The 43694-nt window shown below is 62.6% G+C and carries 38 protein-coding genes and 1 tRNA gene (1 of these 39 running past the window's edge); 6 read left to right on the forward strand and 33 right to left on the reverse strand.

Annotation, left to right across the window (positions count from 1 at the left end; genetic code table 11):
* From cysW to dibA, 5 genes are all read right to left on the reverse strand, one after another.
* Positions 1-323, reverse strand: the 5' portion of a protein-coding gene (gene cysW, locus L6D81_RS18655; RefSeq protein ID WP_236181394.1) for a sulfate ABC transporter permease subunit CysW. 550 nt of this gene lie to the left of the window's left edge; 323 of the gene's 873 nt are visible here — the first part of the coding sequence; the start codon lies at positions 321-323; its stop codon lies off the left edge, out of view.
* A gap of 13 nt (positions 324-336) precedes the next feature.
* On the reverse strand, positions 337-1155 hold the full coding sequence (gene cysT / locus L6D81_RS18660) for a sulfate ABC transporter permease subunit CysT (protein ID WP_007952818.1): 819 nt from the start codon (positions 1153-1155) through the stop codon (positions 337-339).
* Positions 1156-1225: 70 nt separating this feature from the next.
* On the reverse strand, positions 1226-2239 hold the full coding sequence (locus L6D81_RS18665; protein WP_236181395.1) for a sulfate ABC transporter substrate-binding protein: 1014 nt from the start codon (positions 2237-2239) through the stop codon (positions 1226-1228).
* A gap of 131 nt (positions 2240-2370) precedes the next feature.
* On the reverse strand, positions 2371-2553 hold the full coding sequence (gene oscA / locus L6D81_RS18670) for a sulfur starvation response protein OscA (protein WP_236181396.1): 183 nt from the start codon (positions 2551-2553) through the stop codon (positions 2371-2373).
* Between the two features lie 190 nt (positions 2554-2743).
* Entirely contained in the window at positions 2744-4663 is a 1920-nt protein-coding gene (dibA, locus tag L6D81_RS18675; RefSeq protein WP_236181397.1) for a phosphodiesterase DibA, read from the reverse strand.
* 146 nt (positions 4664-4809) lie between these two features.
* Between dibA and desA the strand changes: the two genes are divergently transcribed.
* Together desA and L6D81_RS18685 are read left to right on the forward strand one after the other, a co-directional pair.
* Positions 4810-5994 (forward strand): delta-9 fatty acid desaturase DesA, encoded by a 1185-nt coding sequence (gene desA / locus L6D81_RS18680; RefSeq protein ID WP_197870232.1) that lies wholly within the window; start codon positions 4810-4812, stop codon positions 5992-5994.
* A 146-nt stretch (positions 5995-6140) separates the two neighbouring features.
* Complete coding sequence (locus L6D81_RS18685) at positions 6141-7130, forward strand: GGDEF domain-containing protein (RefSeq protein WP_236181398.1); 990 nt, start codon at positions 6141-6143, stop codon at positions 7128-7130.
* 27 nt (positions 7131-7157) lie between these two features.
* Here L6D81_RS18685 and L6D81_RS18690 read toward each other — a convergent pair whose 3' ends face one another.
* From L6D81_RS18690 to gabD, 3 genes are all read right to left on the reverse strand, one after another.
* On the reverse strand, positions 7158-8369 hold the full coding sequence (locus tag L6D81_RS18690) for a response regulator (RefSeq protein ID WP_236181399.1): 1212 nt from the start codon (positions 8367-8369) through the stop codon (positions 7158-7160).
* 141 nt (positions 8370-8510) lie between these two features.
* Complete coding sequence (gabT, locus tag L6D81_RS18695) at positions 8511-9788, reverse strand: 4-aminobutyrate--2-oxoglutarate transaminase (RefSeq protein ID WP_236181400.1); 1278 nt, start codon at positions 9786-9788, stop codon at positions 8511-8513.
* 186 nt (positions 9789-9974) lie between these two features.
* A complete protein-coding gene (gabD, locus tag L6D81_RS18700) occupies positions 9975-11417 on the reverse strand; it encodes an NADP-dependent succinate-semialdehyde dehydrogenase (RefSeq protein ID WP_236181401.1) in 1443 nt (480 codons plus the stop codon).
* Between the two features lie 443 nt (positions 11418-11860).
* Here gabD and L6D81_RS18705 point away from each other — a divergent pair.
* Positions 11861-11937: transfer RNA gene (locus L6D81_RS18705), tRNA-Arg, on the forward strand.
* A 67-nt stretch (positions 11938-12004) separates the two neighbouring features.
* Here L6D81_RS18705 and L6D81_RS18710 read toward each other — a convergent pair.
* The 5 genes from L6D81_RS18710 to L6D81_RS18730 form a co-directional block, all read right to left on the reverse strand.
* The gene (locus L6D81_RS18710) at positions 12005-12274 is read right to left on the reverse strand and encodes a hypothetical protein (RefSeq protein WP_236181402.1); all 270 of its coding nucleotides are present in this window, start codon (positions 12272-12274) and stop codon (positions 12005-12007) included.
* Between the two features lie 20 nt (positions 12275-12294).
* On the reverse strand, positions 12295-12885 hold the full coding sequence (locus L6D81_RS18715; RefSeq protein ID WP_236181403.1) for a hypothetical protein: 591 nt from the start codon (positions 12883-12885) through the stop codon (positions 12295-12297).
* Entirely contained in the window at positions 12882-13463 is a 582-nt protein-coding gene (locus tag L6D81_RS18720; protein WP_236181429.1) for an RNA polymerase sigma factor, read from the reverse strand. The genes L6D81_RS18715 and L6D81_RS18720 overlap by 4 nt, the downstream gene beginning before the upstream one ends.
* A 29-nt stretch (positions 13464-13492) precedes the next feature.
* Positions 13493-15184, reverse strand: a complete 1692-nt coding sequence (locus L6D81_RS18725) for a vWA domain-containing protein (RefSeq protein WP_236181404.1) — start codon at positions 15182-15184, stop codon at positions 13493-13495.
* A gap of 87 nt (positions 15185-15271) precedes the next feature.
* Positions 15272-15832: a YbhB/YbcL family Raf kinase inhibitor-like protein gene (locus L6D81_RS18730; protein WP_236181405.1), complete on the reverse strand. Its 561-nt coding sequence runs from the start codon at positions 15830-15832 to the stop codon at positions 15272-15274.
* 139 nt (positions 15833-15971) lie between these two features.
* Between L6D81_RS18730 and L6D81_RS18735 the strand changes: the two genes are divergently transcribed.
* Complete coding sequence (locus L6D81_RS18735; protein WP_236181406.1) at positions 15972-17501, forward strand: FAD-dependent oxidoreductase; 1530 nt, start codon at positions 15972-15974, stop codon at positions 17499-17501.
* Here L6D81_RS18735 and pgaD read toward each other — a convergent pair.
* The 15 genes from pgaD to L6D81_RS18810 all read right to left on the reverse strand — a co-directional run bounded on the left by pgaD (position 17494) and on the right by L6D81_RS18810 (position 33146).
* Positions 17494-18027, reverse strand: coding sequence for a poly-beta-1,6-N-acetyl-D-glucosamine biosynthesis protein PgaD (pgaD, locus tag L6D81_RS18740; protein WP_236181407.1), 534 nt, complete (start codon positions 18025-18027; stop codon positions 17494-17496). The genes L6D81_RS18735 and pgaD overlap by 8 nt on opposite strands.
* Positions 18024-19379, reverse strand: coding sequence for a poly-beta-1,6-N-acetyl-D-glucosamine synthase (gene pgaC, locus L6D81_RS18745; RefSeq protein WP_236181408.1), 1356 nt, complete (start codon positions 19377-19379; stop codon positions 18024-18026). The genes pgaD and pgaC overlap by 4 nt, the downstream gene beginning before the upstream one ends.
* A gap of 1 nt (position 19380) precedes the next feature.
* A complete protein-coding gene (pgaB, locus tag L6D81_RS18750) occupies positions 19381-21378 on the reverse strand; it encodes a poly-beta-1,6-N-acetyl-D-glucosamine N-deacetylase PgaB (protein WP_236181409.1) in 1998 nt (665 codons plus the stop codon).
* A 12-nt stretch (positions 21379-21390) separates the two neighbouring features.
* Entirely contained in the window at positions 21391-23871 is a 2481-nt protein-coding gene (gene pgaA / locus L6D81_RS18755; protein WP_236181410.1) for a poly-beta-1,6 N-acetyl-D-glucosamine export porin PgaA, read from the reverse strand.
* 256 nt (positions 23872-24127) lie between these two features.
* Positions 24128-25633, reverse strand: coding sequence for a YdgA family protein (locus tag L6D81_RS18760; protein WP_236181411.1), 1506 nt, complete (start codon positions 25631-25633; stop codon positions 24128-24130).
* A gap of 199 nt (positions 25634-25832) precedes the next feature.
* The gene (locus tag L6D81_RS18765) at positions 25833-26468 is read right to left on the reverse strand and encodes an NADH:ubiquinone oxidoreductase subunit N (RefSeq protein ID WP_236181412.1); all 636 of its coding nucleotides are present in this window, start codon (positions 26466-26468) and stop codon (positions 25833-25835) included.
* 93 nt (positions 26469-26561) lie between these two features.
* Positions 26562-28004, reverse strand: a complete 1443-nt coding sequence (locus L6D81_RS18770) for an efflux transporter outer membrane subunit (RefSeq protein WP_236181413.1) — start codon at positions 28002-28004, stop codon at positions 26562-26564.
* Complete coding sequence (locus tag L6D81_RS18775; RefSeq protein ID WP_236181414.1) at positions 28001-28888, reverse strand: efflux RND transporter periplasmic adaptor subunit; 888 nt, start codon at positions 28886-28888, stop codon at positions 28001-28003. The genes L6D81_RS18770 and L6D81_RS18775 overlap by 4 nt, the downstream gene beginning before the upstream one ends.
* A complete protein-coding gene (locus L6D81_RS18780; RefSeq protein WP_236181415.1) occupies positions 28885-29094 on the reverse strand; it encodes a DUF1656 domain-containing protein in 210 nt (69 codons plus the stop codon). The genes L6D81_RS18775 and L6D81_RS18780 overlap by 4 nt, the downstream gene beginning before the upstream one ends.
* Entirely contained in the window at positions 29091-31154 is a 2064-nt protein-coding gene (locus L6D81_RS18785) for an FUSC family protein (RefSeq protein ID WP_236181416.1), read from the reverse strand. Before L6D81_RS18785 ends, L6D81_RS18780 begins: the two co-directional genes overlap by 4 nt.
* Positions 31151-31579 (reverse strand): MarR family winged helix-turn-helix transcriptional regulator, encoded by a 429-nt coding sequence (locus L6D81_RS18790; protein WP_011331882.1) that lies wholly within the window; start codon positions 31577-31579, stop codon positions 31151-31153. Before L6D81_RS18790 ends, L6D81_RS18785 begins: the two co-directional genes overlap by 4 nt.
* Positions 31580-31703: 124 nt before the next feature.
* Positions 31704-31985, reverse strand: a complete 282-nt coding sequence (locus L6D81_RS18795) for a type II toxin-antitoxin system RelE family toxin (protein ID WP_039773012.1) — start codon at positions 31983-31985, stop codon at positions 31704-31706.
* Entirely contained in the window at positions 31975-32220 is a 246-nt protein-coding gene (locus L6D81_RS18800) for a type II toxin-antitoxin system Phd/YefM family antitoxin (RefSeq protein ID WP_039773014.1), read from the reverse strand. The genes L6D81_RS18795 and L6D81_RS18800 overlap by 11 nt, the downstream gene beginning before the upstream one ends.
* 95 nt (positions 32221-32315) lie before the next feature.
* Positions 32316-32558 carry a DUF2789 domain-containing protein gene (locus L6D81_RS18805; protein WP_085608554.1) on the reverse strand — a complete coding sequence of 81 codons (243 nt, stop codon included), beginning with the start codon at positions 32556-32558 and terminating at the stop codon, positions 32316-32318.
* A 126-nt stretch (positions 32559-32684) separates the two neighbouring features.
* Positions 32685-33146, reverse strand: a complete 462-nt coding sequence (locus L6D81_RS18810; RefSeq protein ID WP_007957669.1) for an aminoacyl-tRNA deacylase — start codon at positions 33144-33146, stop codon at positions 32685-32687.
* A gap of 197 nt (positions 33147-33343) precedes the next feature.
* On the opposite strand from L6D81_RS18810, the gene L6D81_RS18815 reads away from it, so the two are divergent.
* A complete protein-coding gene (locus L6D81_RS18815) occupies positions 33344-33871 on the forward strand; it encodes an NfeD family protein (RefSeq protein ID WP_236181417.1) in 528 nt (175 codons plus the stop codon).
* Between the two features lie 2 nt (positions 33872-33873).
* Complete coding sequence (locus L6D81_RS18820; protein ID WP_236181418.1) at positions 33874-34632, forward strand: slipin family protein; 759 nt, start codon at positions 33874-33876, stop codon at positions 34630-34632.
* On the opposite strand, the gene L6D81_RS18825 is transcribed toward L6D81_RS18820, so the two are convergent.
* The 5 genes from L6D81_RS18825 to L6D81_RS18845 form a co-directional block, all read right to left on the reverse strand.
* Entirely contained in the window at positions 34598-35572 is a 975-nt protein-coding gene (locus L6D81_RS18825) for a sulfotransferase (RefSeq protein WP_236181419.1), read from the reverse strand. The two genes, L6D81_RS18820 and L6D81_RS18825, sit on opposite strands and share 35 nt — an antisense overlap.
* Positions 35560-36345: an aspartyl/asparaginyl beta-hydroxylase domain-containing protein gene (locus L6D81_RS18830; RefSeq protein WP_236181420.1), complete on the reverse strand. Its 786-nt coding sequence runs from the start codon at positions 36343-36345 to the stop codon at positions 35560-35562. The genes L6D81_RS18825 and L6D81_RS18830 overlap by 13 nt, the downstream gene beginning before the upstream one ends.
* Positions 36342-36947 (reverse strand): adenylyl-sulfate kinase, encoded by a 606-nt coding sequence (gene cysC, locus L6D81_RS18835; protein ID WP_236181421.1) that lies wholly within the window; start codon positions 36945-36947, stop codon positions 36342-36344. The genes L6D81_RS18830 and cysC overlap by 4 nt, the downstream gene beginning before the upstream one ends.
* Positions 36931-38445, reverse strand: a complete 1515-nt coding sequence (locus tag L6D81_RS18840) for a TolC family protein (protein ID WP_236181422.1) — start codon at positions 38443-38445, stop codon at positions 36931-36933. The genes cysC and L6D81_RS18840 overlap by 17 nt, the downstream gene beginning before the upstream one ends.
* Positions 38446-38491: 46 nt before the next feature.
* A partial coding sequence (locus tag L6D81_RS18845; protein WP_236181423.1) for a beta strand repeat-containing protein occupies positions 38492-43694 on the reverse strand: 5203 nt, incomplete at its 5' end.

The raw sequence follows: 43694 nt of genomic DNA on the forward strand, positions 1-43694 counted from the left end.
GTCACCAGCATGCTCTTGCCGCGGAACGAGTATTTGCTCACGCACCACGCGGCGCTGACGCCGAACACCAGGTTCAGCGGCACCGAAATCAGCACCGCAATCACGGTGAGTTTCAGGGCCGACAAGGCATCCGGTTCAAAGATCGCGGTGAAGAACGCACCGAGGCCGTTCTTCAAGCCCTGCGACACCACGATGAACAGCGGCAGCAGCAGAAACAGGAAGAAAATCAGCCAGCCGAGGCCGATCAGGAGTCTGCGCGAAGTGGCGCTGCCACGGCGGGCGGCGTTGGCCGAGGAAGCGGCCGCAATAGACGATTGGGACATGGTTCGCGCCTCCTTAAGGGGTTTCGATGCGCCGCTGCAACAAGTTGATCAGCAGCAACAGGACGAAGGAAACCACCAGCATCAGCACGCCGATGGAGGTAGCGCCGGTGTAGTCGTATTGGTCGAGCTTGACCATGATCAGCAGCGGCAGGATCTCGGTTTTCATCGGCATGTTGCCGGCGATGAAAATCACCGAACCGTACTCGCCGACGCCCCGGGCGAATGCCAGGGCAAAACCGGTCAGCCAGGCCGGCAACAGCGCCGGCAGCAGAATGTGACGGAACACCTGCAACGGCTTGGCACCGAGGCACGCAGCCGCTTCTTCGACTTCACGGGGGATGTCGGCCAGCACCGGCTGCACCGTGCGCACCACGAACGGCAGGGTCACGAAGGTCAGCGCCAACGTGATCCCGAGCGGGGTGTAGGCGATCTTGAAACCGAGGTCGGCGGCGAACTGCCCGACCAGCCCGGTCGGCGTGTACAGCGCCGTCAGCGCAATACCGGCCACGGCGGTCGGCAGGGCGAACGGCAGATCGATCATCGCGTCGATCACCTTGCGTCCCGGGAACGTGTAGCGCACCAGCACCCAGGCCAGCAACGTGCCGATGATGCCGTTGATGATCGCGGCGCACAGCGCGGTGCCGAAGCTCAGCTTCAGTGCGGCGAGCACGCGGGGCGCGGAGATGATCGTCCAGAACTGATCCCAGGTGAGTTGGGCGGCGTGGACGAACATCGCCGCCAGCGGGATTAGCACAATCAGGCTGAGGTACACCAAGGTGTAGCCCAGCGTCAGCCCGAAGCCGGGTATGACGGGGGAGATACGACGCGACATAAAAGTCCTTGGTTTGAGAACGCGCAAAGCCCCGAAAATAAATCCGGGGCTCGTTTTAGGCTATTGAAACTTACTGCGCCTGATAGATCTGGTCGAACACGCCACCGTCGTTGAAGAATTTCGGCTGCGCGGTTTTCCAGCCACCGAAGTCCTTGTCGATGGTCACCAGTTCCAGTTTAGGAAACTGCTGGGCGTATTTGGCCGCCACGTCCTTGTCACGCGGACGGTAGAAGTTCTTCGCCGCGATTTCCTGGCCGGCCGGGCTGTACAGGTGCTTGAGGTAGGCTTCGGCGATCTGCGCGTTACCCTTCTTCTCGGCGTTCTTGTCGACCACGGCCACGGGTGGTTCGGCGAGGATCGACAGCGAAGGCACGACGATGTCGAACTTGTCCTTGCCGCCGTCTTCCTTCAGCGCCAGAAACGCTTCGTTTTCCCAGGCCAGCAGCACGTCACCCTGACCGTTGTTGACGAAGGTGATGGTCGAGCCACGGGCGCCGGTATCCAGAACCGGTACGTGTTTGAACAGGGTTTGTACGTATTCCTTGGCTTTGGCTTCGTTGCCGCCGTTGGCTTTCAGGCCGTAGGCCCACGCCGCGAGGAAGTTCCAGCGTGCACCGCCGGAGGTTTTCGGGTTCGGAGTGATCACCGAGACGTCATTCTTGATCAGATCGCCCCAGTCCTTGATGCCTTTCGGGTTGCCCTTGCGTACCAGGAACACGATGGTCGAGGTGTACGGGGTGCTGGCGTCCGGCAGACGCTTCTGCCAGTCGGCCGGCAAGGTCTTGCCGAGCCTGGCGATTTCGTCGATGTCGCCGGCCAGGGCCAGGGTCACGACATCGGCGCGCAGACCGTCGATCACCGCACGGCCCTGCTTGCCCGAACCGCCATGGGATTGCTGGATTTTCACGGTGTCGCCAGCGTGCTCCGACTGCCAGTACTTCACGAACTCGGCGTTGTAATCCTGATACAGCTCACGCGTCGGGTCATACGACACATTGAGCAGTTCGTAATCCTTGGCAACCGCGGAACCGGCAAACACAGCGCTGGCCAGGGCGGCCAAAGCGTAACGGCGAATCGACGACATGGTGAAAGCTCCTGGAATTCTTGGTGGTGGCTTTTTCTTATGGATTGCTGGCATCGGGTTGCTCGTTCAACGACCGCAGCCTGTGGCAGCTTCTGCCGACAACCCCCGCAGGAACTGCCGCAGACTGCGAATCAGCTCGGTTTGTTGCCCGGTTGCTGCAGGCGGAATTTCTCTTTGCGTTCGATCTGGACCACTTGGGCGTTATGCACAGTGATTTCCACCGCGCCGAAACGCAGGTCGCGCAAGGCGCTCTGGATTTCGCGCAGAATGGTGCTTTCGTCCTGACCCTCGACGCTACGCAGGGATGCGCTCATGGTGCTGCTCCTTTGTATGAGATATGCCTGGCAGTGGGCGGCACTGCGTTCGGCGTGGGAGCAATATAAGAGAGGCACAGATATTCTTAAAAAGACTATTTAAGAATGTTTATATAACCGGAAAACATTATGTGACGCAGCAAGGGTTTGCGGCGGACTTGCCCGTCGGCAAACCCGCCGTACGCCGCCATCAACCGATCAAGGGCGCCCGGTTCCAGTCGATTTGTGCTTGCGGAACCGGCCGCCCAAACCAGTAGCCCTGGCCCAGATCACAGGCCTGCTCCAGCAGGAACGCGGCCTGTTCCACCTGCTCGATGCCCTCGGCATGCACCTGCATGCCCATGCTGCGGGCCAGGGCGATGATCACACGGACGATCGCCGCATCGTCCTCGTCCCACGGCAGCCCGGCGACGAAACCCTGATCGATCTTGAGCTTCTGTACCGGCAGGCGTTTGAGCCGCAGCAGCGACGAATACCCGGTGCCGAAGTCATCGATAGCCAGACGTATCCCCAGCTCGCGCAGACGATGCATCTGTTCCAGCGCGACTTCCGGATCGTCCATCACCGCGCTTTCGGTGACCTCCAGTTCCAGATAGGCCGGATCCAGGCCGGTGTCGTGCAGCACCTGCGCCACCTGTTGATACAACTCACGGCGGGCAAACAACCGTGACGACACGTTCACCGCGACAAACGACAGCACCACGCCAGCCTGCTGCCATTGGCACATCTGCCGGCAGGCCTGCTGCATGACCCAGGCGTCGATTTCCGAGATCAGCCCGGTGCGCTCGGCAATCGGGATGAACTCCGCCGGCGACACCAGGCCCCGCTGCGGGTGCTCCCAGCGTACCAGCGCCTCGACGCCGATCAGGCGACTGGTTTTCAGGTCATGCACCGGTTGGTAGTAGACCCGCAACTCCTGCTGCTCCAGCGCTCGGCGCAGTTCAAAAGCGATCTCGACCCGCTGCTGGGCATGAGCCGTGAGTTCTTCGGTGTACAGCGCGTAACCGTTGCGGCCACTGCTCTTGGCCTTGAACAGCGCCGCATCGGCGTTGCGCAACAGCTGTTCGGCGCTCAGTGCATCGCTGGGGAACAGGCTGATGCCGAGGCTGGCGTTGATGAACAGTTCATGGCCGTCGAGGCAGAACGGCTCTTTAAGTGCATCGATGATGCGCTGAGCCAATGCCGCCGCCTGCGCCGGTTGCGGACAACTTTCCAGCAGGACCGCGAACTCATCGCCGCCCAGCCGCGCCAGGGTGATGCCCGGCCCGAACAACGCGTGCAAACGCGCCGCGACGGCCTTGAGCAAACGGTCACCGATGGTGTGGCCGAGGCTGTCGTTGATCAGTTTGAAGTGGTCCAGATCGATCAGCAGCAGCGCGCAACCACGCTTGTGGGTCTGCGCCGATGCCAGCGCCTGCTCGGCGCGGTCGCTGAACAGCAGGCGGTTGGGCAGGTCGGTCAGCGGATCGTGGTGGGCCAGGTGCTTGAGTTCGTGCTCGGAATCCTTGATCGCGCTGATATCGGAAAACACCGCCACATAGTGGCTGAGCCGACTGTCATCGTCGCGAATCACCCGGATCGTCTGCCACTGTGGGTAGATTTCGCCGCTCTTGCGCCGGTTCCAGATCTCACCGCTCCATTCATCCTGCGCCTGCAACGTGGCGAACATCGCCTGATAAAAACCCGGCGGATGGTGCCCGGACTTGAACAGGCTGGGCTGCTGGCCAATCACTTCGTCGCGCTGATAGCCGGTGATTTCCATGAAGGCGCGATTGACGTGCACGATCAGCCCCTGTCGGTTCGTGACCAGCACGCCTTCGCGGGTGCAATCGAAAACCGCAGCGGCCTGACGCAGGCGTTCGCGATCCGCCTGGCGTTCACGCAATCGGGCACCGATGCCCAGGCATTCAAACAGGCGCGCCCGGGCCAGGAAGATCAACCCGGCACTGAGTGCCACAAAGGCATAGCCGTTGATCCGTTGCCAGCGCAGCAGTTCGTCAGAGTTATCGAAGAAACTGTTCAATAAATAACCAGTGCCTTGCAGCCAGACCACCGCAAGGACCAGGTAAAGCAGCGCTGCACGCAAGGCATCGCGGTAAGTGGCAGACATTCGGCCGTCCATGTCCCTACAAAAATGTCGGGATTATAGGTCAAGAAACATCCAGCCATCTCTTATCTGAAAGGGCGACTGGTTTTATCTGTGTGCTTGGTGATAATGCAACGGCTGTTTTTTCTTTATCGAGGGCCCTATAGCCTATGTGGTACGAAGGTTTTCTTGGCTTGTCGGCCTGGTCGCTGGTCGCCGTCACCCTGGTGATGACCCACGTGACGATTGTTGCCGTCACGGTCTACTTGCACCGCTACTCGGCCCATCGCTCCCTGGAGCTGAATGCCGGCCTGAAGCATTTCTTCCGTTTCTGGCTGTGGCTGACCACGGCGCAGAACACCCGCGAGTGGACCGCCATCCACCGCAAACACCACGCCAAATGCGAAACCGAAGACGACCCGCACAGTCCGGTCGTCAAGGGTCTGTCCACCGTCCTGCGCAAAGGCGCCGAGCTGTACCGCGAAGAAGCGCAGAACCCGGAAACCCTGCGCATCTACGGCAAGAACTGCCCCGAAGACTGGATCGAGCGCAACCTCTACAGCCGCTACCGGCTGCTGGGCGTGGCGATCATGGCCGTCGTCGACCTGCTGCTGTTCGGCACCATCGGCATCACCATCTGGGCGATCCAGATGATGTGGATCCCGGTCTGGGCGGCCGGCGTGGTCAACGGCCTCGGCCATGCCGTCGGCTACCGCAACTTCGAGTGCCGCGACGCGGCGACCAATCTGGTGCCGTGGGGCATCCTGATCGGCGGCGAAGAACTGCACAACAACCATCACACCTATCCCAATTCGGCCAAGCTGTCGGTCAAGAAATGGGAGTTCGACCTCGGTTGGGCCTGGATCCAGGTGTTCAGTTTCCTGCGTCTGGCCAAGGTCCAGCGGGTCGCGCCGATCGCCCACCGCGTCGAAGGCAAGGGCAGTCTGGACATGGACACCGCCATGGCGATCCTCAACAACCGCTTCCAGATCATGGCCCAGTACCGCAAGCTGGTGATCGGCCCGCTGGTCAAACAGGAACTGGCCAAGGTCGATCATTCGGTACGCCACCAGTTCCACCGGGCCAAACGCCTGCTCTCGCGGGAAACCAGCCTGCTGGAAGATCGCCACCACGCGCGCATCCAGAACATGCTCGAGCACAGCCAGGCGCTGAAGGTAATCTACGAGAAACGTCTGGCCCTGCAGCAGATCTGGGTCAAGACCAGCGCAAATGGCCACGACATGCTCGCCGCCATCAAGGAGTGGGTACACGAGGCCGAGGCCAGTGGCATCCAGTCTCTGCGTGAATTCGCTGACCAGTTGAAAACCTACTCGCTGCGCCCTGTCGCCGTCTGAGTGCCGTTGATCGGTGCGCCCGTTTCCCGGGCGCACCCTTCGGAACTTCACCCTCGATCCCCTATCTCAAAGACACTTCGCCACCCCCGGCGGGTTTTCCCGTGGCCGTTGTCGATTGATCGGCACGCCCTTTGAGATTCGTGTCGATGGTCAACAACAATCAAAAAGACTTATCCCCTCCCCAGTGGCCCGAGGCCGCGCAAACCCTGATGGCATTGATGCACGCCCAGGGCGAAGTCGCCCGCCTGAGCGAACGCGAGCAACTGTTCAGCTCGCTGCTGGTCAGCGTCAACGCCGTGCTTTGGGCCTTCAACTGGGAAACCCGTCAGGTGCTGTACGTCAGCCCTGCCTACGAACGGATCTTCGGCCGCTCCGCCGCCCTGTTGCTGGCCGATTACAACCAGTGGCGCGACAGCATCTACCCGGACGATCTGGAATACGCCGAACGCAGCCTCGCCGAAGTGCTGCACAAAGGCGCCGTGGAGGACCGCGAATACCGGATCATCGCCGCCGACAACCAGGTGCGCTGGATCAGCGACAAGTGCTTCATCAACCGGCAGGACGAACCGGGGCAACCGGTGATCATCGTCGGCATCGCCGAAGACATCACCGACAAGAAGCAAATGGAAACCGAGCTGCAACGCCTGGCCACCACCGACGTGCTGACCCAGAGCAGCAATCGCCGGCACTTCTTCGAATGCGCCCATAGGGAGTTTGCACAAGCCCGCCTGCAAGGCGCGCAAATGGCGTTCCTGCTGATGGACATCGATGATTTCAAAGTGATCAACGACACGTACGGCCATCCCGAAGGCGACAACGTGCTGCAACGGATCGCCGAATGCGGGCGAGCCTCCTTGCGCCGGGGAGACCTGTTCGGACGGATTGGCGGTGAGGAATTCGCTGCAGTTTTTCCGGGCTGCGCGCCGGACATGGCCATGCAGGTGGCCGAACGGCTGCAACGGGAAATACAACGGCTGAGCTTCAATCACGGTGAACAAACGTTCGGCATCACCGTCAGCCAGGGCCTGACCAGCCTCACCCCGGAAGACGAAAGCCTCGACACCCTGTTCGCCCGTGCGGACGCGGCAATGTACGAGGCCAAGCGGCAGGGCAAGAACCGGATCATTTCCGCCTGATTCCGGAGCGGATGCGCAATCAATCCGCTATTTGCGCATTCGCATCAGCTCCGGCAAGCCGATCTTGAGCAACCGCGCCGTACGGCTCTTGGCCAGTTCCTCGACGCCCTCATGCTCGGTCAGCCGCGCCATCTGCGCCGCCATGTTCATCACCAGCGCCTCGCGGGAATACACCCCGCCACCGAGCTGGTAGACCGAGGCAATCAACTCACGCAACTCCAGCGGCAGGCGCCAGCGAGTACGCAACGCCGAACCATAGGCCGCACCGAATTCGGCCAGCGCATCGCCGATTTCCTCCAGCTCATCCAGCTCGCCGCCGGCCTGCTTCCACTCCTGCAGACAACGCAGCAACGCCAGATCGCCGAGGCGATGAAGCATTCCGGCGCAGTAGCAACGTTCCTGATCCAGATCGAGCAGCCGTGCCAGCGTGCGGGCGTACTCGGCGGTGTGCAGCGACAGGTCCCAATAGCGCTCTGCGTAGTCGGCCAGGCCGGGATCACTGAGTCGAGCGCTGCGCTTGAGTGCCAGGCCAAGGATCAGGTTCATGCTTTGCCCGGTACCGAGGCGATGCAGCGCCTGCGCCAGGGTCTGCACGGGCGAACCGTGGTGCTGGGCGGCGCTGTTGGCGGCAGCGATCAACACGGCGGTGATCTGCGGATCGGTGCGGATTTCCTCTTCCAGCAGCTTCAGGTCCAGCCCGTTGGGATTGAGGCTGCGCTTGACCGCCACTTGCACGTCAGTCATCAGCGGCGCGCCGTCGGCCTGCTCGCGGCGGCGCTCGAGGAACACCGACAGCGTCATGCCCGGCGCCAGCGCCGGTACTTCGCAGAACACTTCTTCGCCGGCGTTCAGCAGCAATCCCTGCAAACGCTCGGTCAGGCTTTCCATGTTCAGGGGTTTGGCAAGATAAGCAGTCGGCGCCAGCGGCAAGGCTTCGCGCACACTGGCGCTGTCATTGCGGCTGCTCATCAGAATGAACGGCAGCGGCGGATTGCGTTTGCGCTGACGGACACTGCGCAACACGCTCAAGCCATCGACGCCGGGCAACTCCCAGTCGACGATCGCCAGGTCATAGGGCACTTCGCTGAGCAGCGTCATTGCCTCCTGGCCATCGGCGCACAGGTCCAGCCGCGCATCGCAGCGCACGTTCAGCAACACTTGTTTGAGCAGGTCACGAGACCACGGGTCGGCCTCGGCAATCAGGACTCTCGGTACAGCGGGTAAATCGACGGCCGTCATGCTCGCTCTCCCTTGCAATGCTAGAACCTTAGCCAATGCTGGCGTTTCGGTACAACCTGAAAACCGCGCAGGTGTTTTCCCCGGCATGAAAAAACCCGCCGAAGCGGGTTTTTTGTCGATCCGATCACGCGGAACTACGGATTACAGCTCCGAGAAACACTCTTCGATGATCGCCAGGCCTTTGTCCAGTTGCTCGTCCGGCGAGGTCAGCGGTACCAGGACGCGCAGAACGTTGCCGTAGGTGCCGCAGGACAGCAGGATCAGGCCCTTGTCACGCGCCTTGGCCACGACAGCCGCAACGGCGGTCGGGTTTGGCTTGTGGCTGTCGCCGTTTTCGAACAGTTCGACCGCGATCATCGCGCCCAGGGCACGGACTTCGCCGATCACCGGGTATTTGGCCTGGATGGCTTTCAGGCCGGTGACCAGACGCTCGCCGACAGCCTTGCAGCGGTCCAGCAGTTTTTCTTCTTCGAACACTTCCATCACGGCCAGGGCCGCGGCGCAAGCGATCGGGCTACCCGCGTAGGTGCCGCCCAGGCCACCTGGCGCGATGGCGTCCATGTATTCGGCCTTGCCGCAGACACCGGCCAGCGGGAAGCCACCAGCGATGGATTTGGCGAAAGTGGTCAGGTCGGCGGCAACGCCCATCTGTTCCATGGCGAAGAACGTGCCGGTACGGCCAGCGCCGGTCTGCACTTCGTCAGCGATCAGCAGAATGCCGTGCTGGTCGCACAGGGCACGCAGACGCTTCATGAATGCTTTCGGCGCGACGTAGAAACCACCTTCACCCTGCACAGGCTCGATGATGATCGCGGCGATGTCTTTCGGCTCGGCGTCGTTCTTGAAGATGCGCTCGATGGAAGCGATCGAGTCATCGATGCTCACACCGTGCAGTTCGTTCGGGTACAGCGCACGGAAGATGCCGCCTGGCATCAGGCCCATGCCGGCCGAGTAAGGCACGACTTTACCGGTCAGGCCCAGGGTCATCATGGTGCGACCGTGGTAAGCGCCGGTGAACGCGATCACGCCAGCGCGGCCAGTGGCGGCACGGGCGATCTTCACGGCGTTTTCAACGGCTTCGGAACCGGTGGTCACCAGCAGGGTTTTCTTGGCGAAGTCGCCCGGTACGCGCGCGTTGATTTTCTCGCACAGCTCGACGTACGGCTCGTAGGCCAGCACCTGGAAGCAGGTGTGGGTCAGCTTGTTCAACTGCTCGGTCACGGCGGCGATGATTTTCGGGTGCACGTGGCCGGTGTTCAGTACGGCGATACCGCCAGCGAAGTCGATGAACTCGCGACCTTCAACGTCGGTCACGGTCGCGTTCTTCGCGGACTCGGCGAAGATCGGGTGAATCTGGCCAACACCCCGTGGAACAGCAGCGGTACGGCGGGCCATCAAGTCAGCGTTAGTCTTGCTCATTACAGTCCTCATTCGCCGCTCATCGGGCGGCGTGGTTCAAGGATGAAGCGGGAGGAATCGGCGGTGGCAGCATGCGATGATCGACTGCCACGGCGTTCCCGGCCGCAGAGAAAATTCCGGTTTGAAACGACGCAAAGGGACAGCGCTCTCGTGCCCTTTGCGTTTACAGCGATCTTCTACCGAGGCTTAGATGCCCAGGCAGAGGTATTTGATTTCCAGATAATCTTCGATGCCGTACTTGGAGCCTTCACGGCCCAGGCCCGAAGCCTTGATGCCGCCGAACGGCGCGACTTCGTTGGAGATCAGCCCGGTGTTGACGCCGACCATGCCGTATTCCAGGGCTTCAGCCACACGGAACACACGGCCCAGGTCGCGAGCGTAGAAGTACGAGGCCAGACCGAACTCGGTGTCGTTAGACATCGCGATCACCTCGGCTTCGTCTTTGAAGCGGAACAGCGGCGCCAGCGGACCGAAGGTTTCTTCCTTGGCCACCGCCGCATCTTTCGGCACGTTGGTCAGGATGGTCGGCTCGAAGAAGTTGCCTTCCATCGGCTTGCCACCGGCCAGAACGGTTGCGCCTTTGCTCACGGCGTCAACGATGTGCTCTTGCACCTTGGCCACGGCTTTCTCGTCGATCAGCGGGCCAGTGGTGGTGCCTTCTTCCAGACCGTTGCCGATCTTCAGCTTGGCGACTGCCACTTTCAGCTTCTCGGCGAACGCGTCGTAGACCGAATCCTGGATGTACAGACGGTTGGCGCAGACGCAGGTCTGGCCGTTGTTGCGATACTTGGAAATGATCGCGCCTTCGACGGCCTTATCCAGGTCCGCGTCGTCGAACACGATGAACGGCGCATTGCCGCCCAGTTCCAGCGAGACTTTCTTGATGTCCTTGGCGCATTCCGACATCAGTTGACGACCGATTTCGGTCGAGCCGGTGAAAGACAGTTTGCGCACGATCGGGTTGCTGGTCAGCTCGCTGCCGATGTCGCCGGCGCTGCCGGACACCACGCTGAACACGCCTTTGGGGATGCCGGCGCGCTGGGCCAGTTCGGCCAAAGCGAATGCGGAGAACGGCGTTTGCGAAGCCGGCTTGAGCACCATGGTGCAACCGGCGGCCAGCGCAGGACCTGCTTTACGGGTGATCATCGCCGCCGGGAAATTCCACGGGGTGATGGCGGCGGTCACGCCGATCGGTTGCTTGATCACGATCAGGCGCTTGTCAGGCTGGTGGCCCGGAATCACATCACCGTAGATGCGCTTGGCTTCTTCGGCGAACCACTCGATGAACGAAGCGGCGTACACGATTTCGCCCTTGGCTTCGGCCAGTGGTTTGCCCTGCTCGAGGGTCATCAGGCGAGCGAGGTCGTCCTGGTGCTCGATCATCAGCTCGAACCAGCGACGCAGCTTGCCTGCACGCTCCTTGGCGGTCAGTGCACGCCAGGCCGGCAGCGCCTTGTCGGCGGCTTCGATGGCACGGCGGGTTTCGGCAGCGCCCATCTTCGGCACGGTGCCCAGAATCTCGCCGGTGGCCGGGTTGTTGACCTTGATCGTCTGACCGTTGTCCGCGTCGACCCATGCGCCGTCTATAAAGGCTTGCTGGCGGAACAACTGGGTGTCTTTAAGCTGCATGTCGGCTTTCCTTAACAGCACCGCGCAAGGCGCGGAGCAAAATTATGATTGTAGAAAGGCGCCTCGCGAGGCTGCCGTCAGGGAAATCATTCACCGGGCTGGCACATGAATAGCGCACGACTCAAAACGCGTGCGGCTCAGCACCTTGATCAGGAGCGTTTGAAATCTCAAACGAATCCTAGGTTCAAAGGGGTTGAAGGACAATAGGGCGTTCGAAAAAAAGAACAAAAACGCCGCTTTTGCTGAACATTTCAGATCAACGTACCAACAGCCCCGATGGCAGAGAAACCATAGAACAGCCTCCCCAAAGCGCCAAGCGAGCCTTTTGCAGGACGTTACAGCTTTATGGAATGCAGGGTCTTCTAACCGACACGTGCACTGACAATCCACGCCAAAACCCGGCATGGACGCCCCGAGCCGACCTAGGTATGATGTCGCCCGCTGCACCAGTAGCTCAGCTGGATAGAGTACTGCCCTCCGAAGGCAGGGGTCGTGGGTTCGAATCCCGCCTGGTGCGCCATTGATTTAAACGAGAAAGCCCCGGACTGTGACGGTCCGGGGCTTTTTTGTGCGTGCCGACGGGCGACTCACTCCGTCGTCCAGTCAAACTCGTCATATTCATCATCGTCTTCTTCATCCTCGATCAACTCATCATCGAGAACGTCTTGCTCCAGATCCTCTTCGGCCTGTTTGGCCAGAAGAAACTCCTTGCGACTCTCCGTCACTGCCCGCCGCAGTTCCTCACCCTTGACCGGGCAGTTGAGCATTTGGGCGATGCGGTCGATTTTTTGGGCCACGGCATCCTCCAGCGCATCGGCAATGACCCGATAGTGCGCGTTTTTGCGGATCAATGCCAAATGGCGGATGGCTCATACGGTCAGTTCATGCGGATTTTTTCCAGCTGCAGGTCGAGATTCACGTTCGGGTAGCGCTTGTGCAGGTTGTTGAACAGGGTGTCGGCCGCTTGCGACTGGCCGGACTCGCGCAGGCGCAGGACTTCGCGCAGTTGCGCGTCGAGACCGTTGACCGGGGCGGCGGCGCGTTTGCTGACCTTGGCTTCGTCTGCCGTGTCGGCGCTGATCGATTCGCTCTGCATCGGCGCCGCCATTTCCGCCATCGGCGCGGAAAGCGCGCTGGCGGGGGCCGACAACGATCGGGCCTCCTGACGGGCCACGGGCGCAGCCGGTTTGGCAACGGGGGCGAAATCGAATTGCGCCACGGGTTCGGGCGTGCGTTGCACCAGCGCCAGCATCAGCGCGATGCCGACCAGACTGGCAAAAGCCACTTGATAGCGCGGTGTCTGGCAGGCCTTGAGCCAGCGTTGCCACAGGCTCTGCCGTGGCGCCGGGGTTTCACGGCGGGCGGCGTTGAGGATCAGGGCGTCGAGATGCGCTGGCGGTTCAGCGTTGTGCTGTTCGCGCACGTGCTTGAGCACTTGCTCTTCGGGTGTCGGGCGGGCGTCCGTCATGTCAGTACCTCCTCGGCCAGCAGCCGACGCAGTTTTTGCTGGGCGTAGCGCAAGCGGCTCTTGACGGTTTCCAGCGGTGTTTCAGTGAGGCTGGCGATTTGCGCCAGGTCGAGATCGCCATGGGCGCGCAGCAGGAACACTTCGCGCTGGTCGGCGGGCAAAGCTTGCAGGGCGCTCTCCAGGCGCTGGCTGTCGCGGCTGAGGTTGAGCAGTTGTTCCGGATCGGAGGCGTCGTCGCTGACGGCGTGGATCTGTTCGTCATAGCGGTCATGCAACGGTTGCCGGGCGCCGTGCTTGCGCCAGTGGTCGATCAGGCGATTGCGGGCAATCTGGAACAACCACGTACGAAAAGTCGCCCGGCCTTGTGGCTGACTGGCACTGCGGATCAGGCTCAGCCAGGTCTCCTGGTAAACCTCGTCGGCCAGTTCCGGTTTGCCGCTCAAACCGAGCAGAAACCGGTAAAGAGGCTGGCGATGGCGCGCGTACAGGATCTCGAACGCCTTGCCGTCACCCTCGCGATAACGGGCCAGCAGCGATTCGTCGCTGCTGGCCTCAAGGCTGTCGGCGGAGGCAAACAGCTGGGTGATGAAGCCTTTGAGGCGGCTCACTATTCGATCCGTCGCTCAGTGGGCATTGCATGGGCGGCCGTGGACGTACGCAGGCTCTGCGCCAGTTCCACCAGTTGCACGAACTCGTTGCGCAGGCCGAAGCGGTCATCGCCACGGGCACCTCGCGCCAGGGCTTCGGTGTCCTTGAGGCTGAAATCGCCAGTGTAGCGGCTGTCCTTGAGTTGCTGGGAAAACGCGGCGACGGCGGCAGCAAAGCGCAGGTCTTCACTGGCCGGTACAACCTGACGGGCAATCGGCCGCTCGATCAGCAGACTTTTCCCACCCTCAGGCTTTTGATATCGCACACGCAGCATTGCCAATTCTCCTTGCTTGTCGGAAATCACCGCGTCGGTTTTTCCATAGCGCAGCGGCTCCAGCCAGCCCTTCTCGCCTGTCGGGACGATTTCATACAGCGCCGTCACCGTATGTCCCGCACCGATCTCTCCGGCATCGACCTTGTCATTGCTGAAATCCTCACGCTTCAATGCGCGGTTTTCGTAGCCGAGCAGCCGGTATTCACTGACCTGCGCCGGGTTGAACTCGACCTGCAACTTGACGTTCTTCGCCACCACGGCGAGGGTCGAACCGAGTTGGTCCACGAGTACCTTGCGCGCTTCGCGCAGGTTGTCGATGTAGGCGTAGTTGCCGTCACCGGCATCGGCCAGTTGCTCCATCAGGTGTTCATTGTAGTTATCCACACCGAAACCCAGGGTGGTCAGGGAAATGCCGGTCTGGCGTTTATCCACAGCCATTTGTTTCAGGCTGTCGAAATCGCTGATGCCGACGTTGAAGTCGCCGTCGGTGGCCAACAGGATGCGGTTGATGCCGTTGGGAATGAACGCCTGCTGCGCCATCTGGTAAGCCAGCTCGATGCCTGAAGCGCCAGCGGTCGAGCCACCGGCGGTCAATTGCTCGATGGCTGTGCGAATTTTCGCTTTTTCCCGTCCGGAAGTCGGCTCCAGCACCACTCTGGATTCGCCGGCATACACCACCAGCGCCACCCGGTCCTGCTCGCGCAATTGATCAACCAGCAATTTCAGGGTGCTTTTGACCCGCGGCAAGCCTTCGCGGCGATCCATCGAGCCGGACACATCCACCAGAAACACCAGATTGGCCGGGGCCAGTTCCGCCACCGCACGGTCGGAGGCCTTGATGCCGATGCGCAGCAAGCGGGTGTGCGGGTTCCACGGTGAGGCGGCGAGTTCGGTGGTCACGCCAAAGGGCGAGCCATCGCTCGGCAGTGCGTAGTCGTAGGGGAAGTAATTGACCATCTCTTCCAGCCGCACCGCGCCTTCCGGCGGCAGGCGACCCTGGTTGAGCAGCCGCCGCACATTGGCGTAGGCGCCGGTGTCGACGTCGGCGCTGAAGGTCGAGACCGGAGTTTCGGCGACGCTGTGGATCGGGTTGTCAGCCAGGTTGGCGTACTGCTCGCGCTGTTCATCGCGATAGCCCTGTGGATAACTTTCACCGGCCGGCAGCGGTGCAAAACGGGCGATCGGCGCCGCCAGTGCACTGCGCTTGGCCATCGCACTATCGGCCATGACCGCTTCAGGTTGCACGGAAGATTTCAGTTCGGTCTGCGCCGGAGGCGGCGCGACGGTGGTTTCCGGGCTGGAGGAAACACCGCAACCGGCAACCACCAGCAACACACTGGCAGCAAGGGGGCGCAGAAGCGTGGAAGGAAGGGACATGGGGCTGACCTCGGGGAAGAATTGATCCATTCATCCCCTGAGACGGGCAGTCCTTTCGGTTCGGGTTAAACCTCGCCAAAAATTTTTTCAGCGGTGATAACGCCGTACCACACTGCTGTTGCGCAGCACGTGGCCTTTGATTTTTTCCATCAGTTGGGCGCGGGTCAGACCGGCGGGCAAGGCGTCCGGAGCCAGATCCAGGGCGTACAGCTGAATGATGTAGTGGTGCGCGCTGTCGCCCACCGGCGGGCACGGGCCGACGTAGTTGGTGGTGCCTTTGCTGTTGGTGCCACCGACGCCGTCGAGGGCCGATTTGGCGCCGACACCGGCCGGAATCTGCCGGGTCGTGGCCTTGATGCCGTAGTGAATCCAGTGATCGACACCCGCACCTTTCTGGCCGTCCGGATCGTGCATGACGATGGCGTAGCTCAGGGTTCCGCTCGGGCCGGCATTCCAGCTCAGGGCCGGCGACTGGTTCTTGCCGCCGCAGCCGGCTGCATCGCTGGCCGCCGCCGAGGTGAACAGGCGGTTATCCGACACGCCGGGAATGCTGAGGGTGAAACGCTCCTGGGCCTGCGCCGGAAACTGCACGCAAAGGGCGACGGCAACGGCCGCCAGCCAAGGGTTGAGAGAGGTCAATCGGGTCATTCCGGGAGCACCTTGTGCAGTTGGGCCTTCGTCGGCCTGCAAACTATAGCCGTACCGTTCGTGCCGTGGCAGTGGGAAATGGCTGAACCTCGCATTGCGGCGCAAACTCGTAAGAGAAATGCCAGTGAGGAGCACGAACATGTCCCTGCACCGTGTCGCCCGTTTCGCCGATGTGCCTGAAGACCGTGGCCTGGAGGTGCAGATCGGCGACTGCAAGATCGTCCTGCTGCGCGTCGCCGGCCAGTTGCGCGCCTTTCAGGGGCAATGCCCGCACGCCGGCGCGCCGCTGGCGGAAGGTGCGTTGTGCCACGGCCGGCTGATCTGCCCGTGGCACAAGGCAGCCTTTCGCGCTGAGGATGGCGCCTTGTGCGAGCCGCCAGCGCTGGACAGCCTCAAGCGTTATCCGCTGGAACTGCGCGGCGACGAGGTATGGGTCGATGACCAGCCGCTGCCGGATCCGCACACCCCGCCCCAGGACGATCCACGCACCTTTGTCATCGTCGGCGCCGGTGCCGGGGGAACGGCCTGCGCCGCCGCCCTGCGGGAGAAAGGCTTTGGCGGACGGATCGTACTGATCGACCGCGAACCGGACGCCGGCTACGACCGCACGGTGCTGAGCAAATTCGTCCTGTCCGGGGAAATGCCGCCGCCGGAAACCCCGCCTCTGCGCGACGAGGATTTTTACCGTGAACAGCACATCAACCGGGTTTCAGGTGAGGTCACCGGGCTCGATGCCGAAACCAAAACCCTTCACCTGAGCGATGGCCGCACACTGAATTACAGCGCGGCGGTGCTGGCCACCGGCGCAACACCGAACGCACTGGAGTTACCCGGCGCCGACCTGCCCCAGGTGTTTGTCCTGCGCTGCAAAGCCCAGGCGCAATCCATCATGGACGCCGCCCAACCCGGCCAGCGCGCGGTGATCATCGGCGACAGCTTCATTGCCCTTGAATGCGCTTCGGCCCTGCGCCAGCACGGGCTCGAGGTGACGGTGCTGGCGCGTCACGCAATTCCCTTCGCGGCGCAGTTCGGTGAAGCCGTCGGCAAGGCGATCCGGGCGCTGCATGAGGAACACGGGGTGACATTCATCAGCGAACACCAAGCCAGGGAGATCACCGGCGACGGCAAGGTTGAGGCGGTGTTGCTCGACAACGGCCTGCGCCTGTCGGCGGATCTGGTATTGGCGGGAATCGGTGTACACCCGGCCACCGAAGCCTTCGGTGACCTGCCGCGCGAGGAGGATCAATCTTTGCGAGTCGATGCCGGCCTGCGTGTCGCCGACGGTCTGTGGGCGATTGGCGACATCGCCACTTTCCCGTTGAACGGCCAGCCACAACGTATCGAGCACTGGCGCCTGGCCCAGCAGCACGCGCGGATCGCCGCCGCCAACCTGCTCGGTGGCGATGAACATTACCTCGACGTGCCGTATTTCTGGACTTGGCATTTCGGCCGCAACTATGACTATCTCGGTCATGCCGAGCAGTGGGACGAAGTCGAATTTATCGGCGAACCCGAACAGCCGCCGTTTATCGGACTGTTCGGTTGCAAGGGCGTGGTGGTGGCGGCGGTGGCCTGTGAGCAGGAACGGGCGATGGCCCTGCTGGCCGAGCGCATGAAGCAACCGCTGCCGATGGATGAAGCCTGGCGGCTGATTCGCGCCGTCAGGTGATCCGGTTCAGCGGCTCGCGGTTGTCGTCATCCTCGGCGTGCAAAAAAATCACCCGAGGATGCTCCAGCGGGGCCAGCGGTGGTGGCAGCTCTTGCGGCTGGACCGGCCACAGGTGCGGCACCACATGGCTGACGTCGCCGTCCTGATCGTTGTGGATGGTCATCACGCCCGGCCCGCGCAATTTCTGAAAGCGCTCGTCGCACAGTTTGAAGCTGCGGCTCAGTCCCTCATCATCGACCACCGGGGACGGCAGGCGGCGCTGGGCGAAGCTGCGGCTCTTGCGTTGCTGATAGCGCGCCCAGCCAATCAGGATCACCGCGTTGACCAGCGCCACCCACAGGTAAATCTGCAAGGTGCCGAGGGCTTCGAATGCCGAATTGTCGAGGCGCGGCACGCCTTCGTGGGTCTCGATCAACGGCCATAAACCGCGCGCCAGCAGATACAGCAGACCGATCCAGGCCAGAACAGTGAAGAACGCATCGACCACCACCAGAAACGGTCGTTGGCGGGTCCGGATGATTTTCATTTGATAACCTCCTCTTCATCGTCCCCGAGCGGCTTGATACCCCGGTCGGGACTGATCCAGCGCGCCCGCTTCTGGTGTTGGCCGAACAAGACTTTGGGGAAACTGACCAGCGTGGTCAGCAGGCTGACGAACCAGAACGCGATCGGATACCAGACCACCCAGAACATGGTCCTGCCCAGGCCCGGCTCGTAACGCCGGTCAATGATGATGCTGACCGCGAATTGCACCAGGCAGACAAACGCCAGCAGCAACCCGGTAAACGCCGGCGGCATCAGGTGATCGACCGCAATCGCTTCAGGCATGACCACGAACTTGCCGACGGCCCAGAAGATCACCGACAACAGGAAGGTGAACGCCCAACCGGTCGACAGGCAGTATTCGAACAGCAGCGGCCACAGGTAACGGTGGCGGTACTGCCAGATGCCTCGAATGTTCTTGAACAGCACTTCGGCGCCGCCCTGGGCCCAGCGCAGTCGCTGTTTCCACAGACCGCGCAGGGTTTCCGGCATCAGGATCCAGCACAGGGCGCGGGGCTCGTAGAAGATGCTCCAGTGATCCAGTTGCAGCTTCCAGCTGATGTCGATGTCTTCGGTGATCATGTCCGGGCTCCAGTAGCCGACCCGGTTCAGCGCGGTGCGGCGGAACGCGACGATCACACCCGACACGGTGAAGATCCGCCCGAACACCCGCTGGGTGCGCTTGATCAGCCCGATGATCGACGAGAACTCGCCGACCTGAACTCGCCCGACCAGGGTCGAACGCGTGCGGATTCGTGGGTTGCCGGTCACTGCACCCAGCCGTGCGTTGTCGAGCATCGGCGCGACAAGGTAAGCGGCGGTGTTCGGCGCCAGCAGCGCGTCGCCGTCGATGCACACCAGATATTCGCTGCGCGCCGCGATGGCGCCCATGCGCAGGGCCACGGCCTTGCCCTGGTTTTCCGCCAGGTGCAGCACTCGCAGTCGCGGATCTTCCTTGGCCAGCGCATCCAGCACTTGCGCGGTGTTGTCCCTGGAGCCGTCGTTGATCGCGATGACTTCGATGTTCGGGTAATGCTGCGCCAGCGCCGCGTGGATGGTGTCGGCAGCATTGTCGCCCTCGTTGTAGCAAGGAATCAGGATCGAAATCAGCGGTTCGCCTTCCAGCGGCGGCGGCAGGGTGTCGTCCTTCCACGGCCAGTGCCGCTCCCAGTGCAGCCAGAAATACAGGCCACCGGAAATCCACAACCCGGACATGAACAGCGGGTAGAAGAACACGAAGTCCATCAGGAATTGCCCGGTGACCAGGAAGATCAGCCCCAGCGGGACGCCGAGGACGATCGCCAGAACAAGCAGGGCCAGCAGTCTATCCAGCATGTCATGGGTTCCATTTGTTGGAGAGCGCAGGCCGCACGGTTTTCAGGTCCGGCAAGTTCTCGAGAAAGTTGTCCGGGTAGTAGCCGAAACTGGTGGCGCCCTGACGCTTGAGGCGGCTCATCCAGTCGGCCAGTTGCGCGCCGTCGATGTCGGCCTGATCCTTTTTCGTCCAGTCCCGGGCCTGCAATTCGAACACCGTGCGCTCCAGCGCACCGGGGCGCTGTTTGATCTTCGCCACCAATTCTTCGAGCCACGGGCCGGACTGCGCATACGTCTGTTTTTCCATGAGCGGCATGGCCATCGGCGCCGTCCAGTCGTAAGTCCCGAGGAAGTCGTCGAGGTTCTGCGCGAACCACGCTTCGCTGTGCGGATTGAGCACCGGCTCGGCAAAGATGTTGCGCGCGGTGAGCACTTGCGGGCCACGAATCGCGCGCACCTTGGCGGTCAGCTCATTGGTGAAGTCGATCAGGTAGCGGCTCTTGAAGCGCGTCCAGCGCTGCATCGCCGCCGGATCGTCACGCAGCGCCGCGATCGAGCCCGGCAAGCCGTTGGCGGCATAGGCCTTCAGCGCCTGAGGGCTGGCGTCTTCGAAGTCCGAGAGCACTGCGTCGTCGTGATAGAGAATGCCGTTGACCGATGTCAGACGCGCCACGTCTTCGTAGATTTCACCGATGATCCGCCGCACTTCAGGATCGAATGGCGACAGGCGCTGGTATTGATCCGGGTCTATGGAGGACGTGCCGGTTTTCGGGTCCCAACGGGTGACTCGCGGCAGCTTCGAGTCGAGGCCGAAACTCAGCACCGGCATCCACGCGAAGACCTTCACATTAGCGCGGGTACGCAGTTGCCAGGCGACGCGGTTAAAAATGTCTGCACGCACCGGCAAGTGTCGGTTGGGGAAGTACAGCGAATGCACCAGGCCATCGCCCTTCGGATCGGCGAAGGCTTGCAGGAACACCGTGTTGGCGCCCATGTCGGCCATGCGCTGGATCAGCTTGCCGAGGTTGATTTCCTGCTGCGCCGGATCCGGGTCGTAGACGTTGTCCAGATCGATATGCACCACGCGCATGACGAAATCCGACTGCACGTCGACGATACTGTTGGCGAAACGCTCGCCGTCAGGGTCGGACGCGACGAGGAAACGCGGACTGCTCATCAGGTTGTCGAGGGCATCGAGACCGTCGTCGAGGGTCAGGGCCATTTCGTAGCCTTCCTCACCCACCACAGTCAGCGAATTGCCATCCGCCGCGCCATATGGCCAGACCCACACGCGCGGTTTCTTGCCGGTGACCTTACGGATTTTTTCCGAGATGTCGTCCACGTCGGTGCGAATTCGCGCTCGGAAATCGGCCTCGGACTCATAGCGTTTGCTCACTGGATCGTAACGTCGAGTCGCCGCAGCAGGCTGCAGGTTGCCTTGCGGGTTGGCAAGGATGCCTTTGTGATTGGCGTCAGTGTGGGCGGCGATTTCCACCAGGCCCGACTGCGAGATTTCCCGCACCTGATCCCAGGTCAGAAAGTCGGAACGCGGGCGCGGCGTCCCGGCGAAATCCACCGGTTGGTTCAGCGGCGTATCGATCCAGGTGCCCACCGGTGCCAGCAGCGCATGCCAGTTGTAGGCGCGCAATACCGGCAACACACGGGTGTAGAAGCTTGCGTAACCGTCGTCGAAGCTGAGCAGGATCGCCTTGGGCGGCAGTGGCGGCCCGCCCTTGCGCGCGGCCATGATCTGATCGACCGTCACCGGTTTGTAGTTGTTCTCCCGCAGCCAGGCGAGCTGTTCGAGCAGGCGTTCGGTGCGCACCGCCACCACCGCCTGATCGGGATCACGATCTTCGACATCGTGGTAGGCAATGCCCAGCACGTGGTTTTTCGGCCAGGGCTTTTCACTGGCTGCCAGCGGTCGCTCGGACGGCGGCACGAAGGCCGGGGCTTGCTGGGCGCAGGCGCTGACCAGCAGCGCTCCCAGCAGAAGGATGAAACGCGAAATCAAAGGCATCTTCAAACTCTTCTAGAAGCGGAAAGTGAGGTCGACGAGCAGACGCAGATCGGTTTCCCGGTCACCGTCGTAGGGCCGGTTGATCACGCTGAACAAACCGCCCACCTCGAACACGTCGTTCCAGGCGTAGCGCTGGCCGTAACCGAGCAATGCCATGCCGCCGGTGCCGTGATCACGCTGGCTGTAAGTCCCCGCACCGGCCTGGAACTGTTGGCTCCAGACCGTTTCGTAGCGGTGGTACAGCACATGATTGACGTTGAGCAACGGCATGACGCTGAAGTCCGACTTCGGGTTGAAGTACGGCACGTCATCGGACTTGGAGTTGTGGCTGGTGCCCACTTCCAGGCCCGCATCGACTTGCAGGTTCGGCGCGCTGTAGACACCCTCTTTTCCGGTCAGCAAGGCTTCGACACGGTTGTTGCCGTCGCTGAAATGCGACGGGCTGACCGCCAGGCGCCACTCACGGCTCTCGTTGGCGCGCCAGCGGATGAAACCGCTGCCGCCGTTGGCCTTGATGTCGCTGTTCAATGCCCGCAGCGGGGTGTCGGCCGAGAGATACTCAAGGCTGCCGCCGTATTGCCAGTGGTCGTTGATATCGCGGGCAATCGCCAGACGCGCGCCCTGCTTGTCGCCGAAACCATAGGAATGATTCGACACTTCGGCTTCGAGGGTCATGTCGCGGGTGCGACGCTCCAGGCCGACACGCTGGAAGCGGTGGTGACCGGTGCCTTCGGCAAAATCGCCAGTGGCGTATCCCGCCCCGGCGAACACCCGCCAATCCTCATCGATCGGCGGGCTGTAAAGGGTGGTCTGGATGCCGAAATCCCGGCTGCCGGAGACCGCGCCGGCATCGCCACCGCTGCCGCCGTTGGCCTTGCCGCCGTAGGCTTCGACGCGCAGCTCGGACATGTCGTGCACTTCGCGTTCACGGGCCAGACGCTGGACCTGACGGTTGTCGGGGAAGCGCGCCACCACGTCATCGGTCAGCGCATCCATCTGCCGCCATTCCTGCAAGTCCATGGCGGTGCGGGCCTGCGCGACTTCCAGGCCCATGTCGCGTGGCGCGATGCTTTCGGTTTCCTTGAGCTGGTTTTCCGCACGGCGCGGCCAGTTGCGGGCCAGGTACAGGTCGGCCTGGGCCCGGCGCAGGCCGATGTTGCCCGGGGCCTGATCCACCAGAGTCTGCAAGCGCTCTTCGCCGTGAGGCAGGTCGGAGCCGTAGATGCCGGCCTGCGCCGCCAGTTGCTGGGCGTCCATCCACTCATCGTTAGGGTTGCCGATCGGCAGGCCCTTGAGTTCGACACGCGGCTTCTGCGCCTTGGCCTGATCCTCGGCGACCTTGCGTGCCTCTTCGGCACGGTCGCCTTCCAGCAGCGAGTAATACAGCGCCGTGGTGTCTTCAAGTCGGTCACCGACATCGGCGTCCGGCGCCGCCAGCACCTGACGGTAAAGATCGGTGGCGATTTCCGGCTGGCGCTGATCCAGATAGGCCGCCGCCACCCAGCGCAGGGCGTAGGTCGGGATCTTCACGCCTTCGGCTTGCAGCTTCTGGTATTCGCTGATGACTTCGGCGGTGCGCGCCCGGGCCTTGAGTGCGCCCATGCGATCGATGCGCCAGCGCGTCACGTCATCGTGGGCGCTGGCGTCCGGGGTCCAGGTGGCGAGCAACTGGTCGTAGTCGGCCAGGGCGCGGTCGGCGATCACGTAGCGTTCTTCTTCGCTGCGGGTGGCCAGTTCGGCGAGGCGCACGCGTTCGGCGGCCAGATCGCCTTCCAGACGCCGCAAGGTGACGGAATCGATCAGCCCCGGACGCTGCCTGGCAAGCCGCAACGCCGGCTCCGGCAGACGCGCCTTTTGCAGGGCAACCACGTATTCGCGGGCGACTTCCGGTTTGTTGCCGGCGCGGACAAAGGCCTGGTCGTATTCGAACAGCGCGTCGTACGGCTTGCCGGCACGATTGAGGGCATAGCCCAGCGCCAGTCGGCGGGAAGGGTCTTCGGGTTTGGCGGCGACCAGCGAGCGGGCGCGGATGACCCCTTCGTCAGGCTTGGTGGAGTCGGCCTGGGTCAGCGCCAGACCGAGTTGCAGGTCAGCATTGTCCGGCTCCAGCGTCAGCGCCGTGTTGTAGACCTGGATCGCCTGATCCCAGCGCTTGAGGTTGCGATAGGCCCGGGCGGTGGCAGTCAGTGCCTGGATCGGCAGTGCGCGGCCACGACCCTGGGTCTCGTAGACCTGCACCACTTCAGCGTCGAGCCCGGCCCAACCGGCGATCTGCAGGTGATCGCTGACCTGCCCGGTGGTGGCCTGGGCCGGCGGCACCTGACGCAAAACGGTCAGCGCGGGCGTGTAATGCCCGGCCCGGGCGTCGAGCACCATTTGATCGTAGGTCGTGTCGGCGAACGCGAGCACGGGCCAGAGCAACTGGCTGCACAACGCGACTCGAAACAATGGGCGTAAACCACGATGTAATACAGGACCATCAATACGCGGCATTCGTCAGCATCCTTACATGGCCAGCCGGGTAGCAGTGCCCCCCCTTGCCCATTTCGTAACGGAGGCCAAGTAGATCACCTGGCCAAGCTATCCAAGCAGTCTTGCACGCAAGCGTAGATCAATATTCAGAACACAATAATTGTTCAGATTCGTGACGATGACGGGCCCCGGCTAACCGTTGACCCGGATGCCAGACAGCAAAACGCCCGGCGTCTGCGGGTGCAGAGGCCGGGCGTTTCGGTGACGCGCGAGGCGTTTACTGAGGCTGTTCGATACTGCCGAACTTGCTCATCAGGAAGCCCACAAACTGCTCGACGGTCATCTTCTGGCCGTTGAATTCCACCTGATTGGCGGCGTAATGCAGCTTGGTGACAACGTTGGTGCCATCCAGGGTCGCCAACTGCGAACCGACGGCCATGCCGGCGAACATGTCGGCACCCGCGCTGGCCTGGTCGACGATGGCCTTGGCATCGGTCTGGCCATCGATTTGCGCCTGCACGCTCAGCAGGTCGACCAGCATCGGCTTGGACACCAGCACATTGATGTCCAGCAGCGCGATCAACTGTTTGCCCAGTTGATCCGGTGGCAGGTCCATCGACGCAGGTTTGGTCAGATCAAGCACCAGATTCGCCCGGCTTTCGCCATTGGCGGTTTTCAGCGACAGGTCTTCCAATGCCAGTTGCGGCCCGGCCGCCAGCAGTTTCTGCAGGTCGGCCTTGACCTGGGTCGACTCGGCCTCGGTCAGGTTCAGCTCCGGTGCCGGCAGACCGGCGGCGGTGGCTTCGGCAGCGGCTTTCTCGTAAGGCTGCAGCTTGGTCTGGTAGATCTGCATCAGCGACATCGCCGACGGGATGTCGAGGTTTTTCAGGCTCATCGCCAGGTTGGCCGAACCGATCTTCTTGTCGTTGAGGGTCACTTCAGCGACCTTGTAGTCGGCACGGCCGGAGGCGTTGCTGCCGTTCTCTTCGGTACGGTTCTTCATTTCGAAGTTCTTCACGCCCAGCACCGACTGCTTGGCGCCGAAGGTGGTCTTGCTGGCGGTCAACTCCAGGGTGTTCTCGCCGGTGTAGTAGCCGTAGGTGCTCTTGGCAAGGTTGCTGGCCAGGGTCAGGCCATTGAGTTCGATCTGCACCGGGGTCTGATCTTCGGCAACCGTGGTCAGGTGCAGGCTGTCCATGTAGCCATTGGCCTTGACCTTCTGCGCCTGGGCACTGGCGGAGATGTCCATGTTCAGGCCGGAAAACTTCAGGTTCGACTTGTCGTCCAGCGCCGTTTCCAGTGGCAGCAGTTCGAGATTGCCGGTGGTCGACTGGTCGTAGCCGATGTTGACCACGCCTTTGAGCGGTGCGGCGCCCTTGGTGGCAGCGAACCACTTTTCGGTGATCGGGGTCTTTTCCAGCTCAAAGTGACTGGTGGCCATGACCGGCAGCCATTTCAGCGACACCAGACGCGAGAACGGCAGCGGGCCATGCTCGATGTGGTCGACGAACAACAGCTCGACCGGCGCTTCGCCAAACATTTCGCCCTCGCCCTTGAGGCGATAGTGCGCGGTGCTGCTGAAGGTGTCGCGCTCCAGCGACACCAGTTCCAGCGATGCACTGCCGTTGGAGCCGGCCATGGCGGTCTGCAACTCGCTGTTGGCATTGGCGACGGCATTGTTCAGCACGCCTTCGATTTTGGTGCCGGTGTACCAGGCCCCGCCGACGCTGATGGCGCCGATGGCCACAACAATTCCGAGAAGCACGCCTGCTGATTTATTCATGAATGACCTGATCGATTTCCGTGGCTGAAAGTGTGGTCGTCTTCCCTGAACCCGTGACCGGGCCGTGGCGCGACTCCGCTGAATTTAGCGGTGGAGATTAGCACTGGCAGTGGGCCGCGGCCCAATGTTTAAAGGTTAAAGAATGTCCACGAGACATGGACAAACAAAAAGATCGCCGGGTTCGGCGATCTTTTCGGGATCAGGAGTATTGAACCTCGATCTCATCAAGCTGATGGTCGAAGCTTTTCAGCCGCGCGGTCCAGGTGTACACCAGCACTTCGAAATCCCGGTCGATCACCGCCCCGCCGGGCCCGTCGCTGCGCGGGTCGCAGAAATCCAGTTGATAGCGCTCGCGGGCCATGGCCGTGGCGACGTCCGACAGTTCGCGGGCATTGTTGAGCCAGTGCCAGCCGTCGTCGGCGACTTGCCGGTCGAGGGCCAGGCACTGTTTTTTCAGGGCTTCGAGGCTTTTTTCCAGCGGTGTGCCGGTGAGTTCGCCCATGACTTCGGCGAAGGTGCGCCCCGGCTGCCAGTAGCCGCCCCAGAAGTAGCGGTCGAACACGGTTTCGACTTTGCGCAGCGCGACCTTGGTGTCCCAGATCAGCAGCAGCGTCTTGCTTTGCTCAAGCTGACGCTTTTTGAGTCGCTGGGTCTGCACCAGGGCCGAGGCCACGACCACGATCGCCATGACCGCGATCAGCGCCACGATGCTGTCGAGGAAGATCATTGCCTTGTCGATCTGATGGGCCAGCATGATGCCGTAGAAATAGGTGGCCGACAGCAGCACCAAGGCTACCAGGGCGCACCAGAAGCCAAGAGCGTAAGGGTTTTTCATTATTGGTTTCCCCTAGACCTGCGCTAGCGATGTGCACTGAAAAGGCGCCTGGTTCGGGGCGCCCTTTCAATACTTCAAAGCATAGCAACGGCCTCAGGGTTTGCTGGCGCTCGAGGCTTGCGTTCGTCCGCTTTCCCAACCGCCGCCCAGGGCGAGGAATAAATCGATCTGGCTCATGGCAACCTGGGTGTTGGCAGCGGCCAGTTGCGCAGTGACATCGGTGTAGGTGCGGGTGGCCTGCAGGTCGGCGAGGAACGACTCGCGGCCGGCCTGGAAGAAGCGGTGCGTCTGGTCCGCCGCCAGTTTTGCCGACTGCTCGGCATCGGCCAGTGCATCGCGGCGTTGCAGCAGCGCGGAGTACTGGGACAGACCGGTCTGGGTTTCGCGGATAGCGTTGAGCACCACGCCGTCGAAATGCGCCAACGCGCCCTGGGTCGTGGCTTCGGCTTCGCGGATCCGGGCCCGGGCGCCGTTGGTCGGTACGCTCCAGCTCAGTGACGGGCCGAAACCCCAGCGGTTGGTGGACGGTTTGCCAAGGTTATCGAGAATGCCGACGGTGCCGATCGTCGCGCCGAAACTGATGTCCGGGTACAGCTCGCCGGTGGCGATGCCGATTCCAGCCGTCGCAGCCGCCAGACGCCGCTCGGCCTGGCGGATGTCCGGCCGGCGCTTGAGCAGTGCAGCGCCATCGCCGACCGGCACCAGTTGGGCGATTTTCGGCAGTTCGGCGCAGGTCGCGGTGCCGGCCGGCAGTTGATCGACAGGCTTGGCCAGCAACATCGACAGACGGAACAATCCGGCCTGACGCGCCGCCTCATAACGCGGCATGTCGGCGCGCAGGGATTTGAATTGGGTCTGCGAACGGGTGACCTGGGTTTCGTCGCCACGGCCGGCATCGCGCAGACGCTGGATCAGGGTGGTGCTCTGGGATTGCAGGTCGAGGGAATGCTGGGCGATTTCCCGTTCCTCATTCGCCGCGCAGACCTGGGTGTAGGCCCGCACCACGTCGGCGACCAGGGTGATGCGTGCAGTGTCGGCAGCGGCCTGGGTCGCATCGGCGTTGGCCTTGGCCGCTTCGATCCCGCGTTGCAGGGTGCCCCACAGGTCGAACTGGTAGGACGCGCTGATACCGATATCGCCGATGTTGGCCACCGGCACTTTCTCCGGCAGCAGGAACGCCTCGCCGGACTCCTGCAAGCGTTGCGCGCCCATTTTCACGCCGCCGCTCCAGCCACCGGCCGCCTCGGCTTCATCGACCTGCGCACGGGCCCGCGACAGGTTCGCCGCCGCCACTCGCAGATCGGTGTTGGATGCCATGGCCTGCTGCACCAGTTGATCCAGACGCGGATCCTGATACAGCCGCCACCAGTCCGCCGGCACCGGGGCCGACACCACCGGTTTGCCGGCCACCGCCAGGTCGCCCTGGAAATCCTTGCGCTGGATCGCCGCGTCTTCGGGCACGTGGTAGTCCGGCCCGACCATCGAGCAGGCCGACAGCATCATGCCCAGCCCGACGACCATCAAGGCCCTGTTCATTGCGCAGGCTCCTGCGGTTGATCGTCGATGATCGACACGGTCGCGGTACGCCCGGCGATCATGCGGAAGTCATCCGGCACGTCGTCGAAGGCAATGCGCACCGGAATCCGTTGCGCCAGACGCACCCAGCTGAACGCCGGATTGACGTTGGGCAGCAGGTTGCTGCCGCTCGAACGGTCGCGGTCTTCGATACCGGCGACGATGCTTTCGACATGCCCGCGCAAGCGGGCACGGTCGCCGATCACGCGGATATCCACCGACTGACCGATGTGGATGCCGTCGAGTTTGGTTTCTTCGAAATAGCCGTCGATGTGGAACGAATTGCTGTCGACCACCGACAACACCGGACGCCCGGCGGTGACGAATTCCTGCGAGCGTGGCGCACGGTCGTTGACGTAGCCGTCCACCGGACTGCGGATCACCGAGCGATCGAGGTTGAGCTGAGCGCTGTCCACCGCCACCAGTGCTTCGGCCAGCGCCGATTGCGCGCGGGCCACTTTCGACAGGCTTTCTTCCAGCTGCTCGGCCGGCACCAGATTGCCCAGACCACGGTTACGCTTGGCTTCACGCTGCGCCTGGGCCAGGGTTTCTTCGCGATCAGCGACCGCCGCCCTGGCCTGGCGCAACGCCAGTTTGAAACGGTCCTGGTCGATGCTGAACAGCACCTGGCCGCGCTTGACCAACTGGTTGTCCTTCACTTCGACCTGCTGGATCAGCCCGGACACGTCCGGGGCGATCTGCACGATGTCGGCGCGAATGTGGCCGTCGCGGGTCCAGGGCGCGTACATGTAATACATCACCATGCGCCAGACCACGACGACGGCGAAAGTCACGATCAGCAGCGTCAGGACGACGCGACCGAGGGTCAGAAACGGTTTTTTCATGTCATCAGGTATCGACTGAGTGAATCCACGCCGTACAGCATCACGGCGTAGAGAGCCACGTTGAACAATGCCCGGTGCCAGACCAGACGGTAGAAATGCAGGCGCGTGAGCACGCCGTGTACCACAACAAACAGCACATAAGTGATGCCCATCAACACCAGCAGGGTCGGCAGGAAAATGCCGCTGATATCCAGATCACCGATCATAGGGGCGCTCCTTCGGGCAGCGGTTCTTCGGGCTCTGCGTTGGAAACGAATTCCACGCCGGGCAACAGCGCCAGGCGCAAGCCGCTCAAGGCGTGCAACAGGTTGAGTCGGGTTTCTTCATCGCCGTGGCCGTTGAGTGCGCGGCGGGTGCGATCCATGGTCATCAGCAAAGCGCTTGGCGCCGGCAGGCGTTCGCCGGCCTTGAGGCAGGCCCGGAAATACTCGCCAACCTCTGCCACCACTTGCTTGAGCAACGCATTCGGCGCGCCGGTCACTCGAGGTGTGTAGGCGAGCAAGTCGAGCAGGTTCAGCCCCACGCGCACTTCACGCATGGCAATGCCGGTGTCCTGACCGGTCAGCGCCAGACGCGGCAGGTGCTGCATCAGGCGGTCGAGCAGTTGCACGCCCAGTTGTCGATGTTCGGCGAGGTTGGCCGGCTCGGTCATGCTGACGATGTCTTTCCAACTGAAACGGGTCAGGCGCTTGGCCGCCAGTTCAGCACCGAACGGCCGGGCGATCAGCGTCCAGATAAACGCGAACAACAGCCCCATCGGGCCCGCCAGGTTGGAATTGACGAAGGCAAAGAAGTCCGCGTCGTAAGCGCCCGAAATACTGATGAACGACGAGGTGTTGACCAGCGTCAGCAGCATGCCGAGGTAAAAGCGTGGCTGCACCGTCAGGGTGCCGACACAGATGAACGGCACCGCGAATGCCAGCACCAGCATCGGAAAGTCATGCAGGTTCGGCAGCACCAGAAACAGGTACAGACTGGCAAACAGCACTGACATCCCGGTCCAGAAAAAGAACCGGTAGATCTGCGGCGCCGGGTCGTCCATCGAGGCGAAGAAACTGCACGACACCGCCGCCAGAATCACCGCGCTGCCGCCGTCAGTCCAGCCCAGCAGGATCCACAACACCGAGGCGACGATGATCGCCAGGATGGTCGAGGCCACTGAATACAGCATCAGTCCACGGTCGAGAAACGGCGTCAGGCGACCGAGGCGCCAGTGACGATAGACCGCGCGCCAGCTGTCCTGGCGCTCGCACAGGATCGCGTCCTGCAGGCTGCGACAGTCCTGCCAAAGATCGATGAACTCGCCGAGGCGATACAGCGCGTTGGAAAACAGCAACTGTCTGCGATCTTCCAGGGCTTCGGCGCTCGGTTGCAGCGCTTCGAGCTGATCCCGCAGGGCTTGCCAGCGTTCGAGATCGGCGTCTTTGTGACCGAGCCATTCGCGGGTCGCGGTGAGCAGCGGCGCGAACTGTTCCACCAGTTCCGGCGTGCGCCGTTCGAGGGCGTAAAGCGAGTCTTCAAGGGCATCGATCACCGGCAGCAGGTGGATCATCCGCCCGCGCAGTTCCTTGGTGTTGCGAACGGTTTGCGGCCGCGCACCTTCGTGCGGCAACTGGCCGATCATCAATTCCAGGCTGTTGAAACTGCCGACCATGGCCATGCGCAGGGCTGCGACCTCTTCGGGCTGCACATCGCGGCTGAGGAACTTCAGGCTGTAAGTCGTGGCGTCGGCGAACCATTTGCCCACGGCGTCGTTGAACACCGGTGCCAGGCGCCGTGGCCAGAACATCGCGCCGACCACCGCCGCCACGGCGATGCCGAGAAAGATTTCCTCGGTCCGCGACTCGGCCACGTCCCACAGCGCCAGCGGGTTATCCACCACCGGCAGCGCGATCAACGGCAAGGTATAGCCGGCCAGCATCAGCGCGTAGTTGTTGGCGGTGCGCAGGTGCAGGGACAGGAACAACAAAATCCCCGTCCACAGGGCGATGACCACCACCAGCACGTATGGGCTCTGGACGAACATCGGCACGAACAGTACCGCTGCCGCCGCACCGAGAAACGTGCCGATTGCGCGATACAGCGCCTTGGAACTGGTCGGGCCGAGGAACGGGCTGGAAACGATGTACACCGTGGCCATCGCCCAGTACGGGCGCGGCATCTGCATGAGCAAGGCGATGTACAGCGCGGTCATCGAAGCCGCGAACGTGCGGATCCCGTAGAACCAGTCCCGCGCCGGAGGCATGCCGGAAAAGAACCCGTTCACGGATTGATCACCGTTGGCGGAGTGGCCGCCTCAAAAGCTCTCAGTACCCGAAGCGTAGCCTCCAGATCGCGCTGGTCGATGCCTTCGAGCACCTCATGACGCAGTCGCACCAGTTGCGCCTCCACCGCTTGCACCAGCTCACGGCCGGTGTCGGTCAGGCTCAGGCATTTGGCGCGACGGTCCTGGGCATCTTCGGTGCGGCAGACAAACCCGGCGTGACACAACTGATCAAGCAGGCGCACCAGCGACGGCGACTCCATCCCCGCCGCCTGCGCCACCTGCACCTGGCGCACACCCTCGCCCAACCGCCCGATCATCAACAACGGGACGGCGCAGGCTTCGGAAATTCCATAATTGACCAGCGTGGTCTGGCAGATCTTCCGCCAATGCCTGGCGGCCACCACCATGGCACTGCTGATGTTCATCTGGAGAGCGTCGAGGTTATTCGGCACGAGGGAATGCACACACTGTTAGTTTGCTAACTATCAATATCGCATTGGTGGGGAAATTCAGTCAAGTTTTGAAACAAATTGGGTTGCGTGCTTCAGCTCAGCGTCTTTTCGCGTTTTCGTAGACGTCGCTTCGCTCGCGCTTACCCACGGCGACTACCGAGACAACCACCCGCTCTTCGATCACTTGGTAAACCAGTCGATAACCTGACGCTTTGAGTTTGATCTTGTAGCAATCAGGCATGCCGTGGAGGGAGTCAGCCGGAATACGGGGACGCTCAAGACGCTCAGCCAGCTTCTTTTTGAATTGATCACGCAGCGTATGACCCAGTTTGTTCCACTCTTTGTGAGCGGAAGGCAGAAATTCGAGCTTATAGGTCATCCAGGCTTACCGGTATGGGAGTCTCGTGACTGCGAGAACGAACGATTTCTGCCAACTCGAGATCATCGAGCCGCTCCATCATGGCTTCGTAAACGTCAGCCGGCACCATGTAGCCCATGACCCGGTTGTGATTCAGGACAGCAACTGCTCCTCCGTGCGCGCCGTTTAGCACTGCGGAGGGGTTTTTCTTCAGTTCAGAAACACTGACAGCCATATCGGCCAGAACACTTTGCATAATAAAAGACCTCAATTGAGGTCGTAATTCTGGTCTAAGGAAGCATTACTGGCAACCGGGTGAGGTGATTCAGCTTACGAACGGCACGCTGATAATTACCCCCGCCCCTTCCTCAACATCACATCCAACTGATCCACCACCTCCGCCCAATCCGCATCATCGAGAATCTCGTCCCGCAGGAAATCCGCCTGGCTCTTGGTCCAGAAAAACGCGTCGCACAGGTGCAGTTCCGGTTTGAGCGGGGAATGGGTGGCGATGAACTGGTCGATGCTGACCGGGTCGTTGTCCAGGCCGAGTTGCTTGAACAGGGACGGCAGGCTGTGCGTCGGGTTTTCCATTGCTCTGCTCCTTCGAAAATTCAGTGGATGCACGAATTTAGCGAGCAAACTCGCTCCCACAGACTCAGCGTAGAACCTGTGGAAACGGGCCTGCCCGCGATTGGCGTCCTCACCAACGCCACAAACCTACTGACTCAACTCCCGCACCTGCGCATGCGGCACCATTTTCAGGAACTCGGGCATGCTCATGTGCAGCAGGTTGTTGTGGTTGCCGGCTTCCAGGTAGATGTCCTTCTGCCGGGTCAGCAGCGGGTCGATGACCATGTCCAGGCCGTAGGAATCGCCCAGTGGCGGCACGGCGCCGCGTTCGCAGTCGTCGAAAATGTGCGCCAGATTGCTTTCGCGAGTGATTTGCCATTCGCCGCTGCTGCGCACCTTGCTCAAGTCCAGGTGGCGGCTGGCGGGCAGCACCGCCATCAGGTAGTGCCCGTGACGGTCGTCCAGGATCACCGACTTGGCCACCCGTTCTGCGGCAATCCCGGAGACCCGCGCCGTTTCCAGGCTGCTGGACGAGTGCGGGTGGGTGACGATGTCATATTCGCATTGCGCCCGGTTGAGGCTGCTCTGCACTTTTTTGGCCATACGCATGATGCACCTCGGTGCCCGCCGACGCTGCGCGGCGGACGGTAATGAAACGCTGTGGCTACCCTTGAAAGTCTAGTCCCGTCGGCCGCGCACACCGGGAAATCCGCCCACTGGCGAGGCAGGGAGATTGATCAAAATTCATCCAGTCACAGCCTCAACTAGACTGTAAGAACAATCCCCTGACTCTCACGGAGGGTCATGTGAACATCCGTTGCTGTGCGCTTGCCCTGTTGCTGCTGAGTGGATCGGCGGTTGCGGCAGACAATCCGTTTACCGCCGTCAGCCCGGTCGGTCTGTGGCTGATCACCCTGGGCATCGCGTTTCTGATCGCCGAAGCCGCGCTGCCCAACTACGGGGTGATCGGTCTGGGCGGCATCGTGATGTTTGTGATCGGCGCATTGATCCTGAGCAATGCCGAACTGCCGGTGCCGATGATGATCGGCCTCGGGCTGGTCAGCGCCCTGTTGCTGATCGCGCTGCTGATCCGCGCCCTGAAAACCCGACCGCGCCACCCGGTCAGCGGCGATGCCGGCCTGCTCGGCAGTGTGACGGCGGTGACGGTGGTGCAACCGGAAGACAGCCGCAACGGCTGGGTGCAATTGCAGGGAGAACGCTGGCAGGTGCTGAGCGCCACGCCGCTGCACACCGGGCAACCGGTGCGGGTGGTCGGGCGCAAGGGCCTGTTGCTGCAAGTGGCCGCGACTGACGCGGCACCGCTCGGAGAGTGATCATGGGTCTGCAAATCGGTTTTGTCGCGCTGCTGCTGTTGCTGATCGCTCTGGCCGGCTCGACGTTTCGCATCCTGCGCGAATACGAACGCGGCGTGGTGTTTCAGCTCGGACGCTTCTGGCAGGTCAAGGGACCGGGGCTGATCCTGTTGATTCCGGTGGTGCAGCAAATGGTCCGGGTCGATCTGCGCACCATCGTCCTCGACGTGCCGCCGCAAGACGTGATCACCCGCGACAACGTCTCGGTGAAGGTCAACGCGGTGCTGTACTTCCGCGTGCTCGACCCGCAGAAAGCGATCATCCAGGTCGAAGATTTCCTCACAGCCACCAGCCAACTGGCCCAGACCACCCTGCGCGCGGTGCTCGGCAAACATGAACTGGACGAACTGCTGGCCGAGCGCGAACGCCTGAACATCGACATCCAGCAAGTGCTCGACGCCCAGACCGATGCCTGGGGGGTCAAGGTCGCCAACGTCGAAATCAAGCACGTCGATCTCAACGAGTCGATGGTGCGCGCCATCGCCAGGCAGGCCGAAGCCGAGCGTGAACGACGAGCCAAGGTGATCCACGCCGAAGGCGAATTGCAGGCCTCGGAAAAACTCATGCAGGCCGCCGAAATGCTTGGTCGCCAGCCCGGCGCCATGCAACTGCGCTACATGCAGACCTTGAGTTCGATTGCCGGCGACAAGAGCTCGACCATCGTCTTTCCGTTGCCGATCGAACTGCTCAAGGGGATGGCGGATCTGTCGGCGAAATCGTGAGTGTGCGCAAGCTTTCCAGCGCGGCATAAGGCGCGAGGGCGTAATGCTCGATCCGTGACTGCAACAACGCGGATGCTTCGCGGCGCTTGTGTTCGCCATCGACGACAAAGGGTTGTGATGGCTGTTTCGCATGTTGCGCCGTCGCCGCCAGCGCCTGCTCACACTGCGCAGCACTCAGTCCGAAAAACCGCGCCAGCCGCCCGCTCATCGCCTCGGGCAATTCGCTGTAATTGAGCGCCAACCCGGCAGACTCACGACAATGCACCCACCCGGCCTCCAGCAGACGCCCGAGCCGTCGGGCGATGAAATCCTCACGCCCCTCGAACGGTAAATCATCGTCCAGCACACACTCGCCGAGCGCACCCGGCACCATGTGCAGGCCAGGCCGGCGCAGGTGCGAGACGGCGATTTCCAGCGGATCGCGGTAGACAAACAGCCACGGTGTATCGGGAAAACATTCGTGCAGCAACGGCCATTCGCCGATGTTCCAGGCGTCGAGCTTGATCACCAGGCGCTGCTCCGCGCCGCGCCGACGCTGACCGTACGCCGAGAGCAATCCGACGATGGCCGCGCGGCGTTCTTCGTCCGGCAGATCGCTGCGCAGCAAGGCATCAAGGGGCGGTGGCTCCGAGACCACGATGTAATCGTCGAGCCGGGCGAGCATCTGGCTGATCAGCGTCGAACCGCAACGCGAGGCGTGCAGGATAAAAGCGCTCGGCGGCAGTCCCGGGCTGAGCGTTTGCCAATCCGTCAGTACCGACAAGGGTGTTTGCCGCCGGAACGCCTGATTGAACGGCAAGCGCAACGCGTCTTCGACGGCCTCACGAAAAAACGGCTGATGCAGCGGCGTGTCGCCAAACCAGCACCAATCGACCTGCCATTGCCCGGCGGTTTTCCAGACGCGGATCGGCAACCAGCCGTCGAAATTCACAGGCGCCATTGTTCGTTCCATGACCGACGGCCGTTGCGCATCGCCGCCAGCAGGTCTTCCCGGGAAAAATGCAGGCCGCGTTCAGCGGCCAGCGCCAGCGTCTGGTCGATGAAGGCTTCAGGGTCGTGCGATGCCTGCAACGTTGCGGACACGACTGGATCCGTGACGAGCAACCGTTGAAAGCGCTGCAGCGCCGTGTCCGCGCCATCAGGCAGCGGAGTGCTCGGCAAACCGTCAACGATCATTTGCTCCAGCCAGGGTGTTGGGCGGCAATCGAGCACCAGATGAACCCGTGCCGTGCGGTCGCGATTGTCGACCCGATGCGGTCGGGCGAGATCGAAATACCAGCACTCTCCAGCCTTCATTGGCATCCGCTGGCCGTCGAGCCAGAAGTCCACGGCGGGCGGACTGAGCAGCGGAATGTGCAGGCGCAAATCGGCGTCCGCGCCCTCAAGGTCATAGTCGCGATGCTCATGGATCTGGCCGCCAGGCCCCAGTCGCAACAGCCTCGCACTGACGATTTCCAGCGGCAGATCCCGCAGGGCCTGCTGCCAGCGACAGTCATTGAGCCAAGAGGCGCGTCGCACGGGCTCAGCGCTGCCAGGGGACAGTTCGGTCAGCGCATCGGCGGCGGAAATCAGTGCTACGCCGCTCCAGTCGCCAGCGAAATAAGCGGTGTTGAAATGACCGCGCCAGGCAGCATCGTCAATCGCCGTCAGCGCCTGCAACAGCAACGGCAGGTCCACCGTCACCGGCAACCGCGAGAACGCCGGCCGGCTCATGCCTTGGGCAACACCGCGGTTTCGCCGAGCCAGGTCAGCAACCGGTCCAGACAGGCTTCGACCGGCAGCCTGCCGGTGTCGAGCACCAGCGAAGCCTGGGCCGGCGCCTCGTAAGGCGCCGACACGCCAGTGAAACCAGCCAGCTCACCGCGCCGCGCCCGGGCGTAATGCCCTTTCGGATCGCGCTGCTCGCACACCGCCAGCGCGGCGCTGCACCAGACCTCGCGATAGTCCTCGCCCAGACGGCGGGCGAACACCTCGCGCAGCTCCGCCAGCGGCGCGATCATCGCCAGAATCACGATCTGCCCGTTCTCCACCAGCAACGCCGCCAGCTCACTGGCGCGGCGGATGTTTTCCAGGCGGTCGGCATCGGTAAAACCCAGGTCGCGATTGAGCCCGACTCGCAAGCCATCGCCATCGAGCACCACACTTTGCAGACCGCGACTGAACAACTCGGCGTGCAATGCCTGGGCAAGGGTCGACTTGCCCGCCGCCGGCAAGCCGGTCAGCAGCATCGCCGTGCCGCGATGGCCGTTGCGGGCTTCGCGTTGCGCACGGCTGATGCTGGCGGTCGGCGCCAGCACGTCACGGCGCGGAGGCATGGGCCACCGGCAGCGAAATATCCCCCGAGGCCCATGCCGCTTCGCGGTTGGCCAGGGCGGTGGCGATCGACTGCACTTCAGTCGACTGGACCTGATCCGGCAGCGGATCGAGACCGGCGCTGGCGAAGATCTGGCCATAGGCATTGCGCAGATCGGCATAGGACAGGTCACGCCGCAGATCGGCCTGCAAGGTGTTGAGCTCGCCCTGGATCAGGTCCAGCTCACCAATGCCGTCGGCCTGACGACGGTTACGCAACTGACCGACGATTTGCCCGTCGATGTCCGACAGTTGCTGGTTGGTCTTGAACTGGCGCAGCGCCTCCTGATAGTTGGCATTGGCCACGTAGAGCTGCGCCAGCACCGCAATCGACATCGCCTGACGGCGTGCGGTGGCGACTTCTTCACCAGCCTTGGCCACGTCGATGGCCGCCGGGGCGGAGATCACGTTGAACAGGTTCCAGGTCACTTTGACGCCGTAGTCGGCCCAGCCCTGTTCGACCAGGAACGAGTTGCTGTCGTAGTGCCCGCCAGCGGAGAACTCCAGCCCCGGCAGCAGACGCAGCATGGCCTTGCGGGTTTCGGCGGCGCTGATCCGGGTCTGGTAATCCTGCTCGCGCAGTTCCGGACGGCTGGTCAAGGCTTCCTGTTCGAGTTTGCTCAGATCGACCTTGAGTTCCGGGATCTGATAACCGTCATCGGTGGCCAGGGTCAGGTTGGTGCCCAGCGGCAGGTTGATCAGGGTCGCCAGCTCGGTCTTCGCCAGCGACAGCGCCCGGCGCTGTTCTTCCAATTGCCGGGTCGCCTCGATCAGCGAACGCTGATAACCGAGCGACTGCACCGGATCGCCGATGCGCTGCTCGCTCATGCTTTCACTGTTGCGGCGGGCGGTGTCGACCCGCGCCATCAGGCTGTCGATCTGCTTGAGCAGGCGCTCGGCGGCCATCGCCCGCCAATAGGCCGAGCGAACGTCCTGAACGATGGTGTTGATCACCTTGCGCCGGCGCTCCTGCACGATCAGGCGCTGGTCGCCCTGCTGCTTGGCGCTGATGTAGCTGACGCCGAAATCGAGCACGTTCCAGACCATGGTCAGGTCGGCGACGTCGCGGTCGCGGTCCTGGGAGGTCGACGGTTCCAGAGACTGGGTGCCGGTGCGCACGCTCTGGCTGCTGGACGCGCTGACGTTGTTGCGCCCGACGTAGCCGGCGTCCAGCGCCATGCGCGGCAGCATGTCGAAACTGGCGAGGTCGAGCTGCCGCTTGGCCAGCGCTTCCTCCATGATTTTCAAGCGGCCTTCGAGGTTGTATTTCACCGCGCGGGCCATGGCCTGGTGCAGGGTCAGCGGACCGCTCAGCGGCTCCTGGCCCTTGTACATGTTTTGCAGATCGGCCCGGGCCCGTTGTTCGCTGACGCTGCGTTCGATCGGTTCACTGGTCACTGCACATCCGCTGATCGCCAGCGCCAGCAGGCTGGCGCCGAACAATTTCTGACTTTTCTTCATCCCTGGATCGCCCCTAGGTCCCGCATATATTGAGTTGTAATGTTGGTCAGGCCGGCATTTCGCTGATGCCGACCTGTTGCAGCGCCGCCGCCAGGTTGTCGACCCGGTGCTGCTCGCTGTCCTTGATCTGTTGCAGTTGCTGGCCCAGGGTCGGCGCACCGAACACACCGCGCAGGCCCTGGGAAATATCGCCGCCCTTGATCGACTGGCTGCCGAAGGCGTTCAGCGAATCGCGCTCGGCGCTGCTGTCCTGATTGAACAGGCCCGACAGCGTGCTGCTGCCGAACACCCCGCCATCGCCGCCGCCGAAACCGAGGAAGCCGTGGCCGGAACCGTCACCCAGGTTGTCGCTGCTGCTGAAGACCTGAGCAATGAAGCTCGGGCTCAGCGCACCACGATTGATGAAAATATCCCCCAGTGGACGGATGCCGTTGCCGATCACCCGCTGCTCGAACAACGGCGCGAAAGTCAGCGGTGAGCCAAGGTCGCCGGTGGGCGCGGTGAAGACGATCGGTTGCAGCGGAACGTTCGGCGGTGGTGGCGACACGACTGGATCGCTGCTGCGAAATTCCGGATCCGGTGTCACCACGATCAGCGGCGAAGTGGGCGTCACCGCCGGCACCGTGTTGATCACGTAGTTGCCGGAGCTGCTGACCCCGCTGCCGCTGTTGCCCGACAGATCGCTGACCCCGGCCGTGTTGAGGCTGATCGCATTATTGGCGCTGTTGACGTTGGCATTCGGCGTCAGCGTCGCGGTCCAGGTCTTGCCGCCGTCGCTGCTGCTCAGGTTGGACAGAGTGCCATTGGCCACGCTGAGGTCCGCCAGGTCGAAACCGCTGACCGCTTCGTTGAAGGTGATGGTCACCTGCGAAGTCTGACCGACGCCCAGGTTCGGATTGGCGATCACCACCGTGGCGGTCGGCCGTTCGCTGTCGAGGGCGTAGTTGTTCGACACCGCCACCGTGCTGCCGACGTTGCCCGCAAGGTCGGTGACGTTGCTGGTGTCCAGCGCAATGAAGTTGCTCGGGTCGGTGACATTCGCGGTCGGCGTGAAGGTCGCGGTCCAGGTCTTGCCGCCGTCGCTGCTGCTCAGGTTGCTCAGGTCACCGTTGGTCACGCTCAGGTCGGACAGGTCGAAATTGCTCACCGCCTCGCTGAAGGTGAAGGTCACTGTGGTGCTCTGGCCGATGCCCAGATTCGGATTGGCGACCACGATGTTCACCGTCGGCCGGGTCGCGTCGAGGATGTAGTTGTTGGAGATGGCGATGCTCGCCCCGAGGTTGCCGGCCAGGTCCTGGACACCGGCGGTGTCGATCAGGATCAGGTTGGTCGGATCGTTGACGTTGGCTGTCGGCGTGAAGGTTGCGGTCCAGGTCACGCCGCCGTCGCTGCTGGTCAGGTTCGACAACGAACCGTTGGCGACGCTGATGTCCCCCAGATCGAACCCGATCACCGCTTCGCTGAAGGTGAAGGTCACGGTGGTGGTTTCACCGATACCGAGGCGGTTATCGGCAACCACAATGGTGGCGGTTGGCAGCGCAGTGTCGATGGCAAAGTTGTTGGAATCGGTGGTGCCGATACCGCTGTTGCCTGAGACGTTGGTCACTCCGGCATTGTTCAGGCTGATCAGGTTGGTGGCGTCAGTGACATTGGCCGTCGGGGTGAAGGTCGCCGTCCAGGTCACACCGCCGTCGCTGCTGCTGACGTTGCTCAACGTACCGTTGGCGAGGGTCAGGTCACTGTTGTCGAACCCGCTGACCGCTTCGCTGAAAGTGATGGTCACCAGCGAGGTTTCCCCGGCCTTGAGTGCAGTGTCGGCCACTACGATGGTGGCGGTCGGCACCTGGGTCTGCACTTGGTAATTGGCCGAGCTGGTGGTGCCGGTGCCGGTGTTGCCGGCCAGGTCGGTGATGCCGGTGTTGTTCAGGACAATCAGGTTCGTGAGGTCGGTGACACCGATGTTCGGCGTGAAGGTGGCCGTCCAGGTGAGGCCGCCGTCGCTCGACGAGACATTGCTCAGAGTGCCGTTGGCGACGCTCAGGTCGGAGTTGTCGAAACCGGTCACCGCCTCGCTGAAGGTGATGGTCACCAGCGCGGTTTCGCCGGGGCGCAGTTCACTGTCGCTCATGACAATGGTCGCCGTCGGACGCAGGCTGTCGACCGCGTAGTTGTTCGAATCGGTGGTACCGCTGCCAGCGTTGCCCGCCAGGTCGGCGACGCCGGTGTTGTCGAGGGTGATCAGGTTGGTGGTGTCGGTGATGCCGGCAGCCGGGGTGAAAGTGGCCGTCCAGGTGATACCGCCATCGCTGCTGCTCACCGCGCTCAGCGTGCCGTTGGCGACGATCAGGTCGGCGTTGGTGAAACCGGTCACGGCTTCGCTGAAGGTGATGGTTACCAGACTGGTCTGGCCGACGCCGAGCGCGGTGTCGGCGACCACGATGGTGGCGGTCGGGCGCACCGTGTCGATCGAATAGTTATTCGAATCGGTGGTGCCGCTGCCGGCATTGCCGGACAGGTTCTGCACGCCAGTGTTGTCCAGCGTGATCAGGTTGGTGGCATCGGTGATGCTGCTGGTCGGCGTGAAGGTTGCCGTCCAGGTGATGCCGCCGTCGCTGCTGCTCACGGCGCTCAGCGTACCGTTGGCAATCGTCAGGTCGGCGTTGGTGAAACCGGTCACCGCCTCACTGAAGGTGATGGTCACCAGCGAGGTTTCGCCGATTTTCAGGCTGGAGTCCGCCACGATGATGGTCGCGGTCGGCACCAAGGTGTCGATCGTGTAGTTGTTGGAGTTGGTCGTGCCGCTGCCGACGTTGCCCGCCAGGTCGGCGATGCCGACATTGGCCAGCGTGATCAGGTTGCTCGCGTCGTTGACGCCCAGATTTGGCGTGAACGTTGCCGTCCAGGTGATGCCGCCGTCGCTGCTGCTCACGGCGGTCAGCGTACCGTTGGCAATCGTCAGGTCGGCGTTGGTGAAACCGGTCACCGCTTCGCTGAAGGTGATGGTCACCAGCGAGGTTTCGCCGGCAGTGAGGTTGCTGTCGGCCACCACAATGGTCGCGGTCGGACGCTGGGTGTCGATGGCGTAGTTGTTGGAATCGGTAGTGCCGCTGCCGGCGTTGCCCGCCAGGTCGGCGACGCCGGTGTTGTCCAGGGTAATCAGGTTGCTGGTGTCGTTGATACTGGCGCTCGGGGTGAACGTCGCCGTCCAGGTGATGCCGCCGTCACTGCTGCTGACCGCGCTCAACGTGCCGTTGGCGACCGTCAGATCGGCATTGGTGAAACCGCTGACCGCTTCGCTGAAAGTGATGGTCACCAACGACGTTTCACCGATCCGCAGGTTGTTGTCGGCCACCACGATGGTGGCGGTCGGGCGCACGGTATCGATGGCGTAGTTGTTGGAGTCGGTGGTGCCGCTGCCAACGTTGCCGTTCAGATCAGCGATGCCGGTGTTATTCAGCGTGATCAGGTTGGTCGCGTCGGTGATGCTGACGGTCGGCGTGAAGGTTGCCGTCCAGGTGATTCCGCCGTCGCTGCTGCTCACCGCCGTCAACGTGCCGTTGGCAATCGTCAGGTCGGCGTTGGTGAGACCGGTCACGGCCTCGCTAAAGGTGATGGTCACCAGCGAGGTTTCGCCGATCCGCAGACTGTTGTCGGCCACCACGATGGTCGCGGTCGGCCGCGCGGTGTCGATGGCGTAATTGTTGGAATTGGTGGTGCCACTGCCGGCATTGCCGGCCAGATCGACCACCCCGGTGTTGTCCAGGGTGACCAGGTTGGTGGTATCGGTGATGCTGCTGGTCGGCGTGAGCGTGGCGGTCCAGGTGATGCCGCCGTCGCTGCTGCTCAGACCGCTCAGGTTGCCGTTGGCCACCGTCAGGTCGGCGGTGGTGAAGCCGCTGACCGCTTCGCTGAAGGTAATGGTGACCAGCGAGGTTTCACCGGCCGCCAGATTGGTGTCGGCCACCACAATGGTCGCCGTCGGCCGCAGCGTATCGACCACATAATTGACCGAATCGGTGGTGCCGGTGCCGGCGTTACCGGCAAGGTCGGCGATACCGGTGTTGTCCAGGGTAATCAGGTTGGTGGTATCGGTGATGCTGGCGCTCGGGGTGAATGTTCCGGTCCAGGTGATGCCGCCGTCGCTGCTGCTCACCGCGCTCAGTGTGCCGTTGGCAATCGTCAGGTCGGCGTTGGTGAAACCGGTCACCGCTTCACTGAAGGTGAAAGTCACCAGCGACGTATCGCCGATCTTCAACGCCGTATCGGACATCACGATGGTCACGGTCGGCCGCGCGGTATCGATCGCGTAGTTGACGGAGCTGGTCGTACCGACACCCGCCACGCCGTCGTTGATCGCGGTCACCCCGGTGTTGTCGAGGGTGATCAGATTGGTGCTGTCGGTGATGTTGTTGGTCGGGGTGAAGGTTGCCGTCCAGGTCAGGCCGCCGTCGCTGCTGCTCACCGCGCTCAGTGTGCCGTTGGCAATCGTCAGGTCGGCGTTGGTGAAACCGGTCACCGCCCGGCTGAAGGTGATGGTCACCAGCGAGGTTTCGCCGATTTTCAGGGCCGTGTCGGCCATCACGATGGTCGCGGTCGGTGGCTCGACGTAGGCGGTGTTGAGCGTGCCGCCGTTGTTGAAGATCGTCGAGACCGCGGCCGGTGAAGTGCCGTTTGTGCCGCCGCCCAATGCCGTACCACCGGCACCGCTGCCGGCCGCATTGCCGCTGAGGGCCGCGAAGTTGGCCGCCGTGATCAGCACCGTGCCGCCCTGGTTCCAGATGGCGCCGACGCCGCGCCCGGCGATGCCGCCATTGGAAGCGTTGCTGCCCTGCCCGCCACCACCGCCGCCGCCGCCACCTGCACCGAGGTTGTTGCTGATGACCGAGGTGCCGACAATTTTCAGGGTGCCGGTCGAAGCGTTGTAAATGCCGCCGGCGGCATTACCGCCTGCGCCGCCAACCTTGTCCCAGCCTGCGCCGCCACCGCCGCCGCCAATGGAAATCGTGCCGTTGGTGGCCGTGCCGCCATCGCCGCCGTTGCTGTAGAAGGAAACGCCCAGGCCGCCGGCACCACCGGTGCTGCTACCCCCGCGCCCCCCCATGTGCGTGGCGTCGTAGCCGCCGCCGTAACCGCCGACTCCGCCGCTACCGGCCTGCCCACCGAGGGTGCCGGTGCCCGTTCCGGCCGTGCCGCCATGGCCACCGCCCTGACCGCCAATCCCGCCACCACCGCCCCCGCCACCGCCGTAG

Source organism: Pseudomonas sputi, from assembly GCF_021603585.1.
Taxonomy (GTDB): Bacteria; Pseudomonadota; Gammaproteobacteria; order Pseudomonadales; family Pseudomonadaceae; genus Aquipseudomonas; species Aquipseudomonas sputi.

Coding starts and splice junctions, on each gene's coding strand:
- cysT (WP_007952818.1), bottom strand. CDS start 1,155: ATGTCGCGTCGTATCTCCCCCGTCATACCCGGCTTCGGGCTGACGCTG.
- L6D81_RS18665 (WP_236181395.1), bottom strand. CDS start 2,239: ATGTCGTCGATTCGCCGTTACGCTTTGGCCGCCCTGGCCAGCGCTGTG.
- oscA (WP_236181396.1), bottom strand. CDS start 2,553: ATGAGCGCATCCCTGCGTAGCGTCGAGGGTCAGGACGAAAGCACCATT.
- dibA (WP_236181397.1), bottom strand. CDS start 4,663: ATGTCTGCCACTTACCGCGATGCCTTGCGTGCAGCGCTGCTTTACCTG.
- desA (WP_197870232.1), top strand. CDS start 4,810: ATGTGGTACGAAGGTTTTCTTGGCTTGTCGGCCTGGTCGCTGGTCGCC.
- L6D81_RS18685 (WP_236181398.1), top strand. CDS start 6,141: ATGGTCAACAACAATCAAAAAGACTTATCCCCTCCCCAGTGGCCCGAG.
- L6D81_RS18690 (WP_236181399.1), bottom strand. CDS start 8,369: ATGACGGCCGTCGATTTACCCGCTGTACCGAGAGTCCTGATTGCCGAG.
- gabT (WP_236181400.1), bottom strand. CDS start 9,788: ATGAGCAAGACTAACGCTGACTTGATGGCCCGCCGTACCGCTGCTGTT.
- gabD (WP_236181401.1), bottom strand. CDS start 11,417: ATGCAGCTTAAAGACACCCAGTTGTTCCGCCAGCAAGCCTTTATAGAC.
- L6D81_RS18715 (WP_236181403.1), bottom strand. CDS start 12,885: ATGACGGACGCCCGCCCGACACCCGAAGAGCAAGTGCTCAAGCACGTG.
- L6D81_RS18725 (WP_236181404.1), bottom strand. CDS start 15,184: ATGTCCCTTCCTTCCACGCTTCTGCGCCCCCTTGCTGCCAGTGTGTTG.
- L6D81_RS18730 (WP_236181405.1), bottom strand. CDS start 15,832: ATGACCCGATTGACCTCTCTCAACCCTTGGCTGGCGGCCGTTGCCGTC.
- L6D81_RS18735 (WP_236181406.1), top strand. CDS start 15,972: ATGTCCCTGCACCGTGTCGCCCGTTTCGCCGATGTGCCTGAAGACCGT.
- pgaD (WP_236181407.1), bottom strand. CDS start 18,027: ATGAAAATCATCCGGACCCGCCAACGACCGTTTCTGGTGGTGGTCGAT.
- pgaC (WP_236181408.1), bottom strand. CDS start 19,379: ATGCTGGATAGACTGCTGGCCCTGCTTGTTCTGGCGATCGTCCTCGGC.
- pgaB (WP_236181409.1), bottom strand. CDS start 21,378: ATGCCTTTGATTTCGCGTTTCATCCTTCTGCTGGGAGCGCTGCTGGTC.
- pgaA (WP_236181410.1), bottom strand. CDS start 23,871: ATGCCGCGTATTGATGGTCCTGTATTACATCGTGGTTTACGCCCATTG.
- L6D81_RS18760 (WP_236181411.1), bottom strand. CDS start 25,633: ATGAATAAATCAGCAGGCGTGCTTCTCGGAATTGTTGTGGCCATCGGC.
- L6D81_RS18765 (WP_236181412.1), bottom strand. CDS start 26,468: ATGAAAAACCCTTACGCTCTTGGCTTCTGGTGCGCCCTGGTAGCCTTG.
- L6D81_RS18770 (WP_236181413.1), bottom strand. CDS start 28,004: ATGAACAGGGCCTTGATGGTCGTCGGGCTGGGCATGATGCTGTCGGCC.
- L6D81_RS18775 (WP_236181414.1), bottom strand. CDS start 28,888: ATGAAAAAACCGTTTCTGACCCTCGGTCGCGTCGTCCTGACGCTGCTG.
- L6D81_RS18780 (WP_236181415.1), bottom strand. CDS start 29,094: ATGATCGGTGATCTGGATATCAGCGGCATTTTCCTGCCGACCCTGCTG.
- L6D81_RS18790 (WP_011331882.1), bottom strand. CDS start 31,579: ATGAACATCAGCAGTGCCATGGTGGTGGCCGCCAGGCATTGGCGGAAG.
- L6D81_RS18795 (WP_039773012.1), bottom strand. CDS start 31,985: ATGACCTATAAGCTCGAATTTCTGCCTTCCGCTCACAAAGAGTGGAAC.
- L6D81_RS18800 (WP_039773014.1), bottom strand. CDS start 32,220: ATGCAAAGTGTTCTGGCCGATATGGCTGTCAGTGTTTCTGAACTGAAG.
- L6D81_RS18805 (WP_085608554.1), bottom strand. CDS start 32,558: ATGGAAAACCCGACGCACAGCCTGCCGTCCCTGTTCAAGCAACTCGGC.
- L6D81_RS18810 (WP_007957669.1), bottom strand. CDS start 33,146: ATGCGTATGGCCAAAAAAGTGCAGAGCAGCCTCAACCGGGCGCAATGC.
- L6D81_RS18820 (WP_236181418.1), top strand. CDS start 33,874: ATGGGTCTGCAAATCGGTTTTGTCGCGCTGCTGCTGTTGCTGATCGCT.
- L6D81_RS18825 (WP_236181419.1), bottom strand. CDS start 35,572: ATGGCGCCTGTGAATTTCGACGGCTGGTTGCCGATCCGCGTCTGGAAA.
- L6D81_RS18830 (WP_236181420.1), bottom strand. CDS start 36,345: ATGAGCCGGCCGGCGTTCTCGCGGTTGCCGGTGACGGTGGACCTGCCG.
- cysC (WP_236181421.1), bottom strand. CDS start 36,947: ATGCCTCCGCGCCGTGACGTGCTGGCGCCGACCGCCAGCATCAGCCGT.
- L6D81_RS18840 (WP_236181422.1), bottom strand. CDS start 38,445: ATGAAGAAAAGTCAGAAATTGTTCGGCGCCAGCCTGCTGGCGCTGGCG.